The sequence below is a fragment of the Xanthomonas maliensis genome, from assembly GCF_009192945.1.
Classification (GTDB): domain Bacteria; phylum Pseudomonadota; class Gammaproteobacteria; order Xanthomonadales; family Xanthomonadaceae; genus Xanthomonas; species Xanthomonas maliensis.
The window spans coordinates 1-56,486 of sequence record NZ_NSET01000026.1; the positions used below are offsets into that span (position 1 = coordinate 1).

General features: G+C 67.4%; 51 protein-coding genes and 1 pseudogene (1 of these 52 running past the window's edge). 20 read left to right on the top strand and 32 right to left on the bottom strand.

Annotated elements, in window-relative coordinates; all coding sequences use genetic code 11:
• Positions 1–414: 414 nt before the first annotated feature.
• Positions 415–807 carry a 30S ribosomal protein S9 gene (gene rpsI / locus CKY51_RS08960; RefSeq protein WP_022973628.1) on the bottom strand — a complete coding sequence of 131 codons (393 nt, stop codon included), beginning with the start codon at positions 805–807 and terminating at the stop codon, positions 415–417.
• Between the two features lie 2 nt (positions 808–809).
• On the bottom strand, positions 810–1,238 hold the full coding sequence (rplM, locus tag CKY51_RS08965) for a 50S ribosomal protein L13 (RefSeq protein ID WP_152249129.1): 429 nt from the start codon (positions 1,236–1,238) through the stop codon (positions 810–812).
• A 183-nt stretch (positions 1,239–1,421) separates the two neighbouring features.
• On the opposite strand from rplM, the gene coq7 reads away from it, so the two are divergent.
• Positions 1,422–2,075 carry a 2-polyprenyl-3-methyl-6-methoxy-1,4-benzoquinone monooxygenase gene (coq7, locus tag CKY51_RS08970; protein WP_022973625.1) on the top strand — a complete coding sequence of 218 codons (654 nt, stop codon included), beginning with the start codon at positions 1,422–1,424 and terminating at the stop codon, positions 2,073–2,075.
• A gap of 40 nt (positions 2,076–2,115) precedes the next feature.
• Here the strand turns inward: coq7 and CKY51_RS08975 are convergent, their stop codons facing one another.
• Positions 2,116–2,433 carry a DMT family transporter gene (locus CKY51_RS08975; RefSeq protein WP_031340443.1) on the bottom strand — a complete coding sequence of 106 codons (318 nt, stop codon included), beginning with the start codon at positions 2,431–2,433 and terminating at the stop codon, positions 2,116–2,118.
• 135 nt (positions 2,434–2,568) lie between these two features.
• Positions 2,569–3,363 carry an adenosylmethionine decarboxylase gene (gene speD, locus CKY51_RS08980; protein WP_152249130.1) on the bottom strand — a complete coding sequence of 265 codons (795 nt, stop codon included), beginning with the start codon at positions 3,361–3,363 and terminating at the stop codon, positions 2,569–2,571.
• A 137-nt stretch (positions 3,364–3,500) separates the two neighbouring features.
• On the opposite strand from speD, the gene crp reads away from it, so the two are divergent.
• Positions 3,501–4,193, top strand: coding sequence for a cAMP-activated global transcriptional regulator CRP (crp, locus tag CKY51_RS08985; protein WP_152249131.1), 693 nt, complete (start codon positions 3,501–3,503; stop codon positions 4,191–4,193).
• Between the two features lie 180 nt (positions 4,194–4,373).
• Here crp and CKY51_RS08990 read toward each other — a convergent pair whose 3' ends face one another.
• The 12 genes and pseudogenes from CKY51_RS08990 to CKY51_RS09040 all read right to left on the bottom strand — a co-directional run bounded on the left by CKY51_RS08990 (position 4,374) and on the right by CKY51_RS09040 (position 14,629).
• The gene (locus CKY51_RS08990) at positions 4,374–5,090 is read right to left on the bottom strand and encodes a haloacid dehalogenase-like hydrolase (RefSeq protein ID WP_022973622.1); all 717 of its coding nucleotides are present in this window, start codon (positions 5,088–5,090) and stop codon (positions 4,374–4,376) included.
• Entirely contained in the window at positions 5,083–5,880 is a 798-nt protein-coding gene (trpC, locus tag CKY51_RS08995; protein WP_022973621.1) for an indole-3-glycerol phosphate synthase TrpC, read from the bottom strand. Before trpC ends, CKY51_RS08990 begins: the two co-directional genes overlap by 8 nt.
• Positions 5,881–6,011: 131 nt before the next feature.
• Positions 6,012–7,070: an anthranilate phosphoribosyltransferase gene (gene trpD / locus CKY51_RS09000; RefSeq protein WP_022973620.1), complete on the bottom strand. Its 1,059-nt coding sequence runs from the start codon at positions 7,068–7,070 to the stop codon at positions 6,012–6,014.
• A 75-nt stretch (positions 7,071–7,145) separates the two neighbouring features.
• On the bottom strand, positions 7,146–7,775 hold the full coding sequence (locus CKY51_RS09005) for a flavin reductase family protein (RefSeq protein ID WP_022973619.1): 630 nt from the start codon (positions 7,773–7,775) through the stop codon (positions 7,146–7,148).
• Between the two features lie 211 nt (positions 7,776–7,986).
• Entirely contained in the window at positions 7,987–8,571 is a 585-nt protein-coding gene (locus tag CKY51_RS09010; RefSeq protein ID WP_022973618.1) for an anthranilate synthase component II, read from the bottom strand.
• A 13-nt stretch (positions 8,572–8,584) separates the two neighbouring features.
• Positions 8,585–8,709, bottom strand: a pseudogene (locus tag CKY51_RS22950) (SIMPL domain-containing protein); the annotation flags it as partial.
• A 96-nt stretch (positions 8,710–8,805) separates the two neighbouring features.
• Positions 8,806–9,882: a threonine aldolase family protein gene (locus tag CKY51_RS09015; RefSeq protein ID WP_031340440.1), complete on the bottom strand. Its 1,077-nt coding sequence runs from the start codon at positions 9,880–9,882 to the stop codon at positions 8,806–8,808.
• The gene (gene trpE / locus CKY51_RS09020) at positions 9,882–11,357 is read right to left on the bottom strand and encodes an anthranilate synthase component I (RefSeq protein ID WP_022973615.1); all 1,476 of its coding nucleotides are present in this window, start codon (positions 11,355–11,357) and stop codon (positions 9,882–9,884) included. The genes CKY51_RS09015 and trpE overlap by 1 nt, the downstream gene beginning before the upstream one ends.
• 412 nt (positions 11,358–11,769) lie before the next feature.
• The gene (gene yegS / locus CKY51_RS09025; protein ID WP_022973613.1) at positions 11,770–12,705 is read right to left on the bottom strand and encodes a lipid kinase YegS; all 936 of its coding nucleotides are present in this window, start codon (positions 12,703–12,705) and stop codon (positions 11,770–11,772) included.
• Positions 12,706–12,940: 235 nt separating this feature from the next.
• On the bottom strand, positions 12,941–13,438 hold the full coding sequence (locus tag CKY51_RS09030; protein ID WP_022973612.1) for a GNAT family N-acetyltransferase: 498 nt from the start codon (positions 13,436–13,438) through the stop codon (positions 12,941–12,943).
• On the bottom strand, positions 13,435–14,136 hold the full coding sequence (gene rpe / locus CKY51_RS09035) for a ribulose-phosphate 3-epimerase (RefSeq protein ID WP_031340438.1): 702 nt from the start codon (positions 14,134–14,136) through the stop codon (positions 13,435–13,437). The genes CKY51_RS09030 and rpe overlap by 4 nt, the downstream gene beginning before the upstream one ends.
• 163 nt (positions 14,137–14,299) lie before the next feature.
• Positions 14,300–14,629, bottom strand: a complete 330-nt coding sequence (locus CKY51_RS09040; RefSeq protein ID WP_022973610.1) for a J domain-containing protein — start codon at positions 14,627–14,629, stop codon at positions 14,300–14,302.
• A gap of 220 nt (positions 14,630–14,849) precedes the next feature.
• Between CKY51_RS09040 and CKY51_RS09045 the strand changes: the two genes are divergently transcribed.
• The 9 genes from CKY51_RS09045 (at position 14,850) to CKY51_RS09085 (ending at position 24,545) form a co-directional block, all read left to right on the top strand.
• Positions 14,850–15,776 carry a phosphoribosylaminoimidazolesuccinocarboxamide synthase gene (locus CKY51_RS09045; protein ID WP_022973609.1) on the top strand — a complete coding sequence of 309 codons (927 nt, stop codon included), beginning with the start codon at positions 14,850–14,852 and terminating at the stop codon, positions 15,774–15,776.
• Between the two features lie 410 nt (positions 15,777–16,186).
• The gene (locus CKY51_RS09050) at positions 16,187–17,782 is read left to right on the top strand and encodes a M4 family metallopeptidase (protein WP_022973608.1); all 1,596 of its coding nucleotides are present in this window, start codon (positions 16,187–16,189) and stop codon (positions 17,780–17,782) included.
• A 95-nt stretch (positions 17,783–17,877) separates the two neighbouring features.
• On the top strand, positions 17,878–18,363 hold the full coding sequence (locus CKY51_RS09055) for an Mpo1 family 2-hydroxy fatty acid dioxygenase (protein ID WP_022973607.1): 486 nt from the start codon (positions 17,878–17,880) through the stop codon (positions 18,361–18,363).
• Positions 18,364–18,583: 220 nt separating this feature from the next.
• Positions 18,584–21,412, top strand: a complete 2,829-nt coding sequence (locus CKY51_RS09060; RefSeq protein WP_022973606.1) for a monovalent cation/H+ antiporter subunit A — start codon at positions 18,584–18,586, stop codon at positions 21,410–21,412.
• A complete protein-coding gene (locus CKY51_RS09065; RefSeq protein ID WP_022973605.1) occupies positions 21,412–21,798 on the top strand; it encodes a Na+/H+ antiporter subunit C in 387 nt (128 codons plus the stop codon). Before CKY51_RS09060 ends, CKY51_RS09065 begins: the two co-directional genes overlap by 1 nt.
• Positions 21,795–23,333 carry a monovalent cation/H+ antiporter subunit D gene (locus tag CKY51_RS09070; protein WP_022973604.1) on the top strand — a complete coding sequence of 513 codons (1,539 nt, stop codon included), beginning with the start codon at positions 21,795–21,797 and terminating at the stop codon, positions 23,331–23,333. Before CKY51_RS09065 ends, CKY51_RS09070 begins: the two co-directional genes overlap by 4 nt.
• Positions 23,330–23,836, top strand: coding sequence for a Na+/H+ antiporter subunit E (locus CKY51_RS09075; RefSeq protein ID WP_022973603.1), 507 nt, complete (start codon positions 23,330–23,332; stop codon positions 23,834–23,836). The genes CKY51_RS09070 and CKY51_RS09075 overlap by 4 nt, the downstream gene beginning before the upstream one ends.
• Positions 23,833–24,117 carry a K+/H+ antiporter subunit F gene (locus tag CKY51_RS09080; protein WP_022973602.1) on the top strand — a complete coding sequence of 95 codons (285 nt, stop codon included), beginning with the start codon at positions 23,833–23,835 and terminating at the stop codon, positions 24,115–24,117. The genes CKY51_RS09075 and CKY51_RS09080 overlap by 4 nt, the downstream gene beginning before the upstream one ends.
• Positions 24,114–24,545 carry a Na+/H+ antiporter subunit G gene (locus CKY51_RS09085; RefSeq protein WP_022973601.1) on the top strand — a complete coding sequence of 144 codons (432 nt, stop codon included), beginning with the start codon at positions 24,114–24,116 and terminating at the stop codon, positions 24,543–24,545. Before CKY51_RS09080 ends, CKY51_RS09085 begins: the two co-directional genes overlap by 4 nt.
• A 66-nt stretch (positions 24,546–24,611) precedes the next feature.
• Here the strand turns inward: CKY51_RS09085 and CKY51_RS09090 are convergent, their stop codons facing one another.
• Positions 24,612–25,250: a hypothetical protein gene (locus tag CKY51_RS09090; protein ID WP_022973600.1), complete on the bottom strand. Its 639-nt coding sequence runs from the start codon at positions 25,248–25,250 to the stop codon at positions 24,612–24,614.
• Between the two features lie 126 nt (positions 25,251–25,376).
• Here CKY51_RS09090 and CKY51_RS09095 point away from each other — a divergent pair, with 126 nt between their 5' ends.
• Positions 25,377–25,928 carry a hypothetical protein gene (locus CKY51_RS09095; protein WP_022973599.1) on the top strand — a complete coding sequence of 184 codons (552 nt, stop codon included), beginning with the start codon at positions 25,377–25,379 and terminating at the stop codon, positions 25,926–25,928.
• 116 nt (positions 25,929–26,044) lie between these two features.
• Here CKY51_RS09095 and hmgA read toward each other — a convergent pair whose 3' ends face one another.
• Together hmgA and hppD are read right to left on the bottom strand one after the other, a co-directional pair.
• A complete protein-coding gene (gene hmgA / locus CKY51_RS09100) occupies positions 26,045–27,352 on the bottom strand; it encodes a homogentisate 1,2-dioxygenase (RefSeq protein WP_022973598.1) in 1,308 nt (435 codons plus the stop codon).
• 179 nt (positions 27,353–27,531) lie between these two features.
• Positions 27,532–28,647 carry a 4-hydroxyphenylpyruvate dioxygenase gene (gene hppD / locus CKY51_RS09105; RefSeq protein WP_170292309.1) on the bottom strand — a complete coding sequence of 372 codons (1,116 nt, stop codon included), beginning with the start codon at positions 28,645–28,647 and terminating at the stop codon, positions 27,532–27,534.
• A gap of 123 nt (positions 28,648–28,770) precedes the next feature.
• On the opposite strand from hppD, the gene CKY51_RS09110 reads away from it, so the two are divergent.
• Entirely contained in the window at positions 28,771–29,259 is a 489-nt protein-coding gene (locus CKY51_RS09110; RefSeq protein ID WP_022973596.1) for a MarR family winged helix-turn-helix transcriptional regulator, read from the top strand.
• A gap of 137 nt (positions 29,260–29,396) precedes the next feature.
• Here the strand turns inward: CKY51_RS09110 and CKY51_RS09115 are convergent, their stop codons facing one another.
• The 3 genes from CKY51_RS09115 to CKY51_RS09125 all read right to left on the bottom strand — a co-directional run bounded on the left by CKY51_RS09115 (position 29,397) and on the right by CKY51_RS09125 (position 32,748).
• The gene (locus CKY51_RS09115; protein ID WP_022973595.1) at positions 29,397–29,999 is read right to left on the bottom strand and encodes a thioredoxin family protein; all 603 of its coding nucleotides are present in this window, start codon (positions 29,997–29,999) and stop codon (positions 29,397–29,399) included.
• 11 nt (positions 30,000–30,010) lie between these two features.
• Positions 30,011–31,531, bottom strand: a complete 1,521-nt coding sequence (locus CKY51_RS09120) for a peptide MFS transporter (RefSeq protein ID WP_031340436.1) — start codon at positions 31,529–31,531, stop codon at positions 30,011–30,013.
• A gap of 326 nt (positions 31,532–31,857) precedes the next feature.
• Positions 31,858–32,748 carry a tryptophan 2,3-dioxygenase gene (locus CKY51_RS09125; protein ID WP_031340435.1) on the bottom strand — a complete coding sequence of 297 codons (891 nt, stop codon included), beginning with the start codon at positions 32,746–32,748 and terminating at the stop codon, positions 31,858–31,860.
• A 388-nt stretch (positions 32,749–33,136) separates the two neighbouring features.
• On the opposite strand from CKY51_RS09125, the gene CKY51_RS09130 reads away from it, so the two are divergent.
• From CKY51_RS09130 to CKY51_RS09155, 6 genes are all read left to right on the top strand, one after another.
• Positions 33,137–36,718 (top strand): lamin tail domain-containing protein, encoded by a 3,582-nt coding sequence (locus tag CKY51_RS09130; RefSeq protein ID WP_022973592.1) that lies wholly within the window; start codon positions 33,137–33,139, stop codon positions 36,716–36,718.
• A 174-nt stretch (positions 36,719–36,892) separates the two neighbouring features.
• Positions 36,893–37,981, top strand: coding sequence for a pyruvate dehydrogenase (acetyl-transferring) E1 component subunit alpha (pdhA, locus tag CKY51_RS09135; RefSeq protein WP_022973591.1), 1,089 nt, complete (start codon positions 36,893–36,895; stop codon positions 37,979–37,981).
• Positions 37,974–39,044 (top strand): alpha-ketoacid dehydrogenase subunit beta, encoded by a 1,071-nt coding sequence (locus CKY51_RS09140; protein ID WP_022973590.1) that lies wholly within the window; start codon positions 37,974–37,976, stop codon positions 39,042–39,044. Before pdhA ends, CKY51_RS09140 begins: the two co-directional genes overlap by 8 nt.
• A 1-nt stretch (position 39,045) precedes the next feature.
• Complete coding sequence (locus CKY51_RS09145) at positions 39,046–39,414, top strand: SH3 domain-containing protein (RefSeq protein WP_022973589.1); 369 nt, start codon at positions 39,046–39,048, stop codon at positions 39,412–39,414.
• 11 nt (positions 39,415–39,425) lie between these two features.
• On the top strand, positions 39,426–40,964 hold the full coding sequence (locus CKY51_RS09150; protein ID WP_022973588.1) for a dihydrolipoamide acetyltransferase family protein: 1,539 nt from the start codon (positions 39,426–39,428) through the stop codon (positions 40,962–40,964).
• Positions 40,965–41,091: 127 nt separating this feature from the next.
• Positions 41,092–42,366 (top strand): DEAD/DEAH box helicase, encoded by a 1,275-nt coding sequence (locus tag CKY51_RS09155; protein ID WP_022973587.1) that lies wholly within the window; start codon positions 41,092–41,094, stop codon positions 42,364–42,366.
• A gap of 540 nt (positions 42,367–42,906) precedes the next feature.
• Here CKY51_RS09155 and CKY51_RS09165 read toward each other — a convergent pair.
• The 3 genes from CKY51_RS09165 to CKY51_RS09175 all read right to left on the bottom strand — a co-directional run bounded on the left by CKY51_RS09165 (position 42,907) and on the right by CKY51_RS09175 (position 45,597).
• The gene (locus CKY51_RS09165) at positions 42,907–43,233 is read right to left on the bottom strand and encodes a DUF6172 family protein (protein WP_022970773.1); all 327 of its coding nucleotides are present in this window, start codon (positions 43,231–43,233) and stop codon (positions 42,907–42,909) included.
• Between the two features lie 325 nt (positions 43,234–43,558).
• A complete protein-coding gene (locus CKY51_RS09170; RefSeq protein WP_022970772.1) occupies positions 43,559–43,990 on the bottom strand; it encodes a VirK family protein in 432 nt (143 codons plus the stop codon).
• Between the two features lie 203 nt (positions 43,991–44,193).
• On the bottom strand, positions 44,194–45,597 hold the full coding sequence (locus CKY51_RS09175) for an FAD/NAD(P)-binding protein (RefSeq protein WP_022970771.1): 1,404 nt from the start codon (positions 45,595–45,597) through the stop codon (positions 44,194–44,196).
• A 429-nt stretch (positions 45,598–46,026) separates the two neighbouring features.
• On the opposite strand from CKY51_RS09175, the gene CKY51_RS09180 reads away from it, so the two are divergent.
• On the top strand, positions 46,027–46,785 hold the full coding sequence (locus CKY51_RS09180; RefSeq protein ID WP_022970770.1) for an SDR family NAD(P)-dependent oxidoreductase: 759 nt from the start codon (positions 46,027–46,029) through the stop codon (positions 46,783–46,785).
• A gap of 85 nt (positions 46,786–46,870) precedes the next feature.
• Here CKY51_RS09180 and CKY51_RS09185 read toward each other — a convergent pair whose 3' ends face one another.
• The 7 genes from CKY51_RS09185 to CKY51_RS09215 form a co-directional block, all read right to left on the bottom strand.
• Complete coding sequence (locus CKY51_RS09185) at positions 46,871–47,503, bottom strand: NAD(P)H-binding protein (protein WP_022970769.1); 633 nt, start codon at positions 47,501–47,503, stop codon at positions 46,871–46,873.
• The gene (gene glgX, locus CKY51_RS09190; protein ID WP_022970768.1) at positions 47,503–49,665 is read right to left on the bottom strand and encodes a glycogen debranching protein GlgX; all 2,163 of its coding nucleotides are present in this window, start codon (positions 49,663–49,665) and stop codon (positions 47,503–47,505) included. Before glgX ends, CKY51_RS09185 begins: the two co-directional genes overlap by 1 nt.
• 75 nt (positions 49,666–49,740) lie before the next feature.
• Positions 49,741–49,917, bottom strand: a complete 177-nt coding sequence (locus CKY51_RS09195; protein ID WP_022970767.1) for a DUF2934 domain-containing protein — start codon at positions 49,915–49,917, stop codon at positions 49,741–49,743.
• 14 nt (positions 49,918–49,931) lie between these two features.
• Positions 49,932–52,535 carry a malto-oligosyltrehalose synthase gene (treY, locus tag CKY51_RS09200; protein WP_022970766.1) on the bottom strand — a complete coding sequence of 868 codons (2,604 nt, stop codon included), beginning with the start codon at positions 52,533–52,535 and terminating at the stop codon, positions 49,932–49,934.
• A complete protein-coding gene (locus tag CKY51_RS09205) occupies positions 52,532–54,463 on the bottom strand; it encodes a 4-alpha-glucanotransferase (protein WP_022970765.1) in 1,932 nt (643 codons plus the stop codon). Before CKY51_RS09205 ends, treY begins: the two co-directional genes overlap by 4 nt.
• Entirely contained in the window at positions 54,460–56,217 is a 1,758-nt protein-coding gene (gene treZ / locus CKY51_RS09210; RefSeq protein ID WP_022970764.1) for a malto-oligosyltrehalose trehalohydrolase, read from the bottom strand. The genes CKY51_RS09205 and treZ overlap by 4 nt, the downstream gene beginning before the upstream one ends.
• Before the next feature lies 1 nt (position 56,218).
• Positions 56,219–56,486: the 3' end of a 1,4-alpha-glucan branching enzyme gene (locus CKY51_RS09215; RefSeq protein ID WP_022970763.1), read on the bottom strand. The gene runs 1,961 nt beyond the window's last position; only the last 268 of its 2,229 coding nucleotides appear in the window; its start codon lies beyond the right edge, outside the window — the gene reads right to left on this strand; the stop codon is at positions 56,219–56,221.

Here is a 56,486-nt window from a genome sequence, read left to right on the forward strand (position 1 = left end):
TTTTTGTGTGTTTGGCTGCGGTTCGCGCCAGCGCTATGCGCCTACGTCCCACACCTGGCTGCGCAAGGCGTGGGCCCAACCCCTCCACCCTTCATACCCGCGCCGTCCGCGCGCGCCCCTGGACTCCAAGGCGGGCTTTTCAGCGGGCAGTTGGTGCAGAACTGACGCAGTGACGCCTCGAACTACGGGCGGACCGCGATCGCCCGCCGAGCCTGCCGGATGCCGACAGCGCGTTGAGTGATGAGATCGCGGGCGATCCAATGCGGCAACCCCCACCCCAGCTCCGCCATCCAGATCGAGTACGGGCCAGCACGGGGCCGGAGCTGAGCCCCAAAACGACAAAAGCCCGGCCGAAGCCGGGCTTTTGCTTGGTCCCAGCGGGCTCCCGAAGGAGCCCACGCCAGGCGCGATGGATCAGCGCTTGGAGAACTGGGTGGCGCGACGGGCCTTGTGCAGACCGACCTTCTTACGCTCGACTTCGCGGGCGTCGCGGGTCATGAAGCCAGCCTTGCGCAGGTCGGACTTCAGGGTTTCGTCGTACTCGACCAGCGCACGGGCGATGCCCAGGCGGATCGCACCGGCCTGACCGGTGGTGCCGCCGCCCGAAGCGGTGACCATGATGTCGAAGCTCTCGGTGTTCTTGGTCAGCTCCAGCGGCTGACGCACGATCATGCGCGCAGTCTCGCGACCGAAGAACTCGTCCAGCGGACGACCATTGACGGAGATATTGCCAGTGCCCTTGCGCAGGAACACGCGAGCAGTGGAGGACTTGCGGCGGCCAGTGCCGTAGTTTTGCGAAATCGCCATGATTAGATATCCAGAACCTGCGGCTGCTGAGCGGCGTGCGGATGCTCCGCACCGGAATAGACCTTGAGCTTGCGGTACATCGCACGACCCAGCGGACCCTTGGGCAGCATGCCCTTGACGGCGATCTCGATCACGCGCTCCGGGTGGCGCTCCAGCGCCTGCTCCAGGCTCTCGGTCTTCAGGTTGCCGATGTAGCCGGTGAAGCGGTGATACTTCTTGTCCTTGAGCTTGTTGCCGGTGACGACAATCTTCTCGGCATTGATCACCACCAGGTAATCGCCGGTATCGACGTGCGGGGTATAAACCGGCTTATGCTTGCCGCGCAGACGGCGGGCCAGTTCGGTGGACAGACGGCCGAGCGTCTTGCCGGCGGCGTCGACGAGATACCAGTCGCGCTGGACGGTCTCGGACTTGGCGGTGAACGTAGTCATTGAGAAAACTCTTTGAAGTGGTCGGGCTGATTGCAGCAACCGAAGCCGCTGGAACTTTGCCACGCGTTGTGAAGGTGGAACACAAGAGGCGGGATTGTACGCAAGCGCGCCAGGCCATGCAAGTTGCGCGCTGCAGAGGGCGGCGCGGTTGGCAGTGCCGGCCCGGCGGGAGAGAATCGCCCCATGAGCCAGACTCCCCCCGCCCGCCTGCACGGCCCGCTCGATCGGCTGCTGGTCGAAACCCAGCGCGCCCTGGACACGGTCTTCGGCAATCCGCCGGCCGAACGCCGTAATCCAGCCGCGGACACCCCCGACTCCGCGCTTTCGCCGGACCAGCGCCGGCACGCCGCCGGCCTGATGCGCATCAACCACGTCGGCGAGGTCTGCGCCCAGGGCCTGTACTTCGGCCAGGCGGCGGTGGCGCACGATGACCAGACCCGCCAGCACCTGCTGGCGGCGGCGCAGGAAGAGACCGATCACCTGTCCTGGTGCGCCGACCGCCTGCGCGAGCTCGACAGCCGCCCCAGCCTGTTCAACCCGCTGTGGTATGCCGGCAGCTATACGCTCGGCGCACTGGCTGGCCTACGTGGCGACGACTGGAGCCTGGGCTTCGTGGTAGAAACCGAACGCCAGGTCGAAGCCCATCTGGACGAGCACCTACAGACCCTGCCGACCGAGGACCAACGCAGCCGCGCCATCCTGCAGGTGATGAAGATCGACGAGGCGCGCCATGCCGATCACGCCGAGCAGGCCGGTGCGCGCCGCCTGCCGCCGCCGATTCCCACCGCGATGGCACTGGCCTCCAGACTGATGAAGACCGTCGCCTACCGGCTGTAGCCGGGCCTGGGATCGCCATCGCCGACCCAGGCGCCGATCCTCAGCCTGTCGTCAGCTTCAGGCCGATGACGCCGGCAACGATGACCCCGATGCACAGCAGGCGTGGCCACGAGGCACTGTCGCCAAAGAGCACGACCCCGGCCACCGTCACCCCCAAGGCGCCGATACCGGTCCAAATGGCGTAGCCGGTGCCGACCGGAATGGTCTTCAGGGCCTGGGTCAGGAACCACAGGCTGACGCCCGCCAGGCCCACGGTCGCCACGGTGGGCCACAAGCGCGTGAACCCATCGCTGTACTTCAGCCCCAACGCGAAGCCGATCTCGAACAGACCGGCCAGCACGAGATAGATCCACGGCATCACACACTCCTCTTTCAGAACAAAAAAAAAAGCGGCCCGGTGTCTGCACACCGGGCCGCCGTCGGCTATGGAACGCGATCGCTCGCGTGGCGGGCCGTCCCGCCTGGATGCATCACACGCCCGAGGGCGCCTTACTCACTCGGCCAGATTGCGACCGTGGAACAGCTCTTCGATCTCACGGCGCAGCAACGCCTCGATCTTCATCCGCTCCTTGAACGACAGGTTCTTGGCCTTCTCCTCGAACAAATACTGGTCCAGGTCGAAGTCCTTCAGGTGCATCTTCGTGTGGAAGATGTTTTCCTGGTAAACGTTGACGTCGAACATTTCGTAGCGCGACTTGACGTTCTTGGCCAGGAAGTTCTGGATCGAATGGATCTTGTGGTCGATGAAGTGCTTCTTGCCCTTCACATCGCGCGTGAAGCCACGGACGCGGTAGTCCATGATCACGATGTCCGACTCCAGCGACTCGATCAGGTAGTTCAGGGCCTTCAGCGGCGAAATCACGCCACAGGTGGCCACATCGATGTCGGCGCGGAAGGTCGCGATGCCTTCCTGCGGATGCGTCTCCGGGTATGTGTGGACAGTGATATGACTCTTGTCCATGTGAGCAACTACCGCGTCGGAGATCAGCTCCCTGCCCGCCTGCTTCTTGTCGATCACAGGCTCTTCGGAGATCAGGATCGTCACCGAAGCACCTTGCGGGTCGTAGTCCTGCCGGGCGATATTGAGGATGTTCGCTCCGATGATCTCAGCAACGTCGGTCAGGATCTGCGTCAGGCGATCCGCGTCGTATTGCTCGTCGATGTACTCGATGTAGCGCTGACGCTCTTCTTCGGTACGCGCATAGCACACGTCGTAGATGTTGAAGCTCAACGCCTTGGTGAGGTTGTTGAACCCCTGTAGCCTCAGGCGAGGCAACGGCTTGACCACGGCGGTCGGTCCTTCTGGAAGACGGGAAAGGGGTCAATTATGAGCCAAAGCTCTCATCAACGAAATGCCGGCAGTGAGAATGGTTTACCTTGCATGACTCATGCCGTTAAGCTTCGGGGATCACACGCGGAACTGCCATGAGCCTAGGAAATACGACGGTTGTGACCACGACGGTACGTAGCGCCACCTCTTCACTGACGCTGGACGCCGGAGCCATCGAACGCTTCCTGGCGCATAGCCATCGCCGGCGGTATCCGACCCGGACCGATGTGTTCCGCCCGGGAGACCCTGCTGGCACGCTGTATTACGTGATCAGCGGCTCGGTCAGCATAATCGCTGAGGAAGATGACGATCGTGAGTTGGTGCTGGGCTACTTCGGCAGCGGCGAGTTCGTTGGCGAAATGGGCCTGTTCATCGAGTCCGATACGCGCGAGGTGATCCTGCGCACACGCACCCAGTGCGAATTGGCCGAGATCAGCTACGAGCGGCTGCAGCAGCTGTTCCAGACGAGCTTGTCGACCGACGCTCCGCGGTTGCTATACGCGATCGGCATTCAGCTTTCCAAACGGCTGCTCGACACGACCCGCAAGGCCAGCCGATTGGCCTTCCTCGACGTGACCGACCGGATCGTGCGCACCCTGCATGACCTGGCCAAGGAGCCGGAGGCGATGAGCCACCCGCAGGGCACCCAGCTGCGGGTCTCCCGACAGGAGCTGGCGCGACTGGTGGGCTGCTCGCGCGAAATGGCCGGGCGTGTGCTGAAGAAGCTGCAGGCCGATGGCCTGTTGCACGCACGCGGCAAGACCGTCGTGCTCTACGGCACGCGCTGAGTCTGCTGCGGGCGCGGCCGGTTCTCCGGTCGCGCCTGGCACCGCGTTGGTCAGTGCAACTCCCACCTCATGGGGTTCGAGCGTAGAACGCCGGCGCTCGCGGTCGCTTAGAGCGCGAATGCGCCTCCTTAGCGAAAGCACGAGAGGCAGGCCGTTACTGCGCAGCCCAGCCAGCCGCTACTAGACCGCTTGACCGCCGCGATCGCGGCATCCCCAATTGAGGATCGGTGTGCCATCCGGCAGTACCTGCCGGAACAAGGCCTCGCGATTGGCCTTGGGGTTGACCACGACCGGCACGCGCGCGGCCTTGAGCAAAGGCAGATCGGCGGTGCTGTCGGAGTACGCCACCGCGATCTCGCCATAGCCGCGCTCGCGCAACATGCGCATCTTCTCTTCGTTGTGGCAGTGCCGGTGCGCTGTGACCGCACCCAACCGTGGACCGACCAGGGTCCCGATCACCGGCACGTCCTGATGCGCGACGAAGCCGAGAATGGCCCGCGCCAGCTCCGGCGGCGCACCGGTAGCCACGACGACCCGATCGCCTGCGGCGCGGTGCGCGTTGAACACCTGCAACGCGTGCGGCAGCAGCCGCTGGCGGATCTGCGCCTCGTGGCTCAGCACGTAGGCATCGATGAACCGATTGAACTCGCGCGCGCGGCGCAAACCGAAGGTGGCGATCCAGACATAGCCGGAGATGCCACGGCGACGGGTCGGCAGCATGGCCACCAGCGGGCCGAGGATTGGCGATGCCAACACCGCTGCCAGCAGGCGCAACGGATTGCGCCGGATCAGCCAGGCGAACAAGTGGCTGCCCGAGTCGCCATCGTAGAGCGTGTGGTCGAAGTCGAAGACCACCAGCGGAGCGTCATCGCGCGGTGCAGGATACGACTCAGTCATGCGCGAAGAATAGCTGACGCAAGGCCTCGCCGGGCTCGGGAGCGCGCATGAAGGTCTCGCCGACCAGGAACGCGTTCACACCGTGGCGGCGCATCAGTTGCACGTCGTCGGCGGTGACGATGCCGCTTTCGGTGACCAGCACACGGTCGCGCGGTACCGCCGCGCGCATGTCCAGCGTGGTCTGCAGTGACACCTGGAAGGTGCGCAGATTGCGGTTGTTGATGCCCACCAGCGGCACCGGCACCTGCACCGCGCGCTCGAGCTCGTCGATGTCGTGCACTTCCACCAGGACGTCCAGTCCCAGCTGCATTGCCAGGCCCGACAGGTCCGCCAGTTGGGCATCGTCCAGTGCCGAAACGATCAGCAGGATGCAGTCGGCACCCAGCACACGCGCTTCGTAGACCTGGTAGGGATCGACGGTGAAGTCCTTGCGCAGCACGGGTAGGGTGCAGGCGCCGCGTGCCTGTTGCAGATAGGCATCGGCGCCCTGGAAGAAGTCCACGTCGGTGAGCACCGACAGGCAGCTGGCGCCACCGAATTCATAGCTGACCGCGATATCGGCCGGGCGAAAGTCCGGGCGGATCACGCCCTTGGAGGGGCTGGCCTTCTTCACCTCGGCGATCACCGCCGGCTCGCCGGCGGCGATGCTGGCCTGCAGGGCCGCGGCGAAGCCACGCGTGGCAGGCAGGTCGGCACTGCGCGCGACCAGCTCGGCCAAGGGCACGCGCGCACTGCGCTCGGCCACTTCGTCGGCCTTGCGGGCAAGAATGGTCTTGAGGATGTCGCTCATGCGGTTGGGATCCTGAGAGACCGGCATTATCGGTCAAGAGAGTGAATAGTGCCGCGAACGCGCGCCCGACCTGCGCCGTTTTGCGGCTTGCGCGGCGCGCCAAACGACGCCGGACTGCGCCCGCAGGCCGACTAGCCCGGGACGGGGCCGCGCCGCGCCGCCTGCGCCAACTGCTGTGTACAGGCAACATAGGCCTCCAGCCGGGCACGCGCACGGCCATCGGCAATCGCGGCACGCGCCAGGCCGATGCCGGCACCGATGTCGGTGGCCACGCCGGCCACGTACAGCGCCGCACCCGCATTGAGCACCACGATATCCAGCGCCGGGCCAGCCACGTTATCGAGCACCTGCAGCAGCAGCGCGCGCGACTCAGCCGCATCGGCGACCTTGAGGTTGCGACTGGCCGACATCGCGATGCCGAAATCCTCCGGGTGCACTTCGTACTCGCGCACCTGGCCATCGCGCAGTTCGCCAACCAGGGTGCCGGCGCCGAGCGATAGCTCGTCCATGCCGTCGCGACCCCACACCACCAGCGCGCGCTCGGCGCCCAGCTCCTGCAGCACACGCGCCTGGATGCCGACCAGATCGGGGTGGAACACGCCCATCAGGATGTTTGGCGCGCCAGCCGGATTGGTCAGCGGACCGAGGATATTGAAAATGGTGCGCACGCCCATCTCGCGACGCACTGGCGCCACCACCTTCATCGCCGGATGGTGCACCGGCGCGAACATGAAGCCGATTCCCGCGCGCTCCAGCGAGGCGGCGACCTGGTCGGGCTGCAGGTCGATCGCCGCCCCCAACGCTTCCAGCACATCGGCGCTGCCGGACTTGGACGACACACTGCGATTGCCGTGCTTGGCGACCTTGGCGCCGGCAGCAGCGGCCACGAACATTGCGCAGGTGGAGATGTTGAAGGTATGCGAACCATCACCACCGGTGCCGACGATGTCGACCATGTGACGACGATCGGCGACTTCGACGCGACGCGAGAACTCGCGCATCACCGTCGCTGCACCGGCGATCTCGCCGACGGTCTCCTTCTTGACCCGCAGGCCGGTCAGGATGGCCGCGACCATCGCATCGGAGACATCGCCACGCATGACCTGTCGCATCAGATCGACCATCTCGTCATGGAAGATTTCGCGATGTTCGATGGTGCGCTGCAGGGCTTCTTGAGGCGTGATCGGCATGGGACAACCAGAAAGATGTGAAAGGAAGGACGAGGGGCTGGCACCGACGCGGCTACATGCCGGCGAAGGCTGCGGTCAGCGCGGGCGCTGCATGCGGAAGCGGGCCTGCTCCTGCACCTCGAAGTAATCGGCCGGGCCGCCAGCGCGCAGGATGGTCTGCACCCGCGCTGGATCGTAGATGCCGTCCTGCAACGCAACGTGCGCCAAATGCACGCCGACCACTTCGCCCAGCACCAGCCAGGTATCGACCTGCTGCCCATCGGCACGCTGCAGTCGCAGCAACTGGCTCAGCCGGCACTCGAAACTGACCGGGCTGGCGGCGACGCGCGGTGCATCGATCAACCGCGACGGCGCGGCACGCACGCCGGCCAGCACGAACTCATCCACCTCCGGCGGTACGATCGCCGCACTGGCGTTCATCGCCTCGGCCAGCGGGCGCGTCGCCAGGTTCCAGGTGAACTGGCCAGTCGCTTCGATATTGCGCACGCTGTCCTTCCAACCGGTGCTGGCAAAGCCGACGATCGGCGGCACGTAATTGAACGCATTGAAGAAGCTGTACGGCGCCAGGTTGGCGATGCCATCGGTATTGCGCGAGCCGATCCAACCGATCGGGCGCGGCCCGACGATGGCATTGAAGGGATCGTGCGGCAGGCCGTGGCCCTGCGCTGGTTCGTAGAAGTGGAAGGCGGTGTCGGACCAGTTCATGGACGCCGCCCAGCCGCCGGCATCACCACTGTCGCCCGCCGTACCCGTACCGGCCGCCGCGACATGCGGGCCAGCTCGCGGCGGATGCCTGCACGCTGCGCCTGCCGACCATAGGCGTCTGCCAGAGGCCCAGCTGGCATTGCGCGTCTGTCCAGCAGCTGCAGGCCGGCGCACATCGCCGACATCGGCGCAAACACCGCCCCCGACGCGCTCACGCCGCGCGCTCCAGGAAGTTCTTCAGCAAGGCATGCCCATGCTGGGTCAGGATCGACTCGGGATGGAACTGCACGCCCTCGACCGGATACTGGCGATGGCGCAGACCCATGATCTCTTCCACCGAACCGTCCGGGTTCTCGGTCCACGCGGTGACTTCCAGCGCGTCCGGCAGCGTGGTCTTGTCCACCACCAGCGAGTGATAGCGCGTGGCCTCGTAGCCATCTGGCAGCCCGGCGAACACGCCCTTGCCCTGGTGGCGAATCGGCGAGGTCTTGCCATGCATGATGTTGCCGGCGCGAATCACGTCGCCGCCATACACCTGGCCGATGCTCTGGTGGCCCAGGCACACGCCCAGGATGGGAGTACTCGGTCCGAGCTGCTCGATCAGCTGCAGCGAAATGCCGGCCTCGTTCGGCGTGCACGGCCCCGGCGAGATCACGATGCGCTCAGGCTTGAGCGCGGCGATCTGCGCCACGCTCATCGCGTCGTTGCGCACCACCGTCACCTCGGCCCCCAGCGCCTGCAGGTACTGCACGAGGTTGTAGGTAAAGCTGTCGTAGTTGTCGAGCATCAGCAGCATGGGAGAGGACTCGTTGTGCGATCAGCAAGACCGCATAGATGTTTCGGTGTAGGTGATGGTGCCGGTCGGCAGGCTTTCGCCGACCGCCTTGACACCACCGGCTGGTGCGGGCCGCGACGGCGGTGCCGACGGCGATGGCAGGGTATTGATCTGCGCTGCGGCCACGGTGGACAGCACTAGCGCCATGGCGAGCATGCAACTGGCGAATCGGCGCATCGGTATCGTCCTTGCTGGTTAGCGATGGTCCTGGGACGCAGGAGATTGCAGAAGTGCGGCGATATCGGCGCAGAGACGATCGACGGCGTCGGTGGTGGTCGCCCACGAGGTCACGAAGCGGATCACCCGCTGGTCATCGGCGCGGGTTTCCCAGCGTTCGAAGTCGTAGCGCTGGGACAGCTGCTCCACCTGGGCTGCGCTGAAGGCGACGAACTGCTGGTTGGTCGGCGAGTCGCTGCTGAGCTGCGCGCCTGCCGCAAGCAGGCCGGTACGCAAACGCTGCGCCATCGCATTGGCATGCGCCGCCAGCGTGAAGAACAGCCCGTCTTCGAACAAGGCTGCGAATTGCGCACCGAGCACCATTCCCTTGGCCAACAGTGCGCCCCGCTGCTTGATCAGATAGCGCAAATCGGCCTGCAGCGCCGGATTGACGATGACCAGCGCTTCGCCGAGCAACGCGCCATTCTTGGTCCCGCCGATATAGAACGCATCGGTCAGTGCGGCGATGGTCGGCAGATCCAGGTCGTTGCCGTCGGCTGTCAGGGCAGCGCCCAGGCGGGCGCCGTCCAGGTACAGCAGCAGATCGTGCGCGCGACAAAAGCGCGACAACGCGTCGAGCTCGGCGTGCGTATAGATGGTGCCGCTTTCGGTGCTGTTGGAGAGATAGACCAACCGCGGCTGCACCATGTGCTCGTTATCGTGCACGGCGAGTACCGGCTGGATCAGCGCCGGCGTCAGTTTGTCGTGCGGCGCGGCGATCGTGAGCACCTTGTGGCCGGTGGCCTCGATGGCGCCGGTTTCATGGGTGGCGATATGCGCCGCTTCCACCGCGATCACCGCCTGATGCGGACGCAGGAACGCGCTGATCGCAATCAGATTGGTCTGGGTGCCACCGACCAGCAGGTGCACCTCCGCCTGTGGCTGCGCGACCGCATCGCGGATCAATGCGGTCGCGCGTGCAGTGTGCTGGTCGGTGCCATAGCCGGCACTTTGCTCTGCACTGGCCTGCGCGATGGCCTGCAGCACGCGCGGATGCGCACCTTCGCTGTAGTCGTTGCGAAAGCTGATGCGCATAGGACTGCCCTGCCCGTCCATCACAGCCCCTTGGCCGCCTGGGACACGGCGCGAAACAGCGCGCGTCCCTTGTTCATCGTTTCCTGCCACTCCAGGTCCGGGTCGGAGTCGTAGACCACGCCGCCGCCGGCCTGCACATAGAGATAGCCGTCCTGGATGACCGCCGTGCGGATCGCGATGGCGGTATCGGCATCGCCATGCCAGCCGATGTAGCCGACCGCACCGGAGTAGACGTTGCGTTTGACCGGCTCCAGCTCACGGATGATTTCCAGCGCGCGAATCTTCGGTGCGCCACTGACGGTACCGGCCGGAAAGGTCGCCCGCAGCACGTCGCTGTAGCTGAGGCCCGCCTTGAGCGTGCCGGTCACCTCGCTGACGATATGCATGACGTGGCTGTAGCGTTCGATCACGAATTGCTCGCCGACCTGGACGGTGCCCGGCTCGGCGACGCGGCCGACATCGTTGCGGCCCAGATCGATCAGCATCACGTGCTCGGCACGCTCCTTGGGGTCGGCCAGCAGTTCGGCTTCCAGCGCCTGATCCTGTTCGGGGGTGGCGCCGCGCGGCCGGGTGCCGGCGATCGGCCGCACAGTCACCACGCCATCGCGCAGCCGCGCCAGGATCTCCGGCGAGGAGCCCACCACCTGGGTGCCGCCGACATCGAGGAAATACATGTACGGCGATGGGTTCAAGGCCCGCAACGCGCGATACACATCGACCGGGCGGGCGCGGAACGGCACGCGCAGCCGCTGCGACGGCACCACCTGGAAGATGTCGCCGGCGCGCACATAGTCCTGCGCCGTCCGCACCACCGCGTGGTATTCCTCGCGGGTAAACGAGGAGCGGAAATCGACCTCGTCGATCGCATCGGAGATCTGCGCCTGCGGATAACCGGCGCCGCCCTGACGCAAGCGATGCGCCAGCTCGTCCAGCCGACGGTTGGCGCGCGCATAGGCCTGCGGAAGGCGCGGGTCGGCATGCACGATCAGGTACAAGCGTCCCTTGAGGTTGTCGAACACCGCCAGTTCTTCGGACAGCATCAGCAGGATGTCGGGCGTGCCCAGTTCATCGGGCTTGTCGCCGCTGCCGAGGCGCGGCTCGATGTACTGGATGCATTCAAAGCCGAACCAGCCCACCAATCCACCGGTGAAGCCGGGCAGGCCGTCGAGTTGCGGTACCGAATGTTCGGCGCGCAGCGCCTCGACTTCCGCCAGCGGGTCGGCGACCTGGCGCGTCTGCACCACTTCGCCATGCTCGCTCACCTCCAGCGTCTGGCCGCGAAAGCTGTAAACACGCCGCGCCGGCAGGCCGATGATGGAGTAGCGACCGAAGCGTTCGCCGCCCTCGACCGATTCGAACAGGTAGGTGTAGGGACCGTCGGCGAGCTTGAGGTAGACCGAGAGCGGGGTGTCCAGATCGGACAGCACCTGCCGGACGACGGGGATGCGGGTATGGCCTTCAGCGGCCTGGCGCTGGAACTGCTCTGCAGTGATCAAGACGACTTTCCTTCCGGGACTCTGTGACGGGGCGGACGACGGCAACAGGCCACCATCGCCACCAGCGGCGAGCGGAAGAGAAGGAGCGCGGGGTCGTCAGGCGGGACACGCGGCTACTGTAGCGCAACTGCGGCACGAGCACAGCCGCAGCCGCGGCGGCCGGACCCGGTCTTCGCCCGCCTGCCGGCCGCTTCGCTTGGCGGGCCTCAGCTGGCCTAGCCCAGTGGACGCCCTGCCAGACGGCCGCCGGCGTCACTGGGCGGATCGCCATGGATGGCCCGCTGCTGGCCGGCCTTGCGCGCGGCGCCGGCGCATCCAGGCAGACCGAGCAGAAGGCGGTCGCGGCGGCGCGCTCAGCGCCCGCGCTGGCGCAGGGGACTCGCTGACCGCAATACGCCGTCGTCGTCACGGCTCAGCCCACCGCCTGACAGAGTGGGCAGCCGAGCGGCAGATGCATGCGCAGCCGAGCCGGCACGCAGTCGATACGGAAGCGCTGCGCGGCCTCGGGCTCGCCATCCAGATTCAGCGTCAGCGATTGCTCGCTGGCGATCTCCAGCCAGGGCAATCGGCGGCGAATGGCGACCCGCTCCAGGGCCGCCTGCTTGCCGCCGGTCACCAGGGTGCCGAGGGTGGCGGCCACCTCGCCGGTGAGCGCGGGCACGATGGTGAGATCGAGCAGGCCATCGTCGATCAACGCTTCCGGGCACAGCGCCTGGCCGCCACCGGCCTGACGTCCGTTGCCCAGCCCCAGCGCAATGAAGTCGCCGTCCCAGTCGAAGTCCGGGCCGCTGAAACGGGCGCGGATCGGGTCGATGCGTCCCAGCCGCGACATGCCGGTGATCAGATAGGCCAATCCGCCCAGCATCTTCTTCAGGCCCTCGTCGGTCTCGACGGTCACCTGGGTGCCGAAACCGCCGCTGGCGACATTCGCGCACCAGTGCGCACCGTGCGCGGTGTCGATCCGCAGCAGATCGACCGGCTGTGCGGGCCGTTCGAGAATCAGTTGCAAGGCCTCCAGCGGCGCGACCGGCACCGCGGCCGCGGTGGCGAAATCGTTGGCGGTGCCGAGCGGCAGCAACCCAAGGCTCGGCAAGACGTCGGCAGCGTCGGGTTGATGCGCCAGCGCGGCGGCGACCTCGCTGAGCGTGCCGTCGCCGCCAGCGGCCACGACCGTCTGCACGCCGTCGGCCAAGGCCTCAGCGACGTAGCGCTCGGCATCGCCCGCTTCCCACGTCACCCGCACGTCGATCCGGACCCCGCGCGCACGCAACGTCGCGACCGCCTCGCGCAGATCCTCGTTGTCGGTGGACTTGCCGTTGAGGATCAGTCGCCAATGGGCCAGAACCATGCGCGCCGCCGCTGCGGAGGTGAGAAGGCTGGCAGGCTAGCAATGGCGCAATGGGGAGGTCGTGAATGGGCGCAGCCGCGCTGTCATGGCGATGTCACCGAACACCCGGAACATGGAAGGCCATAGCAGGGACGACGGGCGGAGGCAGGATCAGCCTCCAATTTTCCAGAAGGCCGCCCAGTGGGCGGCCTTCTTCATTGCGCAGCGAGCTACCCGCCGCGCACGGTGGGTGCGCTCAACCGCTCGCAGCGAACGCGGCCAGACGGTCGCCATCCAGCCGGTAGACCGTCCATTCGTCCATCGGACGAGCGCCTACTGCGGTATAGAAGTCGATTGCCGGCTGGTTCCAGTCCAGCACCGACCACTCGAAGCGTCCGCAACCGCGCTGCACCGCCAGCCGGGCCAGATGGCGCAGCAGCGCCAACCCGGCGCCCTGCCCGCGTGCCTGTGGGCGCACGAACAAGTCTTCCAGGTACAGGCCGTTGCGGCCCAGCCAAGTCGAATAATTGAAGAAATACACCGCAAAGCCCACCGCCTGGCCGTCCTGCTCGCAGATCACCGCATGCGCGGTGGCACCGTCGCCGAACAGGCTGGCGCGCAGATCCTCCGGGCTGGCGAGGACGGCGTCCGGCTCGCGTTCGTAGACCGCCAGCGCGGTCACCAGCTCATGCAACAGCGTCGCATCGTCAGGCGTTGCACTGCGGATCCGCAGCGCGGAGCTGGCGTCGCTCACCGCACCGCATCCACGGCCGCACGCATCTGCGCAATCACCGCCGCGTAGTCGGGCGCATTGAAGATCGCCGAGCCGGCGACGAAGGTGTCGGCACCGGCAGCAGCGATCTGGCCGATGTTATCGGCCTTGACGCCACCATCGATCTCCAGCCGGATCGGCTTGTCCTGGGCGTCGATGCGTGCGCGGATCGCACGCAGCTTGTCCAGCGCCGAGGGAATGAAGGCCTGGCCGCCGAAGCCGGGATTGACCGACATCACCAGCACCAGATCCAGCTCCGGCAGCACCCAGTCGAGGATATCCACCGGCGTGGCCGGATTGAGCACCAGCCCGGCCTGGCACCCATGCGATTTGATCAGCTGGATGGTGCGGTGGACGTGGCGGCTGGCTTCGGGATGAAAGCTGATGGTGGTGGCGCCGGCCTCGGCGAAATCCGGCACGATCCGGTCCACGGGCTCGACCATCAGATGCACGTCGATCGGCGCGGTGACGCCGTGCTTGCGCAGTGCCTGACACACCATGGGCCCGATGGTGAGATTGGGGACATAGTGGTTGTCCATCACGTCGAAGTGCACCCAGTCGGCACCGGCCTTGAGGACGTTGTCCACTTCCTCGCCGAGGCGGGCGAAGTCGGCGGAGAGGATGGACGGGGCGATCGCCGTCGGTTGCATGGGCAGCTCGAAGAAATGCAGGACGCGCATTGTCGCAACGGTGGCCCAGCGAGGAAAGCTGGTTGCGTCGGCGGCCTCGACGTGCAGGCGCGGCACCCTCGCCGGATTGGCCGTGGCAGCCGCCAGGGCATCGCAGGTCGCGACGGTCGTGTCTTGTTCGGGGGCAGCAAGGTCCGCTGCGCCTGCGCCGCCGTCAGCGCTTGCGCAGCCGCTGGATCCGGTCGTAGGCGGCGTTGATCTGGCTGGCCTTGCGCTCGGCCTGGCGTCGCGCCTCGGGCTCGGCATTGGCCACCTTGTCGGGGTGGTAGCGCGACATCAGCCGGCGATAGGCCAGGTCGATCTCGGCATTGGTGGCGTCCGGTTCCAGGCCGAGCGCCTGGTAGGGGTCGTCCTCGCGACGCTTGAACCACCCGGCATCCACCGCATGGCCGATCGCCAGGCCGATCGCCACGCCCACCAGCGGGGCCCCGCGGAACAGCAGCGCGCCGGCCAATGCACCGAGCAGTTTTCCGTACCAGGACATGGGGGCGATCGACGGACCGGTGGGCGGGTTGGCGATCTTACCCGAAGCCCCGCCCTGCCTGGCGCGACGGCCCGGACCGCCGGTCGTGCCGCCCCTCGTCCAGGGCTGTCGACAAATCCAGCGCGGCGCCCCGAAGCGCCGTACACTACGCGGCCCGCTGTTCATCCGCGGGCCCGCCGGGTCCCGGGGACAGCGTCTTGCGACGTCCTGAGGAGTGCCTGTGTCGACCACGCTGTTGCAATCCGATCTGCCCGGCCTGCCGTTGCGTCATCGAGGCAAGGTCCGCGATGTTTTCGACATCCCCCGCGAGCGCCTGCCTGCCGATGCCCCGGCCGGCGATTACCTGCTGATGGTGGCGACCGATCGCCTGTCCGCCTTCGATGTGGTCTTGCCGGACCCGATCCCCGGCAAGGGCGAGATGCTGTGCCAGGTCTCCAACTTCTGGTTCCACAAGACCGAACACCTGATGCCCAACCACCTCACCGGCATCGACGTTGCGGCAGTGCTGCCCGAGGGCGTGGACGCTGCGCTGTATGCCAAGCGCGCGGTCGTCACCCGCAAGCTCAAGCCGGTGCCGGTGGAAGCCATCGCCCGCGGCTACTTGATCGGCAGCGGTTGGAAGGACTACCAGCGCACCGGCAAGGTCAGCGGCATCGAGTTGCCCGACGGGCTGCGCCAGGCCGAAAAACTGCCCGAACCGATCTTCACGCCTTCGACCAAGGCCGCGGTCGGCGACCACGACGAGAACATCGACTTCGACGCCATGGTCAAGACGGTGGGTGCCGAACTGGCCGAGCGCGTGCGCGATGCGACCTTGCGCATCTACCGCTTCGCTGCCGATTACGCCGCCGAGCGCGGCATCTTGCTGGCCGACACCAAGTTCGAGTTCGGCACCGATGCCGATGGCCGGCTGTACATCATGGACGAGATGCTGACCCCGGATTCCTCGCGCTACTGGCCGGCCGACCAGTACGAAGTGGGCAGCAGTCCGCCGAGCTACGACAAGCAGTTCGTGCGCGACTACCTGGAAACGCTGGACTGGGGCAAGACGGCGCCAGGCCCGGCGCTGCCGCAGGACGTGATCGACCGCACCCGCGCCAAGTACGCCGAAGCGCTGCAGCGGCTGGCCGATCTGCACGTGGCCTGACGACAACGCCCGCGCGCTGTCGGCGCGGGCGATCCAGCCGGCAACCGGCGCTGCGCGAGGTGTACCGCGCACCCCGTCTGTCGCGGCAGCGGCTGCAATATCTTGCCGGCCTGCGTCGACGCAGGCTGGCATGGCCATCGGATGCGGCCGCACGGACATTCGACCGAATGCCGCACTCGCAACGACTAGGTGCGGCGCTGCGCGCGCCCGGCGACAAGCACAGACCGCTGTCTGCGATGCGCTCCACATTGCAAGCAGGCCGAGCGCACAAAATGCAACACGGCTGAAATTTTTACTGTTGAGCCCTCTTCGAATGTGCAAGCGTGTGTGGCGGCACTTGCTGCCATCCGCGATCGGCCGCACGAACTCGCCGCCGGTCTTTGCATTGCACGTTCTGGGAGAGAGTCGTCATGCAATTCCACGTTCTGGGCGCGGCGATCTGCTGCGCGCTGTGCCTGCCTGTTGCCGCCTCCGCGGCGGACCTGTCGACCGATGCCGCGGTCGCGCGCGCGCAAGCCCTGCTTGGCGGTAGCGCCGCTGCACTGGTCGGCCGCGCGCCGGCCGACAGCTTCATCGCGCGGGACCGCATCATCGATGCCGATGGCACCGAGCATGTGCGTTTTGATCGCAGCTACCAAGGCTTGCCGGTGATCGGCGGCGATGTGGTGGTGCACTCGCAACGCGGCGTCATGCGTCAACTGAGTCAAACCCTGGACAGCAACCTGCGTCCGAGCACACGACCGGCGATCGATGCCGACACCGCGCTACGGGTCGCCGGCGCGCGCTTCAGCGCGACGCAGGATGCGCCGCCGCGTGCCAGCCTGGCGCTGTATGCGCGCCAGGGAACGCCACGCTTGGTCTACGAAGTGATCTACAGCGGCATCGCGCCGGATCAGACGCCGACCGAAATGCATTATGTCGTCGATGCACTGGACCAGCGCATTCTCGAATCGTGGGACACGGTCCATACCGCCTGCAGTGGCGGAACCAGTGCGACTGGCAGCGGTCGTTCGCTGTACGCCGGCACCGTGACGCTGTCCACCACCCGCTGCAGCAACGGCTACGAGCTCACCGATCTGAGCCGCGGCGGTGGCGCAACCTACACGATGAGCAATGCCACCTCCGGCAACGGCAGCTTGCTCACCGATGCGGACAATGCCTGGGGCAACGGCGCCAGCAGCGATGCGGCGACGGTGGCCGTGGATGCGCACTATGGCGTGTCATTGACCTGGGACTACTACCGAAGCACCCACGCCCGCACCGGCATTGCCAACGACGGCAAGGGCGCACGCAGTCGCGTGCACTACGGCAACCGTTACAACAACGCGTTCTGGTCGGACAGCTGCTTCTGCATGACCTTCGGCGATGGCGACGGCAGCACCTTCACTCCGCTGGTCGCAGTCGACGTGGCCGGGCACGAGATGACCCATGGCGTCACCAGCCGCACTGCGCGACTGGTGTATTCGGGCGAGTCCGGTGGTTTGAACGAAGCGACCTCCGACATCATGGGGACCATGGTGGAGTACTACGCCAACAACAGCGCCGAGCCGGGCAATTATCTGATCGGCGAAAAGTTGGTCGCCAACAACAGCAGCGGCACCCTGGCACTGCGCTACATGTTCAAGCCCAGCCTGGATGGCGATTCGCCGGACTGCTATGGCAGCGGCATCGGCTCGCTCAACGTGCACTACAGCTCCGGCGTCGCCAATCATTTCTACTATCTGTTGGCCGAAGGCGCGGTGGTGCCGAGCGGCTTCGGCACCGACAGCAGCTGGAAGCTGACGCCAGCCAGCCTGGTCTGCAACGGCAATACGGCGCTCGCCGCGATCGGGCGCGACGCGGCCAGCCGCATCTGGTACCGCGCGCTCACCGTCTACATGACCTCCTCCAGCAACTATGCCGCCGCACGCCGCGCCACGCTGAGCGCGGCCAGCGACCTGTACGGCGGCAGTTCAAGCCAGTACCGCGCAGTGGCTGCGGCCTGGAGCGCGGTGTCGGTGAACTAATGTCGGCGCTCCCTGCCGCGTCCACCCGCACGGCAGGGAGCATTGCCACGATCCGCGTCGGCACGCGTATGCTGGGGTCATTCCTGGGAGGGAACATGACCGAACGCACGACCCTTGCGCGCCCGATCGAGCGCTATTTCGCCAGCTATTCGGACGATCACCGTCATCCGGCCAATCAGCAGATCCATGTCCTGGCCGTGCCGGCGATCCTATGGTCGGTGGTGGCACTGCTGTGGTGCATTCCGGTCGCCGGCAGCTGGTTCAGCAGCGGCGTCTGGGCCGCGCTGGCGATGTTCGCGGCCTGGAGCTACTACAACCGGCTGTCACGGCCGTTGGGCCTGGGCATGCTGGCGATGTTCTTCTTCTTCGGCTGTCTGTGCCGACTGATCGAAGGCCGGGTGGGCCTGGGCGGCCTGCTGAAGGGAGCGGCGGCGGTGTTCGTGCTGGCGTGGATCGCCCAGTTCGTCGGCCACAAGATCGAAGGCCGCAGGCCCAGCTTCCTCACCGACCTGGTGTACCTGTTGATCGGACCGGCCTGGGTGCTGTCCAAGCTGTACCGGCATCTGGGCTGGCGCTACTAGAGCGTGTGATGCACCGCTGACGGCACGGCGGAGGGCGCGGGATCGGCGATGGTCACAGAGCGCCGAACATGGTGGGACGCTTTGCAGCATACCCAGCACGCTGCGATTGCGCGTCGCGGACTTCGCGTTGTCGGCGTCATGAGGGCGACGACGTTGACGCAGACGTCAGTCAACGGTTTGTTAAGCTCTTTGGCCTGCTCGCGAATCTCGTGTTCCCTGCATGCCTTTCTCGCTTGAAATCCTGCTGGCACTGCCGTTCGTCATGGCGGTGGCCGTGGCGCTGTGCTGGCGCCTTTCGCGTTCGCTCACCGCGTGGTTGGCCGCTGCCGCGCCAGTGGGCAGCCTGTGTGTGCTCGGGTGGCTGACACCGGCGGTGCTGGACGGCAAGGTGATCGCCAGCACGCATGCCTGGCTGCCGCAGATCGGCCTGCTGTTCTCGCTGCGGCTGGATGGGCTGGCGTGGATGTTCGCCCTGCTGGTGTTGGTGATCGGCGCATTGGTGGTGATGTATGCACGCTATTACCTGAGCGCGCGGGACAGCGCGCCGCGCTTCTACGCCTATCTGCTGCTGTTCATGGGCGCAATGCTGGGCATGGTGTTGTCGGGCAACCTGTTGCTGCTGGTGGTGTTCTGGGAACTGACCAGCATCAGCTCCTTTCTGCTGATCGGCTTCTGGTCGCATCGCCAGGATGCGCGCGAAGGCGCCCGCATGGCGCTGGTCCTCACCGCCGGCGGTGGCCTGGCGCTGCTCGGCGGCGTGCTGCTGATCGGCCGCATCGTCGGCAGTTTTCAGCTGGACACGGTGCTGGCGGCAGGCGATGTGATCCGTGCCAGCCCGCTGTATCCGTATGCGCTGATCCTGCTACTGCTGGGCATCTTTACCAAGAGCGCGCAGTTCCCGTTCCACTTCTGGTTGCCGCATGCGATGGCCGCGCCGACTCCGGTCTCGGCGTATCTGCATTCGGCCACCATGGTCAAGGCCGGTGTCTTTCTGCTGGCGCGCCTGCATCCGGCGCTGGCAGGCACCGATCTGTTCTTCTACACGGTCAGCAGCATCGGCGCGATCACCCTGCTGCTTGGCGCCTGGTATGCCATCTTCCAGCACGATCTCAAGGGCGTGCTGGCGTATTCGACCATTTCCCACCTGGGCCTGATCACCATGCTGTTCGGGCTGTCGACGCCGATGGCGGTGGTGGCCGGCGTGTTCCATATCCTTAATCATGCGGTCTTCAAGGCGTCGCTGTTCATGGCCGCCGGCATCATCGACCATGAGACCGGCACCCGCGACATGCGCAAACTGGGCAACCTACGCAAAGCGATGCCGATCACCAGCGCGCTGGCCATCACCGCCTCGTTGGCGATGGCCGGCATTCCGTTGCTCAACGGCTTCCTGTCCAAGGAAATGTTCTTCGCGGTGGCATTGGAGACCGAGGCCCCGCAGCTGATGCGTGTGGTGACCGGTATTGCCGCCCTGCTGGCCGGGCTGCTGGGCGTGGCCTACAGCCTGCGTTTCGTGCATGACACCTTCTTCGGTCCAGGCCCGCTGGATCTGGATCGGAGGCCACACGAACCGCCGCGCTGGATGAAGGTGCCGGTGGAAGTGCTGGTGCTGACCTGCCTGGCGGTGGGCATCGTGCCGGCCTGGACGGTGGCGCCGGTGCTGCGTGCCGGCGCCGGCGCGATCCTCGGCGCGCAGCTGCCCGACTACAGCCTGGCGCTGTGGCATGGCTGGAACCTGCCACTGGCGATGAGCCTCGTCGGCATGATGGGAGGCGTGCTGTTGTACATCGCCCTGCGCCGCACACTGGACCTGTATGCGATCGAGAACCGCTCGCCCGGCAAGACCCTGTTCAACTGGAAGCTGCGGACCTTGTTCACCGCCTCCAGCCGTGTCACCGATGCGATCAGCAACAACAGCCTGCAGCGCATGTTGATGTTGTTGATCCTCAGCGCAGTCGTGGTGGCGGCAAGGCCGTTCCTGCACGGCGGCCAGCTGCCGCCATGGCCTAGCCCGGCACCGATGCCGCTGCTGGGCTGGGCACTGTGGTTGCTGATGCTCGCCTGCGCGCTGGGCAGCCTGTTTCTGTACCGGCAGCGTTTGTTGGCGGTGCTGGTGCTCGGCGGTACCGGCCTGGCCGTCAGTCTGACCTTCGTGTTCCTGTCGGCACCGGACCTGGCGCTGACGCAGTTGCTGGTGGAGATGGTGACGCTGGTACTGATGCTGCTGGCCATGAACTACCTGCCCGAGCGCTCGCCGGACGAACACAGTCGCCTGCGCAAGGCGCGCGATGCGGTATTGGCGGTGATCGCCGGCACCGGGATGGCAGCGCTGGTGTATACCGTGATGACCCAGCCCAGCAACACCATCGCCGGCGAACTGCTGCAACGCTCGCTGCCGGACGCCTACGGGCGCAATGTCGTCAATGTGATCCTGGTGGATTTCCGCGGCTTCGACACCTTCGGCGAGCTTACGGTGTTCGCCATCGCCGGGCTGGTGGTGCATGCCTTGCTGCGGCGCTCGCGCATGGCGCCGGAACGCACCATGCCTGGCCCTCCGATCAAGCTCCCGGTTCCGGCGGACCTGGCGCAGATCATGTTCCCGCTGACCCTGACGGTGTCCTTGTTCCTGTTCCTGCGCGGTCACAACGCGCCTGGCGGCGGCTTCATCGCCGGCCTGGTGCTGGCCGTCCCGCTCCTGATGCAATACGTGATCCAGGGCGCCGACTCGGTGGAGTCGCGCTTCGGCTTCGATTACGTCCGCCTGATCGGCGTCGGGCTGCTCTGTGCGCTGCTCAGTGGCGCCGGCGCATTGCTGTTCGGCATGCCGTTCCTCAGCAGCGGACACCTGGCGCTGTCCTTGCCGTTGTTGGGCGAACTCGAACTGGCCAGCGCACTGGGCTTCGATACCGGCGTCTACCTGGTGGTGTTCGGCGCGGCAATGCTGATGCTGTCGATGCTGGGCACGATCAAGCCCTCGCGCACCCGCAGCTCGCAGCGCGGCGAGATCGATCCGACCCAGCGCTCGACCCGAACCGCGGAGCAACATTGATGGAACTGGCACTGGCAAGCGCGATCGGCGTGCTGACCGCCCTGGCGGTCTACCTGCTGCTGCGCGCACGCAGCTTCGATGTGATCCTGGGCATGACGTTCCTGTCGTACGCGACCAACCTGCTGATCTTCGCCGGAGGGCGCCTGCGTAGCGGCCAGCCGCCCATCCTGCGCGATGGCGTGCCTGCCGATCTTGCCCATCACACCGATCCGCTACCGCAGGCATTGGTGCTCACCGCGATCGTGATCGCCTTCGCGATGACCGCGGTGAGCCTGGTGCTGGCGATTCGCAGCCGCAGCGACAACCACAGCGACCACGTCGATGCGCACGAACCGCCGATGCACGCCGACGCCGGTGGCGATGCGAATGCACAGGTGCCGCGATGAACCACCTGCTGATGTTGCCCATCCTGATCCCGATGCTGGGCGCAGCCGGCTCGCTGTTCGTCGAACACCGCCGCTATGGACCACGCGTGCAGCGCGCCGTCGCCTGGACCAGCATGGCACTGCTGGCGGCTGCGGTGATCGCGGCCTGGATGCAGGCGCTGCAGGGCACGGTCGGCGTCTATCTGCTCGGCGACTGGCCGGCGCGCATCGGCATCGTCTTGATGGGCGATCGGCTATCGGCATGGATGCTGATGACCACGCTGGTGCTGGGCAGCGCCTGCCTGCTGCACGCCTGTGCCGGCTGGGACCGGCGCGCGCCGCACTTCCATGCCTTGTTCCAGTTCCAGTTGATGGGCCTCAACGGCGCCTTCCTCACCGGCGACATTTTCAACCTGTTCGTGTTCTTCGAGGTGATGCTGATCGCCTCGTATGGCTTGCTGCTCAGCGGCGGCCGCGGCTTGCAGATGCGCGTTGGCCTGCATTACGTGGTGTTCAACGTCTGCGCCTCGACGCTGTTCCTGGTGGCGCTGGGGCTGCTGTTCGGGCTGTTCGGCACGCTCAACATGGCCGAGCTGGGCCAACGCATCGCGACGCTGCCGGCGCAGGACACCGCATTGGCGAAGGCGACGCTGGGACTGCTACTGCTGGTGTTCTGCAGCAAGGCGGCGTTGCTGCCGCTATACCTGTGGCTGCCGGAGACCTACTCGCGTGCACCGGCGGCGGTGGCGGCGCTGTTCGCGATCATGACCAAGGTGGGCCTGTACGCGGTGTTGCGGGTGTCGTCGCTATGGTTCGGGGTCGGCGCTTTGCAGGGCTTCGGCCGCCACGCCTTGCTGTGGCTGGGCCTGGGCACCTTGCTGCTGGCCGCGTTCGGGGTGATGGCGGCGTCGCGGCTGCGGGTGATGGTGTCCTACCTGGTGGTGTTCTCGGCGGCCACCTTGTTCATCGCCTTCGCGCTGGACGATGCCGGTGCATTGGGTGCCGGCCTGTATTACCTGCCGCACAGCAGCTTCGTGGCAGCGGCGCTGTTCATGATCGCCGACCTGATCCGTCGCCGGCGCGGCCCGGCTGGCGACCGCAAGGAAGTCGTCGCGCCGCTGCCCGGCCGTGCCGTGCCCGGCAGCATGTTCCTGATCGCCGCCATTGCGGTGGCAGGGCTGCCGCCGCTGTCCGGCTTCCTGGCCAAGGCCGCATTGCTGCAGCACGTGCCGGCAGCGGTGACCGGCCCGGTCTGGACGGCGGTGCTGGGCAGCAGCCTGCTGGTGGTGATCGGTCTCACCCGCGCCGGCGTGCGCCTGTTCTGGCGGGTGCCCTCCGCCATGGAGGACAGCCCCGAGCGGTTGCCGCCGCGACGCGCACGCATGCGGCCGGTGGAAACCGCCGCGACCGTCCTGCTGCTGGGCGCGCTGATGACGATGACGGTGGCCGCCGACCCGCTGATGCGCTACACCCAGGCGACCGGTGCGCAGCTGCGCGCGCCAGAGGCATATCTGGAACAGGTCCGCGCGACGACTCCGCAACGGAGGCAGCCATGAACGCGCCCCGCCCGCTGCGCCGTCGGCTGTTCCCGTCGCCGCCGTTGAGCGTCACCGTCTTCGTGTTCTGGCTGTTGCTGAGCGACAGCTTCGGAGTGCCGCAGTGGCTGCTCGGCGCGCTGTTGGGTTGGGTGGTGCCGATCTTCGCCGCTCGCCTGGATCGCGAGTTCGCCCGCATCGGATCGCTGCGTTCGGTGCCGCGCATGGCGTTGGTGGCCGCGTACGACATCGTCCGCTCCAATATCAAGGTGGCTATGCAAGTGCTCGGTCCGGAGGCGCGCATCCATCCTGGCTTCATCTGGGTCCCGCTGGACATCGCCAATATCCATGGCATCGCCGCGCTGACCAGCATGATCACGCTCACCCCGGGCACGGTCTCGGCGGCGCTCTCGGACGACCGCAAGTACTTGCTGGTGCACGTGTTGCACCTGGACGATCCGGACACGCTGATCGCCGAGATCAAGACCCGTTACGAAAAGCCCCTGATGGAGATCTTTCCATGACCGGCCACATGTTCATCGAATCGACCATCGTGATCTGCATGCATGCAGTGGGCTTGGCCATGCTGTTGGCGCTATGGCGCCTGCTGCGTGGCCCGAGCGTGCCCGATCGCATTCTCGCGCTGGATACGCTCTCGGTCACGGCCATCGCCGAGCTGATGCTGCTGGGCATGCACCTGGATTCGCCGATCTACTTCGAGGCCGCGCTGGTGCTGGCGATGCTGGGCTTCGGCAGCACCGTGGTCCTGAGCAAATACGTGCTGCGCCGGGACATCGTCGAATGATCGCGCTGACCGAATACCTGTTGAGCGCCCTGCTGATGGTGGGCACGTTCTTCATCCTGGTCGGCGCGTTCGGGCTGGTGAAGCTGTCGGACTTCTTCAAGCGGCTGCATGCGCCGACCAAGGCCAGCACCTTGGGCGTGGGCTGCGTGTTGCTGGCCTCGGTGGGCTATCACCTGTTCCTGGGTGTGGACCCGCAGCCGCGCGAACTGCTGATCACCGTATTCCTGTTCATCACCGCGCCGATCAGCGCGCACCTGATGGCCAAGGCGGCGTTGTCGCTGATGATGGAAGACCGGCCGGAAGTGCCCAACCATGGCGAGATGGATGCCGAAGGCTTGCCACCGGTGCGCGGCGATGTCGGCGAGAACGCGCACACCGACACCTCGCATCACGCCGATCGCGGCGAGCAGGGTCCGAAGCAGGACTGACGCGCGCATCGGCCTGGCACGACCCAGGCCGGCCGCGAGCAGGCCCGCGCTGACAACGCGCTGGGCTCAGCCGCAACCTTCCACGTAGTCCACCTGCGGTGGCAGGCCGACCCGCCACTGGGTGACCTCGCCCTGCGCATCGGTCTCGAACACCAGCGCCGCATCGCTGTCGGGCGCGGCGACCCGCAGCGTTTGCGCACCCTCGACGTATTTGTGCGCTTGCACCTGCAGCGCGGGATACAGCGCCTGCAACTGCGCCACCGACATGCCGACCCGGCCGCCGCCAGGTGCGGTCTCCTTCGGTTCGCTGGTCTGGTAACGCACCAGGCGATCGCCCTCGACCATGAAGCCGAACTGCCGCGCCGTCTCCGCCCAGCGTGGGCGCAGCAGATAGCAGCCACCCGCGGCCGCTGGCGACCCCAGCAATTCACCACCCCAGGCGGTGCGGATCTGCGCCGCCTCCACGCCCAGGCGCACATCGCCATAGCCATCCCAGCGCGCCAGCGTCGCCGGGTCCTGGCGCAGGCGTGGCGGCAGACTGCCTGGCGGTGCCGTCGCTGGCGGCACATCGCCGCCGGGTTGGTCGACCGCCGCTGGGGTCTCGGCCGGCGCCACCGCTGCTGTGGGCACGCCGGGCGTTTCGGCACGCTGGCACCCGGCCAGCAACCACAGCAGCGCAAGCAAACCCAGCGGTCGGCACGTCATGAAGACATTCCTGGCAACGATGCGACCAGCCTACACGGCCGCCGGCCCGGCGATGTGCATGCCACGCCGATGTCATCGCCGCTTCATTGGCAACGGTCACTCTGGCGGCCTCGCAGGACCCTCGCCATGACGTCCCCACGCAAGACCGACCTCGCCATCGCCGCGCTGCAATCGCATCGCAGCCCACTCACCCTGCTGCAACGGCGCGCCCTCATTCTTGCCGATGGCCAGCGCGACCTGGCCAGCCTGGGGGCATTGCTGGGCACCGACGCGGCCGCGTTGGTGCAGACGCTGTGCGCGGCCGGCTACCTGCACTGGCCGACCGACCCGGCGGTCAACGCAACGGTTGCAACCGCAGTGCCTGCCTCGCACGAAGAAGAGCAGCAGCGCCAGCAACGCCGCGCGCTCACCAGCGCGCGCCTGTATCTGCTGGACATCCTGCAACTGCAGCGCAATCCGGCGGCGCTGGCGCTGCACGGCCAACTGCAGGCCGCACGCAGCGCGCAGGCCATGCAGGACGCGATCGCCGAGGCGCTTGCACAATTGCCGCAGATCACCTCGGCCAGCTATGCCGAGCGCGTGCGCGACCGGGTCACCGATCTGCTACCGCCGCAAGCGCGCGCATCGACGTCCATGGCTGCGGCAGAACGCACGATGGCGCTGCCCGACGCGCCATAGTCCACAGCCCGGCAAGCAGCAACCTGTGCGCAGGCGCATAGCGACTTGGCAATCGTGCCCGCTTCCGACGCACACAGCAGGGGCCAGCGCACCGTCCGCCGACGCCGGCCTACCGATCACTCCGCTGCCGGCGGCTGGAATCCATCGCGCAAACCCGCCCAGCAGTGCTGGTAGTCGTCCTGGCGATGTGCTGCCTGCAGCGCCTGCTGCACCGGCCGCAGCACCGCGCGGGTCTCGAACATGAAGGCCATGGTCTCGATGATCACGTCCGGGCGCGACAGATCCGCCTGCGAGGCCTTGTCGTAGGTCGCCGCATCCGGCCCATGTCCGCTCATGCAGTTGTGCAGCGAGGCACCGCCCGGGGCGAAGCCATCGGCCTTGGCATCGTAGACGCCATGCACCAGGCCCATGAACTCGCTGGCCACGTTGCGATGGAACCACGGTGGGCGGAAGGTGTGCTGGGCCACCAGCCAACGCGGCGGGAAGATCGCCAAGTCGATGTTAGCCGTCCCCGGCGTATCGCTGGGCGAGGTCAGCACGGTGAAGATGCTCGGATCGGGATGATCGAAGCTGATCGAACCGATGGTGTTGAAGCGGCGCAGATCGTAGCGATACGGGGCGTAGTTTCCGTGCCAGGCCACCACGTCCAGCGGCGAATGATCGATGTCCGCGCGCCACAGATGGCCCTGAAACTTGGCTACCAGCTCGAACGCGCCGGTACGGCGCTCGAAAGCGGCCTGCGGGGTTTGGAAATCGCGCGGATTGGCCAGGCCATTGGCGCCGATCGGCCCCAGGTCGGGCAGGCGTAGCAGCGCGCCGAAGTTCTCACAGACGTAGCCGCGTGCCTGTCCATCCAGCAGCTCGACCCGAAAGCGCACGCCGCGCGGAATCACCCCGATCTGCTGCGGCTCCAGCTCCAGCACGCCCAGCTCGGTGTGCACGCGCAGGCGTCCCAACTGCGGCACCAGCAACAGTTCGCCATCGGCATCGTAGAAGAAGCGATCGTGCATGGAGGCGTTGGCGGCGTACAGATGCACGCCGACGCCGCTCATCGCCTCCGGCCCGCCGTTGCCGGCCATGGTGTACAGACCATCGACGAAATCGGTCGGCGCCTGTGGCAGCGGCAACGGGCTCCAGCGCAGCTGATCCGGCGGCACCGGACCGGCACCGAAGTCGTTGTGGAAGTGCGATTGCTCGATCAGCGAGAAGCGGCCATGCACGGCCGCCGGACGGATGCGATACAGCCAGCTGCGACGGTTCTCCCCGCGCGGAGCGGTAAAGGCCGTCCCCGACAGCTGCTCGGCATACAGCCCATGCGCCACACGCTGCGGCGAGTTCTGCCCGACCGGCAAGGTCCCTGCCACCGCCTCGGTGGCGAACTCATTGCCGAAACCGGTTTGGTACTGCAGAGGATCGCTGGACATGGTTGGACTCGGAATGGGGGGGCGGGAGAGCAGGGACTCGGGACCCGGGTCCCGGGTCCCGGGTCCCGCAACAGCATGCACTGAAATCGAACTGCGTCAGGCGCGGAACCACGCATTCGCGGACGAGCCCCGGATCCCGCTTTACCGGGTCCCGGGTACCGGATCCCGAGTCCCGGCTCTTACAACACCCCACGCTTCATCTGATCGCGCTCGATGCTCTCGAACAAGGCCTGGAAATTGCCCTCGCCAAAGCCTTCGTTGCCCTTGCGCTGGATGATCTCGAAGAAGATCGGGCCGATGCAGTTTTCGGTGAAGATCTGCAGCAACTTGCGCTGCTTGGTATCGGGGTCGGCGTCGATCAGGATCTTGTTGCGACGCAGGCGCGGCACGTCCTCGCCATGATTGGGAATGCGCAGGTCGACCACGTCGAAATAGGTATCGGGCGTGTCGAGGAAGCTGATGCCGCTGGCACGCATGCGCTCGACGGTGCTGTAGATATCGTCGGTGAAGCAGGCGATGTGCTGGATGCCCTCGCCATGATAGGCATCCAGATATTCGTTGATCTGGCTCTTGGGGTCGGACGATTCGTTGAGCGGAATGCGCACGATGCCGTCCGGCGCGGTCATCGCCTTGGACACCAAGCCGGTCTTGGCGCCCTTGATGTCGAAATAGCGGATCTCGCGGAAGTTGAACAGACGCTCGTAGTAGTCCGACCACTTCTGCATGTTGCCGAAGTACAGGTTGTGAGTCAGGTGGTCGATGAAGGTCAGGCCGAATCCAGCCGGATTCTGGTCGGCTCCCGGGATGGCTTCGTAGTCGGCGTCGTAGACGCTGCCGGCCTCGCCGTAGCGGTCCACCAGGTAAAGCATGCAATCGCCGATGCCCTTGACCACCGGCGCCGGCACCGCACGCGTCTGCGCCTTGCTCTGCACCGCCTCGCCCCCGTTGCCCAGCACGGTCTCCAGTACCGTCTGCGCCGGCGTGCGGAAGCGAATCGCAAAACCGCAGGCGCTGGGCCCGTGCGCGGCGGCGAAATCGGCAGCGAACGAATCCGGATCCTCGTTGAGCAGGAAGTTGACGCCGCCCTGCCGATAGATCGTGATCGGGCGGCTGCGATGGCGCAGCACGGCGGTAAAGCCCATGCGGCGGAAGTAGTCGTGCAGTTGCTCGCCCTGGCCGGCCGGCGCGGCAAACTCGACGAATTCGAAGCCGTCGATGCCCATGGGATTGTCGAACGTGGTGACCTGCATGCCGGGATCCGGTCGGCTCGCGCTGCTGTGCATCTGTGTGCTCATCGTCGTTTCTCCACGGTGGGGGCGTCCGCAGGGCTATGCGGGGGGGCCAAAGACCCGCGAGAATGCGCAGGCCACCTGCTGTTTGTAGTTGCAAATGAAACCAAAATCAAGACATAGTGCAACATGAGCGATCACGACGCCTCTCCTACGACGCCGCACCCGGTGCTGCTCAACCTCGAGCAGTTCCTGCCCTATCGTCTCAGCGTGCTGTCCAACCGCATCAGCAGCAACATCGCCAAGGTCTATGGCGACCGCTACGGCATGGCCATTCCCGAGTGGCGGGTGATCACCATTCTGGCGCTGTATCCGGGCTCATCGGCCAGCGAGGTCTCCGACCGCACGGCGATGGACAAGGTCGCAGTCAGCCGCGCGGTGGCGCGTTTGCTCGAGCGCGGCTTCATCCGTCGCGAAACCCACGGCGACGACAGGCGGCGTTCGATGCTGGCGCTGTCGCCAGCAGGGCGGCAGGTCTACGAGACCGTGGCACCGCTGGTCAATGAGATGGAACAGCGACTGATGTCGGTATTCAGCAGCGAAGAGCAACAGACGCTGGAACGGCTGATCGACCGCCTGGCCAAGGACGGGCTGCCGCGGATGGCCAGCAAGGACTGATGCCGGCGGCGCGGCGGCCGATGCCGATCGCCTGCCACTGCCCGCGCGACCGCAGGTCGGCGGGCTAGCGCACCATCAGCGATCCGCGCTATGCACCGCCACACCATGCGATGCAGCGGCCCCACCGCGCACGCTGCTCACGCTTGCGGCTGCGGTTGCGGTGGCGCCCATTGCTTGAGGAAGTCAAACAGCTTCTTACGGTCGAAGCCATCGCCCTTGCGCAATTCCGGACCCGATTGGGTGGTCAACAACTTGCCGTCGTTGTCCAGCACCAGCAGTGCAGGAAAGTCGTTGAGCTGGGAGAACTGCGACAGGAACGGCGCATTCTCGTTCTGCGCATCGCGATTGACCTTGACCACCACGTAGTGCGCATCGCGGAAGCTGCGCAGCTCGGCGTCGCCGCCCATCACCTCGTCCAGCGCCTTGCAGGGCACGCAGGCCGCGTTGCCGACGTTGAGCACGATGCGCTTGCCGCCACGCTTGGCTTCGACCTTGGCCGTTTCCAGATCGGCGGCCGGATCGCGGGTCGGATCGTATTGCGCATTCAAGGCCGCGGCCGCGGCGATATCGGCCGCGGTCGGCGTATTGCCAGAGGCCACCGGCTGGGTCGGATCGGCGCTGGGCGGCTTCTGCATCGAGGTATCCAGCGGCCGCGGCGGCTCCTGTTGTTCGGTGGGCTGCCCGCAGGCGCTCAACAGACCGGCCAGCACCAGGCCGCAGACAGTCGGTTTGATCGGCATCGCGATTCTCCTCACTTCACACCATGCATCAGCTTGTTGATCAGCGGCGCAATCACGAACAGCAACACGCCAGCGCCCAACAAGGCCCAGAAGCCGAAGGTATACCCGGCCAGTGCCGAGGACACGCTCATGCCTTCGCTACCGCTGACATGACCGGCGAAGATGCCCGAGAGGTTGTTGCCGATGCCGGTGGACAGGAACCAACCGCCCATGCCAAAGCCCACCAGACGCACCGGCGCCAGCTTGGTCACCATCGACAAGCCGATCGGCGACAAGCACAACTCGCCCACCGACTGGATCACGTAGACCATGAACAAGGTCCAGAAGGGAATCTTGCCGGCGTCGTTGACCAGGCTGGACAGGGCGAACATCAGCAGCAGGAACGCCAGGCCGTTGAACAGCAGACCCAGGCCGAATTTGCGCGGAATCGACGGATTGGCGCGGCCCATCTTCAGCCAGATCCAGGCCACCACCGGTGCCAGCGTGATGATGGCGATCGAGTTGACCGACTGGAACCAGGCGGTGGGGAAGGTCCAGCTGCCGAAGGTGCGATCGACGATGTTGTCGGCCAGGAAGGTGAAGGAACTGCCAGCCTGCTCGAAGAACATCCAGAACAGCACGTTGAAGGCGAAGATGATCAGCATCGCGATCACCTTGTCGCGCTGCACCTTGCCTTCGCGAATGCCTTCCACCAGCAACAAAATGGCCAGGCCGACGAACAACACCGTCAGCACCGCCTGCAACACGTCGGCACCGACCGCCAGCAGGAAGTACACCACCGGGATCGCCAGCAGGCAGCCGACCAGCACCATCAGCACCCGCGCCATGCCTTGCGCGCCCGGCGCCGGCGCACCGATGCCGGCGAGCTGGCGGCGACCGATCCAGAACCACACCAGGCTGATCAACATGCCCACGCCCGAGGCCAGGAACACCACCTTGTAGGACGGCATCGCCTCGGTCCCGAACACCTTCTCGGCCAGCAACTGGGTCAGCACCGGCGAAATCATCGCGCCGAGGTTGATGCCCATGTAAAAGATGGTGAAGCCGCTGTCGCGGCGCGGGTCGGCCACCGAATACAGCTTGCCGACCAGGGTGGAGATATTCGGTTTGAACAGCCCGTTGCCGACCACCACCGTCGCCAGGCCGATCTCGAACACGGTCTGGTTGGGCACGGCGATCAGGAACAGGCCGGTGGCCATCACGATGGCGCCGACCAGGATCGAGCGTTGGTAGCCCAGCACGCGATCGGCCACGTAGCCGCCGAAGATCGCCGCCGCATAGACCAGCGCCAGATAGGCGCCGTAGGTGCGTCCGGCCGGCGCCTGGCCGGTCGCTTCGCCACCGAAGAACTGCGCCACGATATACAGCGCCAGCGCCCAGCGGATCCCGTAGAACGCAAAGCGCTCCCAGAATTCGGTCATGAACAGCATCCACAGCGGGCGCGGATGGCCAAGCAAGGTGGGGAACTCGGGTAGCGCAGGCGGTTGCGGCGGAGTGGAGGCGGAAGTCGGCGCAGCAGCGTCAACGCTCATAGGAATCCCTTGCATGTTCAGGAATGGCTGGGGCAGCCGGGACAGGCCCGGACGACGCGCGAGGATCACTTAGACGTCATGTTCGCGTCAAATTCGCCGAGACCAGGGCCAGCGCCGGGACAACCGCGTGTGCCCGCGTCACCCGCCGCCTGCCGGCGCCCGCAGCACGGCAGGATCAGGCGTGCGACCGAGCTGTGCGGTCGTTGGAGCCGGGCAGCAGCGCCACGCGCAAGGGCCTTGCTGCGCCGCGTCTGCGCGCAGATGCGCGCGCCCGCCACCTGAGCGCCGGCCCGCAGCGCAGAGCGCGGCGCCTGACGAGGACGGGCTCAGCGCGGCGTCGGAGCTTGCGGCGACTCGCGCACGTCCAGGCCGACCGAGGTCCGCACATCGAACAATTCCGGGAAGAACGTCAGCGCCAGCGCCTGTTGCAGAAATCCCACCCCGCTCGAACCGCCGGTCCCGCGCTTGAATCCCATCACTCGCATCACCGTGCGCATATGGCGGAAGCGCCAGAGCTGAAATTGGGTTTCCAGGTCCACCAGATCCTCGCACAGCGCGTATTCGCGCCAATAGCGGTCGGTGTTCTCGTAGATGCGCTCCAGCACCGGCCGCAGCGCGGCATCGCTTACGTGGGAGATGGTCCAGTCGCGCTGTTGGTACTGCGCAGGAATGGCATGGCCGAAGCGAGCCAGGTAGCGCAGGAACTCCTCGTACAGGCTGGGCGCCTCCAGCACCGCACGCAGCCGCGCCTGGCCCTGCGGGTCGTAGCCGAAGACCTCCAGCAGCTGCGGATTCTTGTTGCCCAGCAGGAATTCGATGATGCGGTATTGCAAGGACTGAATGCCCGACGCCGGCCCCAGCACGTCGCGAAATCCCATGTACTCGCTGGGCGTGAGCGTCTCCAGCACCGACCACTGCTCGGTCAGCTGGCGCAGCACCTGCTTGCTGCGCGCCAGCACCTTGCGGCATTGCCAGACCTCGTCGCGCTGCAAGAAGCCGATCGCCGCATGCAGTTCGTGCGCCAGCAGTTTCAGCCACAGCTCGGAGGTCTGGTGCTGGATGATGAACAGCATCTCGTCGTGATGCGGCGGATCGGACAGCGGCTGCTGTGCCGACAGCAATTGGTCCAGCCGCAGATAGCCGCCGTAGGTCAGCCGCCCCTGCAGGTCGGTGTGGATGCCGGGTTCCAGGTCACGCAGATTCTTGTCGACGGGCATGGCGAAGCGCAGACGATCGGGCCCGGCAGGGTACCGCAGCGGCCGGGTCGCGGCATGCCGGCGCATCCAGGCCCAGGAACGAGCTTGGACCCACGCGCAGTGGCGGTCTCACCCAGCCCAGCCTCGGCAGGACCGGTGCACCGCCGTGCTCGCCTGCCGCGCACCATCGCGCGACCACCTGGCGCATGCAATCAGCCGGCTCTTGCCACGCGGGCTCGACCCGCGTTCACGCGCCGCGCTCCCTGCCGCGCTCGCTGGTTCGTGCGGGCTGTAACACTTTCGTCAATCTAGGCATGCAAATTCAGGCAGAATCGATGTGCGCTGCCGGCCAGGGACGTGGCCGGACCAGGGGAGCGCTTCACGTCTCAAGGATCAGGGGACCGCTCTCATGCATGTGTTGCCGTGTCGTGCAGCTCTCATCGTCTGTGCGCTGGCGTTTGCCGGCCACGCCAGCGCCCAGGTCGTCATCAGCCAGGTCTATGGCGGTGGCGGCAACAGCGGCGCCACCTATCGCAGCGACTTCATCGAGTTGCACAACGTCGGCAGTACGGCGGTCAGCCTGGACGGCTGGTCGGTGCAGTATGCCTCGGCCGCCGGCAGCAGTTGGCAGGCCACGCCGCTCGCAGGGGCACTGCCGGCCGGCGCGTATTACCTGATCAAGCAAGCCGACGGCAGCGGCGGCAGCGTCGCCCTGCCCACCCCCGATGCCACCGGCACGATTGCCATGGGCGGCAGTGCCGGCAAGGTGGCGTTGAGCCGCAGCAGTGCCGCCTTGAGCGGCAGCTGCCCCAGCGGCAGCGTCGATCTGGTTGGCTACGGCAGCAGCGCCAGCTGCGCCGAAGGCAATGCACCCACGTCGGCGCCGAGCAACACCCTGGCGGTGCTGCGCGCCGGCGATGGCTGCACGGACACCGACAACAATGCAGCCGATTTCGCCACCGGCGCGCCTAGCCCACGCAATACCGCCAGCCCGTTGCGGCTATGCGACGGCGGTGGGCAGCCGATCGCCAGCCTGGCCGACATCCGCCAGGCCGAAGGCGATAGCGGGCGCCGCAGCTGGCTGTTCACGCTCGCCCTGAGCCAACCGGCCGGCGCCGCCGGCGTCAGCTTCACTGCCGCCACCGTCGACGGCAGCGCCACCGCCGGCAGCGACTACATCGCCCTGCCGCCGACACAACTGCGCATCGCCCCCGGCGAGCGCAGCGCCACCATCGCGGTGGAGGTGCTGGGCGACACCACGCCCGAGCCCGACGAGACGTTCACGTTGCAGATCAGCGGTCTGACCGGCGCGCTGCCGGCCGCGCTGAGCGCCACCGGCACGATCCTCAACGACGATTTCCAGTTGCTGCCGATCCATGCCATCCAGGGCAAGAGCGCGCGCTCGCCGCTGGAAGGTCAGGTGGTCGCCACCTCCGGCATCGTCACCGCGCGCCGCAGCGCCGGATTCTTCCTGCAGGCATCCGATGCCGAAGCCGACGGCGATCCCCGCACTTCCGAAGGCATCTACGTCTACACCGGCAGCGCTCCGCCGGAAACCGCCGCAGTGGGCAACCGCGTGCGCGTGCAGGGCACGGTGATCGAATACGTGCCCACTGCCGACCCGAACCAGCCGCCGTTGACCGAAATCGGCGGCAACCCCAGCGTGTTGCTGGACTCCACCGGTCATCCGTTGCCGTTGCCGGTGGCGCTGAGCAGCAACTTTCCCGATCCGAACGGCGCCTACGATCAGCTCGAAGCACTGGAGGGCATGCGCGTCACCGCCGCCAGCCTCACCGTTAACGCTCCCACCGGCGGCAGCGTCAACGAGGCCGACGCCAGCGCCAGCAGCAATGGCGTCTTCCATGCGGTGGTCACCGGTCTACCGCGGGCCTGGCGCAAGCCGGGCGTGCAGCAGCCCGATCCGCTGCCGGCCGGCGCGCCCGCCGGCGTGCCGCGCTGGAATACCAACCCGGAAGTGATCGCAGTCGGCAGCGCCGGCGTTGGCGGCGAGCGGTTGGACCTGGCCGCCGGCTGCCGCGTGCTGGACGTCACCGGCCCGCTGGACTACAGCTTCCGCCGCTACACGCTGTACCCGGAAACCACCCCACAGGTGCGCTGCGACGGCGCCGACCAGCCGCGCCCGGCGCCGGTGCCGCAGGCCGACGACGTGGCGGTGGCGACCTACAACATGGAGCGCTTCTTCGACGACCAGAACGACCCGGCGATCGGCGAACCGGTGTTGACGCCGGCCGCCTACCAGGCGCGCCTCAACAAGGCCTCGCTGGCCATCCGCAACTTCCTGCACCTGCCCGACATCCTGGGTACGGTGGAGGTGGAGAACCTGAGCGTGCTGCAGACCCTGGCCGCACGCATCAATGCCGATGCGGTCGCCGCCGACCAGCCGGATCCGCAGTACGTGGCCTATCTGCAGGACGGCAACGACGTCGGCGGCATCGATGTCGGCTTCCTGGTCAAGACCGCGCCGGTCGCCGCCAACGTCCCGCGGGTGGAAGTGCTGGCCGTCGCCCAGCACGGCAAGACCACCACCTGGACCGAGCCCGGCGGTGCGGTGAGCCTGCTCAACGACCGCCCACCGCTGCTGCTCACCACCCGGGTGCACCTGGCCGACGGTCGCGTGCTGCCGCTGACCGCGATTGTGGTGCACCAGCGCTCGCTCAACGGTGCCGAGACCGATGACGCCTCCGGCGCCCGCATCCGCGCAAAGCGCCAGGCCCAGGCCGAAGACCTGGCGCGCCTGCTGCAGACCCGCCAGCAACTGGACCCGGCCGAACGCGTGCTGGTGATGGGCGACTTCAACGCCTTCGAGTTCAACGACGGCTACGTGGACGCGATGGGCACGGTCACCGGCAAACCGTCGGCCGATGCGCAGACCGTGGTCCCCGGCGACGGCGCCGACCTGGTGACGCCGGACTACACCGACCTGACCTGGTTCAACACGCCCGACCAGAGCTATTCCTACGTCTTCGACGGCAATGTGCAGTCGCTGGACCACATCCTGGCCAACGATGCGCTGATGCGCGCGCCTGAAGTCGCTTCGCTGCTGGTCGGCCATGCCCGCATCAATGCCGACTTCCCCGCTACCGCGCGCAACGACGCCAACACGCCGACCCGCCTGTCCGACCATGACCCGACCATGGTGCTGCTGCGGATGAGCAAACTGCTGCGCGCCGATCTGGGGGTGGTGGTCAGCGCGGCGCGCAATCCGGTCACCGAGGGCGGGCGCATCGACTACACGGTGGACGTGGAAAACCGCGGGCCGGATGCAGCCGCTTTTGCGGCGGTCGCGTTGGCGTTCGATGCCGCCGTCAGCCCACGCATCACCACAGCTCCCGGCTGGACCTGCGCGCCGCCGCAGACCGCTGCGCAAACCGTGGTGACCTGCACCATCGCCTCGCTGGCCGCCGGCAATGCCCAGAGCTTCGCCGCGCAGGTCGACGCCGACACCGCACTGGCAGGCCGCGCACTGACCCTGGCCGCCTCGGTGGCGGCGCAGACCCCGGATCCGCAATCGGGCAACAACACCGACGCGCTCGCGGTCAGCGTGCAGCCACTGCCGCGCAGCGATCTGGCGGTCCGGATCGATGGCCCGGCCAGCCTGCCGAGCAGTGCCTTCAACGCCAGCTACCGCGTGTTGCTGAACAACCTCGGCAGCGCGCCGGCACAGCGGCCCAGTGTCACCATCGAGGGCAATACGCTGACGGCGCTGTCGCAGGTGTTGCCGCCACCCGGCTGGCGCTGCGACAAGCAGCTGCAATCGCTGCGCAGCGCGCGCCTGGTGTGCAGCGCCGGCGCGGCGATGATGCCGGGCGCGCAGGTGGTCTTCGCGCTGACGGTGGCCACCCGGCCCGTTCCGGCCGAGCGCGCAGTGCGGGTGCAGGCCAATGCCAATTCAGCATCGCCCGATGCGAACCCGGGCAACGATTCGGCGCTGATGGTCACGCCGATCGACGCCAGCGCCAACCGCCACTGATCGCACTGCAACACGTCGCAGCGCCTAGCTGCGACAACGGGGCGCGGCCTGGGCCGCGCCTTTTTTTGTGCACGCCAGCATGCAATCTGCTGCGCTGCACGACGGCTTTTCGCTTGGCGGTCCTTAACATCCAAACTCATATCATTTGAAACTTCTTCGCCAAGGTGTCGCGTCATGAGCGTAGCCGCGCAGTTCGAGATCGAGTTCCTGCAGTACCTGGACGCCGACGGCCGCTTGGTCCGCGACGACCTGCCGGCGGACGCCGCCAACCCGCAGCAGTTGCTGGCGCTGTTCAAGCGCATGCTGCTGGTGCGCACCTTCGACAGCAAGGCGGTGGCGCTGCAGCGCACCGGCAAGCTGGGCACCTACGCCTCCTGCCTGGGCCATGAAGCCACCCACGTCGGCATTGGCGCCTCGATGCGCAACGGCGACGTGTTCGCCCCCAGCTATCGCGAATACGGCACCATGTTCGAGCGCGGCGTGCGTCCGCGCGACGTGCTGCTGTACTGGGGTGGCGACGAGCGTGGCAGCGACTATCCGCGCGACAGTGCCGCCGCCATCGACTTCCCGATCTGCGTGCCGATCTCCACCCAGTGCCTGCACGCGGCCGGGGCGGCGCTGGCGTTCAAGCTGCAGGGCAAGCCGCAGATCGCGGTCGCTTCCTGCGGCGACGGTGGCAGCTCCAAGACCGACTTCTACGCGGCGCTCAACTCGGCCGGCGCCTACCAGCTGCCGCTGATCCTGTGCGTGATCAACAACGGCTGGGCGATCTCGGTGCCGCGTGCGGCACAGACCGGCGCCCAGACCCTGGCGCAAAAGGGCCTGGCGGGCGGCCTGCACTGCGTGCAGGTGGACGGCAACGATCTGATCGCCGTGCTCGAAGCGATGCGTCAGGCCCGCAGCCGGGCGCTCGCTGGCGACGGCGGCACCGTGATCGAGTTCCTGACCTACCGTCTGTCCGACCACACCACCGCCGACGATGCGCGCCGCTACCGCGGCGAGGACGAGGTCAAGCAGGCCTGGGCGCGCGAGCCGCTGCTGCGGCTGCGCCAGTACCTGACCGCGCAAGGTCTGTGGGATGCCGACCAGGAAGAGGCCTGGAAGACCGAGTGCGCCGCGCGCGTGGACGAGGAAGTCAACGCCTACCTCAACACGCCGGTGCAACCGGTCGAGGCCATGTTCGACCACCTCTACGCCGACCCGCCGGCCGAACTGCTCGCCCAGCGCGCCGATGCCATTGCCCTGGAGGCCCGCCATGGATGAGCTCAACCACGCCCACGTCGCTGTCTCGCAGCAGGCCAGTGCTCCCTACAACGCTGCAGCCACGCGCGGAGACACGCCGATGAGTGCACCCATTACCTTGATCGAAGCGATCACCCAGGCGCTGGCCTGGGAACTGGAGCATGACCCGTCGGTGCTGGTGCTGGGCGAGGACGTCGGCGTCAACGGCGGCGTGTTCCGCGCCACCGCCGGCTTGCAGCAACGCTTCGGCAGCGAGCGAGTGCTCGACACCCCGTTGGACGAGACCACCATCGCCGGGCTCAGCGTGGGCCTGGCCGCGCAAGGCATGAAGCCGGTGGCCGAGGCGCAGTTCGACGGCTTCGTCTATCCGATGGTCGATCACCTGATCTGCCATGCCGCACGCCTGCGCAATCGCACCCGCAGTCGCCTGCACTGCCCGCTGGTGCTGCGCGTGCCGTGGGGCGGCGGCATCCGCGCACCGGAACATCACAGCGAAGCCAACGAGGCCATCTTCACCAACGTGCCCGGCCTGCGCGTGGTGCTGCCGTCGTCGCCGCAGCGCGCCTACGGCCTGCTGCTGGCCGCCATCCGCGACCCGGATCCGGTGATCTACATGGAGCCCAAGCGCATCTATCGCCAGTACAAGGAAGTCGTCGCCAACGATGGCGAAGCGCTGCCGCTGGATGTCTGCTTCGTGCTGCGCGACGGCACCGACGTCTCCCTGGTGGCCTGGGGGGCGCAGGTCAAGGAAGCGCTGGAAGCGGCCGACAAACTGGCCGGCGAAGGCATCAGCGCCGAAGTGATCGACGTCGCCACGCTGCGTCCGCTGGATTTCGACACCATTGCCGAATCGGTGGCCAAGACCGGCCGCTGCGTGATCGTGCAGGAAGCCCCGCGTACCGCTGGATTCGGCGCGGAAATCGCCGCGCGTCTGGCCGAGCAGTCGATGTACGACCTGCTGGCACCAGTCGAACGCGTCACCGGCTATGACACCCATATCCCGCTGTTCCGGCTGGAAATGAAGTACCTGCCGAGCGTGGAGCGCATCGTCACCGCCGCCCGGCGCGCCGTGGCTGCCGGCTGACATGCGCGCCCGTTTGCTCTGCGAGCATCGCGCCGCCTACGCCAACCCGGTGCGCTTTCGCGCCGGGCAACACGTCAGCGTCGGCGTGCGCGATGAGGAATGGCCAGCATTTGCCTGGGTCACTACCGACGATGGCCGTGCCGGCTGGGCACCGCTGGCCTGGCTACGTCCGCTGGGCGATGGTGTAGCCGAAGCGCTGCACGATTACGACGCACGCGAACTCGATGCCGAGATGGGCGAGAGCGTGCTGCTGCATCACGAACATGGTGGCTGGTGGTGGTCCGAACGCGCCGATGGCGCGCAGGGCTGGCTACCGGCGGCCGATCTGGAACTCCTCGAAGACACCACACCGCCGTTGTCGGCGGCGTAAGAGAATCTGCCATGAGCGAAAGCAAGACGTTTCATCTGCCCGACCTGGGCGAAGGCCTGCCGGATGCCACCATCGTCGAGTGGTTCGTCAAGGAAGGCGACAACGTGCGCCTGGACGAGCCGCTGGTCTCGATGGAGACGGCCAAGGCCGTGGTCGACGTGCCCTCGCCGTTCTCCGGCACCGTGGTCAAGCTGGCTGGCGCGGCCGGCGATGTGATCGTGACCGGCGCCATGCTGGCGCAGTTCGCGCTGGATGCCTCGCAGCCGCAGCGCGCCGACGGCCAGGACACGGGGCACGGTCATGGCCATGCCGCCGCGCAGGCGTCTACGCCGAGCACCGGCCAGAGCGCGGCCGGCCCCACCGCACGCGTGGTCGCTTCCGATAATGGTGGCGAAATCGCCGATGCGCACGCCGGCGCCGATGCAGCGGGCGAACGCGACGACGCCGGTACCGTGGTCGGGGCCATGCAGACCTCCAACACCGTGCAGAGCGAGCAAGCCATTGCCGTCGGCGGCGTGCGCGCCATGCCGGTCGTGCGCGCGCTGGCGCGCAAGCTGCACGTGGACCTGGCACAGGTGCGCGCCACCGGCCCAGACGGCACGGTCACGCTGGCCGATGTGAAGCAGGCCGCCGCCGCGGGCACCGCGCGGCCCTCACCCGGCGCGCAGGGCGCGCCGATCTCTCCCGCAGCCGGGAGAGGTGGTCCGATTCCTGCACGCGAGCGGGGTCCGATCAGTGAAGGCGGGGGAGCCAATGGGCTCGCTGCCGACGGCAGCGATCGGCCGGCAACGGCGACCCTTCTGTCGCCTGCGGGAGAAGCTGCCCGCAGGGCGGATGAGGGCAACACCGCCCGCTCCACGCTCTCTGCCAGCGGCAGGCCAGTGCGCACCCAGCCGCCGGGCGTCGCGGTCAAGGGCCAGCCCGAGCAGCTCAAGGGCGTGCGCCGCAACATGGCGCGGGTGATGGCCGACGCCCATCGCAAGGTGGTGCCCACCACCCTCAACGACGATGCCGACATCCACGCCTGGCAACCGGGCAACGACGTCACCGTGCGGCTGGTGCGCGCGATCGTGCGGGCCTGCCAGGCGGTACCGGCGCTCAATGCCTGGTTCGATGGCGATGCGCTCAGCCGTACCCTGCATTCGCAGGTCGATGTCGGTATTGCGGTGGACACCGACGAGGGACTGTTCGTGCCGGCCTTGCGCAACGCCGACATGCTCGATGCGCATGGCATCCGCGAGAGCGTCAATCGTCTGCGCCAGCAGGTGGAACAACGCAGCATCGCGCCCTCCGAACTCAGCGGCTACACCATCTCGCTGTCGAACTTCGGCATGTTCGCCGGGCGCTATGCCACGCCGGTGGTGGTGCCGCCGTGCGTGGCGATCGTCGCCGCCGGCCGTGCGCGCTACCAGCTCACCCCGGTGATGGGCGGCGTGGAAACCCACAAGGTGATCCCGTTGTCACTAACCTTCGACCACCGCGCCGCCACCGGCGGTGAAGCGGCGCGCTTCCTGCGCGCGTTGATCGACGATCTGGCGCTGGCCCACTGAGCGTCTGCGCGGTGGGCCTTGTCGGCTCGCCGCGCTGCCGCAGGGCCTGACGGCGACCAGCGAACAGGCATCGGCACGAACGCCGCCGCAGGCAGCGCCGCCGCGCAAAGACGCGGATAATCCCCGCATGTCTTTCGCCTCCCTCTCGCTGTCGCCGCAACTACAGCCCTCGTTCGAGACCGCGCTCGCCCGCGCCGGTGTGCACGCGCCTACCGCCATCCAGGTCGCGATGATTCCGCCGATGCTGGCCGGCCGCGACCTGATCGCCACCGCACAGACCGGTTCGGGCAAGACCCTGGCGTACGCCTTGCCACTGCTGCAGCAGCGTGTCCAGGCGCCGGAACAGGCGCCACGCGTGCTGGGCGGACTGATTCTGGTGCCGACGCGCGAGTTGGTCGCACAGGTCGCGCAGACCTTGCTGCCGTTGGCCGCCGCATTGCCGCGCCGGCTGAAGATCGTCGCCGCTACCGGCGGTGAGGCGATCAATCCGCAACTGATGGCCTTGCGCGGTGGCGCGGACATCGTCATCGCCACCCCGGGGCGGTTGCTGGACCTGGTGGCGCACAATGCGTTGCGCCTGTCGCAGGTCAGCACACTGATCTTGGACGAGGCCGATCGTCTGCTAGACCTGGGCTTTGGCGCCGAGCTCGATCGCATCTTCGGCCTGCTGCCGGCGCAGCGGCAAAGCGTGCTGGTCTCGGCCACCTTCCCACCCGCCATCGCGATGCTGGCCAAGCGCCGTCTGCGCGACCCGCTGCGTCTCACCATCGAGGCCGCACCGGCGCAGGCGCCGGCGATCGCCCAACGCGCCATTGCCGTGGATGCCGGCCGCCGCACGCAATTGCTGCGGCAGCTCCTGCAAAGCGAGCAATGGCCGCAGGTGTTGGTCTTCGTCGCCAGTCGCCATAGCGCCGAGACCGTGGCCGACAAACTCGCCAAGGCCGGCGTTGCCGCCCTGCCGCTGCACGGCGAGTTGAGCCAGGGCCGTCGCACGCGCACGCTGCAAGCCTTCAAACACGCCGAAGCGCGGGTACTGGTGGCCACCGACCTGGCCGCACGCGGGATCGACATCGTGGCGCTGCCGGCCATCGTCAATTACGACCTGCCGCGCTCCACGGTCGACTACACCCATCGCATCGGCCGCACCGCGCGCGCCGGCGCCACTGGCGTGGCCATCAGTTTCGTCACCGCAGAAGGCCAGCCGCAGTGGCGGCTGATCGAAAAGCGTCAGGGCCGACGTGTTCCCAGCGAGGTGCTGACCGGGTTCGAGCCGACGCCGCTGCCGGCCTCGGCGACCGGCACGGCGGGACCATCAGACGGCAACGGCGGCATCAAGGGCAAGCGCCCCAACAAGAAGGACAAGCTGCGCGCCGCCGCGCAGGCGGCAAGCAAGACCGAGTGACCCAGGCGCCGCGGCCCGACGCCAACGGGCTGCAGCCGATGACGGCTCCACGCCCTGCGCGCATGCCGCACACCGATGATCGCGGCATCGGTGTCGCGGTGCGGCGGTATGCCGCAGCCAAGCCTGCACAAGGACGGTCCAATTCCTGGCGCAATCCCTGCAAAGGGCATCAATAGCGGTCGCATCACCGGGCTGTGCAGCGAAGACAGCGCAGGGCCGGCGCGCGGCGCGGACGCGCCTGCGATCGCAGCTCACCTGCGCTAGAGCGTGTGATGCACGTTGAGATGAGATGCGTTGGCCGTCAGCGGTGCGGAGCGGGTGCTGGGTGGCGCCGGCTTGGCTGGCCGCCGAGGCACGCCGCGCGGCGCACGCTCCGTGCCGCTGACGGCCAACCCTCCGGGAAGCGCCCTGTTGCGCGCCGAGACCGCGTTGCGCGCCTTGCCCAGGCGGCCACAGCCTGGGCTGCAACGCACGCCTTGTCTCGACGCGCCGCACGACGCGTCGCACTCACCTCAACGTGCATCACACGCTCTGAGGAACTCAGTCCTGGTCGAAGTCCAGTGCGTCGTGACCGGCGCCGCCGCCACGCGGACCGCGCGTGCCCGGCTTGCGCAGGATTTCCACGAAAAACTGGCTGCCGCCCTCGGCGGCCAGCGCGGTGACCGCGCGGATCAATTCGGCCGGCGGCAAGGGCGCAGCGCTGGCTTCGTCCACGCCAAAGCGCACGTCGAAGTCCCAGTAATCGGCATCGGCAGGCAATTCCTTGCGTCGCTCGCGGCGGATGTATTTACGGATATCGTGCTTGCTGGCTTCCAGCACGCGATCGCGGTTCTTGCCTTCGGGGTTCAGCTGGTAGGTCTTGCGCATGGCGACATCATTGGGAACTGGCCTCCCATTGTGAGGCCAGCCGGTCGCCAGCGACAGTCGGCAGCGCCCTGACCGAGAGCAGCGTGGCTGCTCGGGCCTGCGCGCTCAGGCCTGCTGTTCACCTCGGCCTCCAGGACGGTACGGAGCCGCACGTCGGCGCAGGCACGCCGCGGAACAGCATCGGCTCACAGCGCACCCCGGGCTCCCGCTCGCGCCAGCGTTCGCGCGAACAGGGCTGCACGCCCATCGATGACGGAACGCGCCCTGGTGGCAATGCCGAAGCAAGGCGCGCTGACGGCCTCGCTGCGGCATTGCCTGACAGGCGTCAATCGGCGTGGAAACGGATGCCCTGGTTGATCGCGCACTGGTAAGCCAGCACCGGGCCACGCGGCTGCAGCGCCGGCAGGTCGTACATGTAGGTGGTGAAGCGCACGCTGCCATCGGGGCGCAGCTGATAGCGCATGAACTGCTGGATCGGCTTGCCATCATTGGCGACAGTGAAGTGCGAATCGGAGAACGCCAACGTGCCGTCTTCGGTGAGACGGTAGGCGTCGATACGCAGGCCGCCACGGGTCTGGGTGGCCGGCGTACCGGTTTCCGGGGTGCAGCGGCCAAGCTCGATGCTCACGCTGACGCCGTAGCCGGAGTCCAGCGCAGAAAGGACCTCGGCGCGGGTGTTGAGGGTTTCGCTGGCCCAGGCGGGCAGTGCGCATGCGCACAGCGCGCCGATCAAGCTGAGGGATGCAGAACGGAACATGCGGGGCTCCAATGCGGACAGGGGAATGAAGCGGCCTGGACTCTAGAGGATCCAGGCGGCACAACATGACTTATTCCTGTCCGTCGCTTCGAGCTGCGCTACGCATCACGCTGCATCGTTGCGCCCGGTGGCAGCGCGCGATCCGCGACGGCCCGCACTTGCTATACCCCTGCGCTCAGACATTGCGCGACCACGCACACGCGTCATGCCAGCGACTCGCGCGGCGGCACGGCGGCGGACGACTGCAGCGCGGGCGCGGCGCCCAGTAACAGCTGCTCGGCCAAGGCACGTGCGGCGACCCGCAGCTCCGGCACCGCCGTCATTTCCCAATAGCGCCCGCGCAGCAGCGGCCCCACGCAGTACAGCCCCGGCACGACCTGGCCACTGCCGTCGCGCACCCGCATCTGCGCATCGGTATCCAGCCCCAGGCCGAGCGGATCGGCGCGCAGCAATCCGGCTTCGCGCATGCCGGCGATCAAGGCATCGCTGGTGCGATCGACATCCGTATCCAGGCCGGTGGCGCGGATCACCGCCTGGTAGCGATGGGTCTGCGCGTCGGCCGCGCCACGCGCTCGAATCACCGCTTCCACGCCATCGGGCACCCAGCGCGCGCGCAACAGCCGCGCCGCCACCACCTTGAGCTGCCCGGACGCTTGCAGCTGCTGCAGCTGCTCTGCTGCCCCCGGCGCCACGCGATGACGCGCCACTTCCCAGTACGGCCGCAGATGCCGCAGAAAACGCCCACGCTGTGCCAGCGTCAGGCGCTGCCACAGTGGCTGCAGATGCGGACGCAGCGCGTCCACCACGCGCCGCCAGTCATCCACTACCGCACTGAGTTGCCGCACCCCGCGCAGCAAGCCACGCAGGTCGGCATCCTTGAGCGCGCGCTGCAGATGCGGCGGCAGCTCCAGCGCTGCGCCTGGCTGGCGCAGATGCGCCTGCGGTGCGAGGCCGCGACGCGAAATCGCCAACAGGCGTCCGCGATGTCCGCGCGCCCGCAGGCTCAGCGCCACGTCGACCATGGTCAGACCGGTGCCGACAATCAACACATCGTCATCGGGCGACAGACGTGCCAGCGCATCGCCTTGCCAGGGCCAGCCGATGTAACGCGGATGCACGCTCAGGCGCGGCCCGATCCCTGCCAGCGCCTGCGGTTGCAAGGCGCCCACCGCCAGCACCACGCGGTCGCTATGGAAGGCATCACCATTGGCCAGAAACACCCGCAAGCCGTTGCGCACCCGCTCCACCGCCACCGCCTCCTGCGACAAGCGGACGATCGAGGCGCGGGACGCACTGATGGCCGCATCCAGTTCGCTGCGCAGGTAGTCGCCGTAAGCCAGTCGCGGCAGGAACTCCAGGCGGCCGCTATCGCCCAGGTGCAGGCTGTCGGCGAACGCGGTCGGCGCCTGCGCGTCGATCCCCAGGTCCTTGGCGCGCACGTTGAGCAGGTGTTCGGGCCGCGCCGCCCCGTAGGCCACGCCGCTGCCGAAGGTGTCGGCGACACCGACCAGGGTAATGCGGACGTCTGCCTCGGCCGTCTGCGCCAGCGCACGCACCAGCGCGGTGCCACAAAAGCCGGCACCGATGACGGTGATATGGGTTTCCATCGGCAACTCCCACGGGATGACTCGCATGTTGTGCCCTTGCATCGGCGCGGGTGTGTAAACAAACGGTTAGCGCCGCGCTTCCACGTTGGCATGAGGTGATGACCGCCGGTGATGAGGCCTGCCGGGCGTGGCCCACGCGCCGTCGATTGCAGGCAGATGACAGCCTGCGGCTGCGGCAATGCACGTCGTTACCGCCGCTGTGACAGCGGCAGACGGCAGCCACGCGCAAACCAGTTGCGCGGACCATGGGTTCTACGGATGGGTGCAGCGTCCACTGCGTGCAAGCACGCAAAGCGGACGGTGGTGTGTCAACACATCACGCGTGGCCCGCTCGCAGTCCAGCCGAACGGGTCTGGCCACTGACGACGGTCTCTGCTCGTCTGTGCTTTCATCCTGCTGTCCCCAATCGCCGCTCTGCGAGTCACCGCCATGTCCGCTCTCCGTTCCGCACCACAACGTGTCCTCATTGCCGGCGGCAGTCGCGGCATTGGCTTGGCCATCGCCGAGGCCTTCGTCCGCGATGGCGCCCACGTCTCGCTGTGCGCACGCGATCCGCAGCGGTTGGCGCAGGTGGCCGCCACGCTCGCTGCCCATGGCGCACCGGTGCATACCGCCAGCTGCGACCTGGCCGACGCGGCGCAACTCCAGCACTACGTCGCCACGGCCGCCGCCGCGCTCGGCGGGTTGGACGTGGTGGTCAACAACGCCTCCGGCTTCGGCCATGGCAACGACGACGCCAGCTGGCAGGCCGGCCTGGACATCGACCTGATGGCCGCCGTGCGCTGCAACCGCGCGGCGCTGCCCTATCTACGCGACAGCGCGGCCGCGGTGATCCTCAACATCAGTTCCATCAACGCCCAGCGCCCGACCCCGCGTGCGATCGCTTATTCCACTGCCAAGGCGGCGCTGAACTACTACACCACCACGTTGGCGGCGGAACTGGCGCGCAGCCGTATCCGGGTCAATGCGATCGCCCCTGGCTCGATCGCATTTCCCGACGGCGTGTGGGACAAGCGCAGCCGCGAAGATCCCGAACTGTATGCACGCATCCGCGACAGCATTCCGTTCGGCGGCTTCGGCGATCCACAGGACGTTGCCGACGCGGCACTATTCCTCGCCTCACCGCGCGCACGCTGGATCACCGGCCAGGTGCTGGCAGTGGATGGTGGGCAGTCGTTGGGCGTATGACTGCTGGCGCGGGGAACGCGTAGACGATCCCGGCGAGGGTCGCTGGGCTGCGCGACAATCCCTGCGCCAGCGTGTTGGCGCGAGGCTAGTTCGCCAATGCCGCAGCCTCGACCTGGTGTTCGCCACGCGCCGGCGCCAGCGCTGCCTGCACCAATGCTGCAGCGACACGCTCGGCCGGGTTGACGCGCAGTTTGCGCGGCAACAACGGACCCAGCGCCGTGAGAACCCGAGCTGCGAGGTGTTCGCCGGTACGGCGCTCGGCCCGCTCGCCGCCGATCAGGCCGGGACGCACGAAGGTCAAGGAGGGAAAGCCGACCGCACGCAGATCGCGTTCGAGTTCGCCCTTGACGCGGTTGTAGAAGATGCGCGACTGCGCATCGGCGCCTGCCGCGGAATTGAGCACGAACACCGAGGTACCCTGCGCGCACAGCGCACGCGCCAACGCCAGCGGGTAGTCGTGGTCGACGCGGTAGAACGCCTCGCGCGAGCCGGCCTGCTTCATGGTGCTCCCTAGCGCGCAGATCGCCGCCTCCATGCGTGGCGCGGTCCAGTTGTCCAGCCGCTCGAAATCGATGACGTGATTGCGCAACTTGGCATGCGTCTGCGCCAGCGGACGCCGCGTCACCGCCACCACGCCGGTGCAACGCGCATCGGCCAGCAGTTGCTGCAGGGCATGCTTGCCCACCAAACCGGTGGCACCGGCCAACAACACGTCCATCAGCGCGCTCCTTCGGACACGATGCGCGCACTGCTGGCGATGCGATCGCGTTCGACCGCCAGCAGGGTCAGCGAGCGCGGCGGCGCCTTCCATTCGCTGCCGCCGGCCACCACGCGCCCGCCGTGCCGCGCGGTGTCCACCAGCACGCGCCAATGCTCGTCGTGCATTGCCGGCAGGGTGAACAAGGTCGTTTCCGGGGCGGCGTTGATCAGCATCAAGAGCGTCACATTGGCGGCGATCTCGCGCAGGCCCGTGGTAGGCGAGCGACCGTCCAGGCGCAGCATCAAGGCACGCGCTTCCGGGTCGTGCCAGGCTGCCTCGTCCATCTCCTTGCCGCTGGGAACCAACCAGGTCACGTCCTTCAACCCCAGCGCTTCGTCGAACTTGCCATCGAAGAAACGTGCACGATGCAGCAGCGGATAGCGCTGGCGAATGCGGATCAAGCGGCGCACGAAGGCGGCCTGGTCGGCGGCCGCGGCCTTGGTGGCGGCGGTCCAATCGATCCAGGTCAGTTCGTTGTCCTGGCAATAGGCGTTGTTGTTGCCGTTCTGGCTATGGCCGAACTCATCGCCGGCCAGCAGCATTGGCGTGCCTTGCGACAACAGCAAGGTGGCCAGCAGATTGCGCATCTGCTGGCGACGCAGCTGCTTGAGCGCAGCATCGTTGGTTTCGCCTTCCACGCCGTAATTGCAGGAGATGTTGTGGTCGCTGCCGTCGCGCCCGTCCTCGCCGTTGGCGAGGTTGTGCTTGCCGTTGTAGCTGACCAGGTCGCGCAGGGTGAAACCGTCGTGCGCGGTGACGAAGTTGACCGAGGCGGTGGGGCGACGACCGCTGCGATTGAACAGGTCGGCCGAGCCGGTCAAGCGGGTAGCCAGTTCGGCCAGCTGGCCGCCGTCGCCGCGCCAGAAGGCACGCACGTTGTCGCGAAACTTGTCGTTCCATTCCACCCAACCCGGCGGGAAATTGCCGACCTGGTAGCCGCCTGGGCCAATATCCCAGGGCTCGGCGATCAACTTGACCTGGCTGAGCACCGGATCCTGGCGTACCGCATCCAGGAAGCTGCCGGACGGATCGAAGCCATACCGCTCGCGCCCGAGGATGCTGGCCAGATCGAAACGGAAGCCGTCCACGTGCATTTCCTGCACCCAGTAGCGCAGCGAATCCATCACCATGCGCAGCGCGCCGACATTGGTCAGGTCGAAGGTGTTCCCGGTACCGGTGTCGTTGATGTAGAAGCGGCGATCGTCCGCCAGGCGATAGTAGCTGGCGTTATCGATGCCTTTGAACGACAGCGTGGGGCCGAGCTCGTTGCCTTCGGCGGTGTGGTTGTAGACCACATCCAGGATGACCTCCAACCCGGCATGGTGCAGACGCGCCACCATCTGTTTGAACTCGGCCACCGAGCGCGTGGCCAGGTAGCGTCCCTGCGGAGCGAAGAAGCCGATGGTGTTGTAGCCCCAGTAGTTGCGCAGCCCCTTTTCCAGCAGATATTGGTCGTCGACGAAGGCATGCACCGGCAGCAGTTCCACTGCGGTAACGCCGAGCGAGCTGATGTGGTCGATCAGCGCGTCGGTGCGCAGCGCCGAAAACGTGCCGCGGCTTTCCGGCGGCACGCCTGGATGCAGCATGCTCAAGCCGCGCACGTGCGCTTCGTAGATCACCGTGCGGTTCCACGGGGTTTGCGGCGGCCGGTCCTGGCCCCAGGTAAAGGCAGGATCGATCACCGCCGACTTGGGCACGAAGGCCGCGCTGTCGCGGCGGTCGAAGCTCAGGTCCTTGTCGCGGTGGCCGATGGTGTAGCCGAACAGGTGCGGTGCCCATTTGAGCTCGCCGACGATCTGCTTGGCATACGGATCCAGCAACAGCTTGTTGTGGTTGAAGCGGTGGCCGGCATCGGGGGCGTACGGCCCATGCACGCGGTAACCGTACAACTGACCGGGCCGTGCATCGGGCAGATAGCCATGCCAGACCTCGTCGGTGTACTCCGGCAACGCGAGCCGCTCCTGCTCGCGGCCGCGCTCGTCGAACAGACACAACTCCACCTTGGTGGCGTTGCGCGAATACAAGGCGAAGTTGACCCCCAAGCCATCCCAGGTGGCACCGAGCGGATTGGGGCGACCTTCGCGGATGCGCGAGCGCTGGGTGAACTTGCGGGTGGCCATCGGCGACTCCTTCGACGTAGTGAGCGAGACGGCGGTACTGCCGGTCATCGGCAGCACGGCGCGACAACGGCGCGGCTAGCGCGCGGCAGCGCGCGGCGCGTTGGCAGCTTGTTCGGCGGCGCGTTCTTCGGCCTCCAACAGCCGTTCGGCCATCGCCCAGTGACGATCGGCATGGCCGTCGGGGCGGCCTTCGGCCTCCCAAATCTGCTGTGCCAACTGGACAAGCCGGGCCTGCCGTTCCGTGTCGTTCATTGCCATCGTTTCTCTCAGGGGGTCAACAACACTGCCACCGGTGCGCGTGCAAACAGCGTGGACACGGCGACACGGCCCCGCTCGGGCCGCAGTGTCGTCCCGTCGAGTGCATTGCGATAGTGCGCGTCGGGCAGGGCCAGGGTCGCCGCGCCCCAGTCTCCGCTCGGAACCAGTAGCGGCAAATCGCCCTGCACCGCGCCACTGGCACCCAGCCGGGTGACCGCCACCACCAGCGACTGCCCGCGGTGGTGGCGACGGAACGCCAGCACCTGCGCCGGGCCAGACGTGGTCACCTGCAACGGCTGATAGTCGCCGCGCGCAAACAGCGCCGGATGGGTGGCGCGCACTTGCAGCAGGGTCGCGACCAGCCGCGCCTTGACCGCACCATCGCGCCAGCCGCGCAGCAACGCCTGCCAGTCGCGACCATCGTCCAGCCAGTGCTGGCGCTGGGCATAGTCCACAGGGCGACGATTGTCCGGATCCACCAGCGAGAGATCCCAGCCTTCGGTCCCCTGGTACAGATCCGGCACCCCGGGCACGGTCAGTCGCAGGGTGGTCTGTACCAGCGCGTTGCGGGCGCCGGCGGCGGCGATATGCTGATTGGCACGCAGCAGCGCGCGCCGCAAGGGCAAGCCGGCACGACTGCAAAGCGCCTGCTCCACCGTCGCCTGCACGGCGTGTTCGTAATCAGGCGAGCCATCGGTCCAGCTGGTATGCAGCTTGGCCTCGCGCACCGCCTTGAGCAACCATTGCGCCACCCGCTCGGCATACGCGGCCAACGGCTCGGGCTGATCGGCGCCCAGGCCGATCGGCCACGCCGCCACCAAGGTCTGCCACAGCATCTGCTGATCGCCAGCGGCCAACGCCGGCGCCTCCAGCGCCTCGGCCAGTCGGTCGAACTGCGCGCTCTGCTCGATCCACCAGCGCGGCTGCTCGGACAGCACCGCCAGACGCATGCGCACGTCTTCGCCACGCTTGTGATCGTGGGTCGCGGTTGCCAGCAACGCGCGCGGAAAGTGCTGTGCGCGCTGCTGGTTCTGCGCATGGAACTCGGCCGGAGCGTTGGCCATATGGGTGGGATGGCTGCCCACCTCGTTGCGCGAGAGCAGCACGCCGTGCCGATAGAAGGCGGTGTCTTCCACCGCCTTGGCATTGAGCGGAGCAGACAACTGCTCCACCCGCCGCCGCAGGATGCGCCGCAGCGCGATCTGCGCACGATCCGCGCCGCGATCGTCGAGCAGCCAGCGCTCGATCGCATCCACGGCCGCCACGATCGCCTCGGGCATTCCCTCGCGCGCCTGCGCAGCGGTCTGCCGCAACCGCTCGGCATCGGCACCGACCACGCCCTGGTTGCCTGCATAGGTGCGATACACCGGGAACCAGCGCAGCAACACGCACAGGCCGCGTGCCAGCATCTGCGGGCTGAACTCGCGGGTCGGCGGATCCAGCCGCGCCAGCGCAGAGAGCGCGCCCACGGCGCGATTGAATTCGCTCTGCAGCGCGGTGCGCAGAATCTCATCGCGCGCGCTGCGTTCTTCCTGCGCGAAGTCGCCGCTGCGCCCGCTGACCTTCTGCCAGGCGCGTGTCAGCGGCTTGAAGCCGGCGGCATCGTGCAACACGCCGCCGACCTGGTCCATGAAGTCGTAGCCGGTGGTGCCATCGCACGGCCAGTCGGCCGGCAACTGCTCGCCGGGGGCCAGGATCTTCTCCACGTACAGGCCGAGCGTGCCCGGCTTAAGCCCGCGCTGGCGGCCGGCCGCATCCAGCCGGCTGCGTAGCTTGCGCACATAGCCGGTGGGATCGGTCAGGCCATCGACGTGGTCCACGCGCAAGCCGTCCAGATGCCCTTCGGCGACAAGCCGCAGCGGTAGCGCATGCACGGCATCGAACACTGCCGGCAACTCCACCCGCAACGCCACCAGCGAGGTGATGTCGAAGAAGCGGCGGTAGTTGAGCATGTCGTTGCCCACGCGCCACCAGTTCAAGCGATAGGGCTGGCGCTCGATCAGCTTGTGCAGGCGGCCATCGCCGCGCTTGGCTCCCTCGTTGTAGTCGCGCAGCCATTGCGCGCGCGCAGCCGGCTCGGGGAGGTCGACGGTCTGCGGACGCAGCGGATAGCGCTGGTCGTAATGGGCCAGCGCCGGCGTGCCGTCGTCTTCCAGCACCAGGGTGATCAGGCCGTCGGCCAGCGCGTTGGCGTAAGGGCGATCCAGCACCGCCAACCACAGCTTGCCGTCGCGGCCGCTGGCACGCCAATCGATATCGAACCAGTCGGCATGCCGCGCGCTACGGCCGTTGCGCAGGACATCCCACCACCAGGCGTTCTGTGGGTGGGTGGCCATGTGATTGGGCACGATGTCGGCAATCAGGCCGATGCCGTGCGCGCGCGCATGCTGCGACAACGCGACCAAGGCCGCCTCACCGCCCAGCTCCGGGTTGACCACGCTGGGGTCGATGTTGTCGTAACCATGAGTGGAACCCGGCACGGCAGTGCCGATCGGCGACAGGTACAGATGGCTGATGCCCAGGCGGGCGTAATACGGCACCTGCGCATGCGCATCGTGCAGGGTGAAGCCGGCATGCAACTGCAGGCGGGCGGTGGCGCGAAGCTCGATCATGATTGGGGTTCCGAAACGGCCGAGACGCGGCGCGCCTCGGCGAAGGCGTGCAATGCCGCGCTCAGCCGCTCGTGCGGCAGCGGCTCGGGCAGCCGACGGCGCCAGTTGGGATGGACCTCGACCGTGCCCGGCAGGTTCGGCTGCTGGTCGAGCGCCAACGCATCCTCCGCCGGCAACAGCGCCAACGGCGACACGCCGCTGGCAGTGAAGCGCAGCGCACCCAGCAGCGGCGTCTCCGCACTCAGCCCGGCATGGTCGATCGCCACGTCCAGGCGTGCCGTGTCGTGGTCGCGGGCATCGATATCGGCGCTGGCCTGCGCGGGCGCGATCATGCCCAGCTCACGGCGCCAGTCGATGTCGCGGCCGGCACGCCAGCCCGTCAGCGTCGGCAGGTCGTGGGTGGTGGTGGTGGCGATGGCATCGTGGCGCCACTGCGATGGCGGCACGAAGGCGCCGTCGCTGTCACGGGTGAACATCAGCACGTCGATGCCCATCACGCCGCGCTGCGACAGCGTGGCACGAATGCCGGGCGGTACCACGCCCAAGTCTTCGCCGATGACGATGGCGCGGTGGCGCCAGGACTCCAGCGCCAGCAGGTTGAGTAGATCCTGCAGCGGATAGGACAGGTAGGCGCCCTCGTTGGAGCCGGCGCCATCGGGTACCACCCAGAGCCGCATCAATCCAAGGATGTGGTCGATGCGGATGCCGCCGCGATCGCGCAGCACCGCGCGAAGCAGCGCGATATAGGACGCATACCCAGTGCGGCGCAGCGCATTGGGCGCATATGCACCGATGCCCCAGTGCTGGCCATCGGCATTGAAGGCATCCGGCGGCGCACCCAGCACCAACCCACGCAGCACGCTCTCGCCAGCGGCTGCGGCCTCGGCGCCATTGGGATCGAAACCGACCGCCAGGTCGGCGATCAGCCCGATCGCCATGCCGCGCTCGTGCGCTTCGCGCTGGGCATCGGCCCAACTGCGCGCGGCCAGCCATTGGGTGAAGACGTGGAGTGCGGGATCGCCATCGCCGAAATCCTGCGCAGCGAAACGGGCGAAGTCGGCCAGCGGCTGTCCTCCGGCAGCGCGGAACGCGGCCAGGTCGGCCTGCTCGGGCGCCACGCGCGCCTGCAGCTGGCGCAGCCATGCCCACTTGGCCTGCGCAGCGGCCGGCCAGTCGATCAGGTCCTGGCCATGCAGGGCATCGAAGCGACCGCGCAATTCCGGGACGGCGTCGATCGCCTCCAGCGCCAGTTCGCCCAGCACGCGCACCGGCGCGGCATGCAGCGGATCCAGAAAGCGCCGATCGCTGGGCGAATACGGGCTGTAGCCGCCGGCGATCGGACGCGCGGCGTGCACCGGACTGAGCGCCAGCGCATCGGCGCCGGCCAGCGCAGCATGCCGCAGCCACTCCACCGTGCCGGCAGCATCGCCGATACCGGCATCGTCGCAGCTACGTGCCGAGTACACCTGCAGGGCCATGCCCCAGGCACGCGGCGCAGTCTGCCCGCAGGCATCGGCCACGCCGAAGCACCGCGGCGGTGCCACCGCCACCTGTTGGCGGGTGCCGTCCACCTGCAGCGTCCAATAGCCGAAGCGTTGCGGTGCGCGCAGCCGGCCCTGCGCATCCACCTGCGCGTCTTCGCCATGGCCAGCCTCGTCCAGCCAACGACCGCGCACGTTGGCCGCCAGCGGCAGCGGCACCACCTCGCCCACCTGCACGGTCAGCAAAGGCACTGCTGCCGCGGCCTGGGCCTGACAACGGCGTAGGCTGTCGGCACATTGCGCGGGCGTCGCGGCGGGTAATTCGAGCGCCGCCAGCACGGCCAGCAGCGAGGGAACGGCCACCTGCCGCGGCTGATCGCTGGCATCCACCCAGTCCACCAGCACGCCAGCCGCGGCGGCCAACGCATGCAGCTCGCGCGTGCTCATGCCTGTGCCTCGTGCCAGGCAATGAAGCCATCCACCGGCAGTTCGCCGCTGCTGGCAACCACGTTCTCCGCGTGCGCGACGCTGCCGCGCAACGGCGGCAGCGGCACTGCGGCAGCGCCGACATTGAAGGCGATATGCCACAGCCCGTCCGGCAGCTCCCAGCTGGCGGTGACCGCGCCGTCGGCAAGCACCTGGGCGCGCAGTGCGCGCGCCTGCGCCAGGCCAGGCACCAGCCATTGCCGGCGCACCGCCATCAGCGCCTGGAACCAGGCCGCCCAGCGCGCGCCCTCGCCCTGGCTGGCATCGGCGATCGGTGCGCGCGAGGCAGCAAAGGTGGTCGGGCTATTGGGATCGGGAATGGTGGCGCGCTGGGCGGCATCGGCAAACGCGGCGAAGTGGGAAAATTCGCGGCGCCGTCCTTCGCGCACCGCCTCGTCCAGCGGCGGCCCGAAATCGGTGAAGAACAGGAACGGCTGTTTGGCGCCCCACGGCTCGCCCATGAAGAACAACGGGATCATCGGCGTCAACGCGGTCAACGCCAATGCCGCCCGCAGCCGCTGCGGCGAGACCAGCACGCTCAGACGCTCGCCGCGCGCACGGTTGCCGATCTGGTCGTGGTTCTGCGCGAACACCACGAACTTGTGCGGCGGCAGCGCCCCACTCGGCTCGCCGCGCACATGCCCGCGCGGATCCGGCTGCCCCTGATAAGCGAAGCCTTCGCCGAGCACGCGCGCCAGGTGCTGGGTGGGCTGATCGGCGAAGGCGGCGTAATAGCCTTCCTCCTCGCCGGTCAGCAGGACGTGCAGCGCATTGTGGAAATCGTCGTCCCACTGCGCGGTATAGCCACGCTGAAGCTGCGAGGCCTGGTTGGCCTCGTTCTCCAGCACCAGGTGCACGTGGCGGCCGGCCGGCAGGCTGGCTTCGATAGTCTCGCGCAGCGTGTCCAGGAACGCGTTGGGCGTGATCGCGTGCACCGCATCCAGCCGCAGCCCGTCGAAGCGATATTCGTGCAGCCACATCAGCGCGTTGTCGAGGAAGTAGCGCTGCACCGGCGGCTTGCGGAAGTCGATTGCCGCGCCCCACGGCGTGGGCTTGTCCTCGTTGAAGAACGGCGCTGCGTAGCTGCCGAGATAGTTCCCATCCGGACCGAAGTGGTTGTACACCACGTCCAGCAGCACCATCAGGCCGTGCCCGTGCGCAGCATCGATCAAGGCCTTCAAGTCGTCCGGCGTCCCGTAGGCCTGTACCGGCGCATACGGCAGCACGCCGTCGTAGCCCCAGTTGTGCGCGCCCGGAAACGCGCTCAACGGCATCAGCTCGATGGCGGTAATGCCCAGTGCGGCCAGGTGCGCCAACTGCGCCTGCACGCCGGCATAGCCGCCGCAGGCACCGACGTGCAGTTCGTAGATCACCGCCTCGTCCCAGGGCCGTCCCTGCCACTGGGTATTGCGCCAACGGTAGCCGTCGGCCGGCTGCACCGCACTGGCGCCATGCACACCGTCGGGCTGCCAGCGCGAGGCCGGGTCCGGCACCGGCGCGGCACCATCGACGCTGTAGCGATAGCGGGTGCCCGGCGCGCAGGTCAGTTGCGCACTGAAGAAGCCGTCGGCACCGGCCTGCAGCGCGCTGCGCCGGCCATCGTCGAAGACCACCTCCACCCGTTCGGCGCTCGGCGCCCAGAGCGCGAAGCGCACCTGTCCCTCGCCGGCCGGCCATGCACCCCAGGCCGGCGTGGTGTCGTTGCGCTCGCTCATCTCAGTCCTCCGCTTGCAGATAGATCGTGGCCAGTGGCGGCAAGGTCAGGCGCAAACGTTGCGCGTGACCGTGCATGCCCAGCGGCTCGGTCTGCAGGCGACCGCCATTGCCGAGATTGCTGCCACCGTAATAGGCGCTGTCGGTGTTGAGAATTTCCCGCCAGCCGCCAGCGCGCGGCACACCCACGCCATAGTCGTGCAGCGGCTGCGGGGTCAGGTTGCTCACCGCCAGCAGCGGCGCACTGCCCTGCGGATCCAGGCGAACGAAG

Coding starts and splice junctions, on each gene's coding strand:
- CKY51_RS09015 (WP_031340440.1), bottom strand. CDS start 9,882: ATGGACGGGCAGGGCAGTCCTATGCGCATCAGCTTTCGCAACGACTAC.
- pdhA (WP_022973591.1), top strand. CDS start 36,893: ATGAGCGTAGCCGCGCAGTTCGAGATCGAGTTCCTGCAGTACCTGGAC.
- CKY51_RS09095 (WP_022973599.1), top strand. CDS start 25,377: ATGACGTCCCCACGCAAGACCGACCTCGCCATCGCCGCGCTGCAATCG.
- CKY51_RS09060 (WP_022973606.1), top strand. CDS start 18,584: ATGCCTTTCTCGCTTGAAATCCTGCTGGCACTGCCGTTCGTCATGGCG.
- CKY51_RS09140 (WP_022973590.1), top strand. CDS start 37,974: ATGGATGAGCTCAACCACGCCCACGTCGCTGTCTCGCAGCAGGCCAGT.
- CKY51_RS09165 (WP_022970773.1), bottom strand. CDS start 43,233: ATGCGCAAGACCTACCAGCTGAACCCCGAAGGCAAGAACCGCGATCGC.
- CKY51_RS09155 (WP_022973587.1), top strand. CDS start 41,092: ATGTCTTTCGCCTCCCTCTCGCTGTCGCCGCAACTACAGCCCTCGTTC.
- CKY51_RS09065 (WP_022973605.1), top strand. CDS start 21,412: ATGGAACTGGCACTGGCAAGCGCGATCGGCGTGCTGACCGCCCTGGCG.
- CKY51_RS09075 (WP_022973603.1), top strand. CDS start 23,330: ATGAACGCGCCCCGCCCGCTGCGCCGTCGGCTGTTCCCGTCGCCGCCG.
- CKY51_RS09195 (WP_022970767.1), bottom strand. CDS start 49,917: ATGAACGACACGGAACGGCAGGCCCGGCTTGTCCAGTTGGCACAGCAG.
- crp (WP_152249131.1), top strand. CDS start 3,501: ATGAGCCTAGGAAATACGACGGTTGTGACCACGACGGTACGTAGCGCC.
- glgX (WP_022970768.1), bottom strand. CDS start 49,665: ATGGCCACCCGCAAGTTCACCCAGCGCTCGCGCATCCGCGAAGGTCGC.
- rpsI (WP_022973628.1), bottom strand. CDS start 807: ATGGCGATTTCGCAAAACTACGGCACTGGCCGCCGCAAGTCCTCCACT.
- treZ (WP_022970764.1), bottom strand. CDS start 56,217: ATGAGCGAGCGCAACGACACCACGCCGGCCTGGGGTGCATGGCCGGCC.
- CKY51_RS09040 (WP_022973610.1), bottom strand. CDS start 14,629: ATGTCCTGGTACGGAAAACTGCTCGGTGCATTGGCCGGCGCGCTGCTG.
- yegS (WP_022973613.1), bottom strand. CDS start 12,705: ATGGTTCTGGCCCATTGGCGACTGATCCTCAACGGCAAGTCCACCGAC.
- CKY51_RS09085 (WP_022973601.1), top strand. CDS start 24,114: ATGATCGCGCTGACCGAATACCTGTTGAGCGCCCTGCTGATGGTGGGC.
- rpe (WP_031340438.1), bottom strand. CDS start 14,136: ATGCGCGTCCTGCATTTCTTCGAGCTGCCCATGCAACCGACGGCGATC.
- CKY51_RS09205 (WP_022970765.1), bottom strand. CDS start 54,463: ATGAGCACGCGCGAGCTGCATGCGTTGGCCGCCGCGGCTGGCGTGCTG.
- CKY51_RS09080 (WP_022973602.1), top strand. CDS start 23,833: ATGACCGGCCACATGTTCATCGAATCGACCATCGTGATCTGCATGCAT.
- hmgA (WP_022973598.1), bottom strand. CDS start 27,352: ATGTCCAGCGATCCTCTGCAGTACCAAACCGGTTTCGGCAATGAGTTC.
- CKY51_RS09180 (WP_022970770.1), top strand. CDS start 46,027: ATGTCCGCTCTCCGTTCCGCACCACAACGTGTCCTCATTGCCGGCGGC.
- CKY51_RS09150 (WP_022973588.1), top strand. CDS start 39,426: ATGAGCGAAAGCAAGACGTTTCATCTGCCCGACCTGGGCGAAGGCCTG.
- CKY51_RS09090 (WP_022973600.1), bottom strand. CDS start 25,250: ATGACGTGCCGACCGCTGGGTTTGCTTGCGCTGCTGTGGTTGCTGGCC.
- CKY51_RS08990 (WP_022973622.1), bottom strand. CDS start 5,090: ATGACTGAGTCGTATCCTGCACCGCGCGATGACGCTCCGCTGGTGGTC.
- CKY51_RS09055 (WP_022973607.1), top strand. CDS start 17,878: ATGACCGAACGCACGACCCTTGCGCGCCCGATCGAGCGCTATTTCGCC.
- CKY51_RS09050 (WP_022973608.1), top strand. CDS start 16,187: ATGCAATTCCACGTTCTGGGCGCGGCGATCTGCTGCGCGCTGTGCCTG.
- CKY51_RS09120 (WP_031340436.1), bottom strand. CDS start 31,531: ATGAGCGTTGACGCTGCTGCGCCGACTTCCGCCTCCACTCCGCCGCAA.
- CKY51_RS08975 (WP_031340443.1), bottom strand. CDS start 2,433: ATGCCGTGGATCTATCTCGTGCTGGCCGGTCTGTTCGAGATCGGCTTC.
- hppD (WP_170292309.1), bottom strand. CDS start 28,647: ATGAGCACACAGATGCACAGCAGCGCGAGCCGACCGGATCCCGGCATG.
- CKY51_RS09010 (WP_022973618.1), bottom strand. CDS start 8,571: ATGCTGCTGATGCTCGACAACTACGACAGCTTTACCTACAACCTCGTG.
- treY (WP_022970766.1), bottom strand. CDS start 52,535: ATGATCGAGCTTCGCGCCACCGCCCGCCTGCAGTTGCATGCCGGCTTC.
- CKY51_RS09170 (WP_022970772.1), bottom strand. CDS start 43,990: ATGTTCCGTTCTGCATCCCTCAGCTTGATCGGCGCGCTGTGCGCATGC.
- CKY51_RS09115 (WP_022973595.1), bottom strand. CDS start 29,999: ATGCCGATCAAACCGACTGTCTGCGGCCTGGTGCTGGCCGGTCTGTTG.
- CKY51_RS09185 (WP_022970769.1), bottom strand. CDS start 47,503: ATGGACGTGTTGTTGGCCGGTGCCACCGGTTTGGTGGGCAAGCATGCC.
- CKY51_RS09130 (WP_022973592.1), top strand. CDS start 33,137: ATGCATGTGTTGCCGTGTCGTGCAGCTCTCATCGTCTGTGCGCTGGCG.
- trpC (WP_022973621.1), bottom strand. CDS start 5,880: ATGAGCGACATCCTCAAGACCATTCTTGCCCGCAAGGCCGACGAAGTG.
- CKY51_RS09175 (WP_022970771.1), bottom strand. CDS start 45,597: ATGGAAACCCATATCACCGTCATCGGTGCCGGCTTTTGTGGCACCGCG.
- CKY51_RS09125 (WP_031340435.1), bottom strand. CDS start 32,748: ATGCCCGTCGACAAGAATCTGCGTGACCTGGAACCCGGCATCCACACC.
- CKY51_RS09005 (WP_022973619.1), bottom strand. CDS start 7,775: ATGAACTGGTCCGACACCGCCTTCCACTTCTACGAACCAGCGCAGGGC.
- rplM (WP_152249129.1), bottom strand. CDS start 1,238: ATGACTACGTTCACCGCCAAGTCCGAGACCGTCCAGCGCGACTGGTAT.
- coq7 (WP_022973625.1), top strand. CDS start 1,422: ATGAGCCAGACTCCCCCCGCCCGCCTGCACGGCCCGCTCGATCGGCTG.
- CKY51_RS09110 (WP_022973596.1), top strand. CDS start 28,771: ATGAGCGATCACGACGCCTCTCCTACGACGCCGCACCCGGTGCTGCTC.
- CKY51_RS09070 (WP_022973604.1), top strand. CDS start 21,795: ATGAACCACCTGCTGATGTTGCCCATCCTGATCCCGATGCTGGGCGCA.
- trpD (WP_022973620.1), bottom strand. CDS start 7,070: ATGCCGATCACGCCTCAAGAAGCCCTGCAGCGCACCATCGAACATCGC.
- CKY51_RS09145 (WP_022973589.1), top strand. CDS start 39,046: ATGCGCGCCCGTTTGCTCTGCGAGCATCGCGCCGCCTACGCCAACCCG.